Annotated in this window: 54 protein-coding genes (2 of these 54 running past the window's edge); 46 read left to right on the top strand and 8 right to left on the bottom strand. The window is 46.4% G+C overall.

The features are described 5' to 3' along the window. The 3 genes from J2X75_RS25055 to J2X75_RS25045 all read left to right on the top strand — a co-directional run. A protein-coding gene (locus J2X75_RS25055; RefSeq protein ID WP_076216967.1) for a lipid II flippase Amj family protein crosses the window boundary here: on the top strand, positions 1-234 show its end. It extends 567 nt beyond the left edge of the window; the window shows 234 of its 801 coding nt (coding positions 568-801); its start codon lies off the left edge, out of view; it ends in the stop codon at positions 232-234. A gap of 136 nt (positions 235-370) precedes the next feature. Beyond that, positions 371-979, top strand: a complete 609-nt coding sequence (locus J2X75_RS25050) for a TetR/AcrR family transcriptional regulator (RefSeq protein ID WP_310341286.1) — start codon at positions 371-373, stop codon at positions 977-979. A gap of 81 nt (positions 980-1,060) precedes the next feature. Continuing rightward, the gene (locus tag J2X75_RS25045) at positions 1,061-2,296 is read left to right on the top strand and encodes an MFS transporter (RefSeq protein WP_310341282.1); all 1,236 of its coding nucleotides are present in this window, start codon (positions 1,061-1,063) and stop codon (positions 2,294-2,296) included. A gap of 106 nt (positions 2,297-2,402) precedes the next feature. Here the strand turns inward: J2X75_RS25045 and msrA are convergent, their stop codons facing one another. Further along, positions 2,403-3,365 carry a peptide-methionine (S)-S-oxide reductase MsrA gene (gene msrA / locus J2X75_RS25040; protein ID WP_091028748.1) on the bottom strand — a complete coding sequence of 321 codons (963 nt, stop codon included), beginning with the start codon at positions 3,363-3,365 and terminating at the stop codon, positions 2,403-2,405. A 181-nt stretch (positions 3,366-3,546) separates the two neighbouring features. Beyond that, a complete protein-coding gene (locus tag J2X75_RS25035; protein ID WP_310341276.1) occupies positions 3,547-4,158 on the bottom strand; it encodes a TVP38/TMEM64 family protein in 612 nt (203 codons plus the stop codon). Positions 4,159-4,357: 199 nt separating this feature from the next. Here J2X75_RS25035 and J2X75_RS25030 point away from each other — a divergent pair, with 199 nt between their 5' ends. Next, positions 4,358-5,296, top strand: a complete 939-nt coding sequence (locus tag J2X75_RS25030) for a Gfo/Idh/MocA family protein (RefSeq protein ID WP_310341273.1) — start codon at positions 4,358-4,360, stop codon at positions 5,294-5,296. 32 nt (positions 5,297-5,328) lie between these two features. Further along, a complete protein-coding gene (locus J2X75_RS25025; RefSeq protein WP_310341270.1) occupies positions 5,329-5,643 on the top strand; it encodes a hypothetical protein in 315 nt (104 codons plus the stop codon). A 25-nt stretch (positions 5,644-5,668) separates the two neighbouring features. Here the strand turns inward: J2X75_RS25025 and J2X75_RS25020 are convergent, their stop codons facing one another. Continuing rightward, positions 5,669-6,487, bottom strand: a complete 819-nt coding sequence (locus tag J2X75_RS25020) for an AraC family transcriptional regulator (RefSeq protein ID WP_310341268.1) — start codon at positions 6,485-6,487, stop codon at positions 5,669-5,671. A gap of 190 nt (positions 6,488-6,677) precedes the next feature. Between J2X75_RS25020 and J2X75_RS25015 the strand changes: the two genes are divergently transcribed. The 6 genes from J2X75_RS25015 to J2X75_RS24990 all read left to right on the top strand — a co-directional run bounded on the left by J2X75_RS25015 (position 6,678) and on the right by J2X75_RS24990 (position 12,173). Next, on the top strand, positions 6,678-7,790 hold the full coding sequence (locus tag J2X75_RS25015; RefSeq protein ID WP_310341265.1) for a Gfo/Idh/MocA family protein: 1,113 nt from the start codon (positions 6,678-6,680) through the stop codon (positions 7,788-7,790). A gap of 197 nt (positions 7,791-7,987) precedes the next feature. Further along, positions 7,988-8,956, top strand: a complete 969-nt coding sequence (locus J2X75_RS25010; protein WP_036674961.1) for a sugar phosphate isomerase/epimerase family protein — start codon at positions 7,988-7,990, stop codon at positions 8,954-8,956. A gap of 24 nt (positions 8,957-8,980) precedes the next feature. After that, positions 8,981-9,709: a ThuA domain-containing protein gene (locus J2X75_RS25005; RefSeq protein ID WP_310341261.1), complete on the top strand. Its 729-nt coding sequence runs from the start codon at positions 8,981-8,983 to the stop codon at positions 9,707-9,709. A 333-nt stretch (positions 9,710-10,042) separates the two neighbouring features. Beyond that, the gene (locus J2X75_RS25000) at positions 10,043-10,339 is read left to right on the top strand and encodes a winged helix-turn-helix transcriptional regulator (protein ID WP_167483707.1); all 297 of its coding nucleotides are present in this window, start codon (positions 10,043-10,045) and stop codon (positions 10,337-10,339) included. Positions 10,340-10,530: 191 nt separating this feature from the next. Continuing rightward, positions 10,531-11,262, top strand: coding sequence for a hypothetical protein (locus J2X75_RS24995; RefSeq protein WP_105599559.1), 732 nt, complete (start codon positions 10,531-10,533; stop codon positions 11,260-11,262). A gap of 197 nt (positions 11,263-11,459) precedes the next feature. Further along, positions 11,460-12,173: a hypothetical protein gene (locus tag J2X75_RS24990; protein WP_017687552.1), complete on the top strand. Its 714-nt coding sequence runs from the start codon at positions 11,460-11,462 to the stop codon at positions 12,171-12,173. 87 nt (positions 12,174-12,260) lie between these two features. Here the strand turns inward: J2X75_RS24990 and J2X75_RS24985 are convergent, their stop codons facing one another. Beyond that, complete coding sequence (locus tag J2X75_RS24985; RefSeq protein WP_169481984.1) at positions 12,261-12,977, bottom strand: Crp/Fnr family transcriptional regulator; 717 nt, start codon at positions 12,975-12,977, stop codon at positions 12,261-12,263. Between the two features lie 430 nt (positions 12,978-13,407). Here J2X75_RS24985 and adhE point away from each other — a divergent pair, with 430 nt between their 5' ends. The 17 genes from adhE to J2X75_RS24900 all read left to right on the top strand — a co-directional run bounded on the left by adhE (position 13,408) and on the right by J2X75_RS24900 (position 38,441). Then, a complete protein-coding gene (adhE, locus tag J2X75_RS24980) occupies positions 13,408-16,020 on the top strand; it encodes a bifunctional acetaldehyde-CoA/alcohol dehydrogenase (protein WP_074095716.1) in 2,613 nt (870 codons plus the stop codon). An 824-nt stretch (positions 16,021-16,844) separates the two neighbouring features. Beyond that, complete coding sequence (gene pflB, locus J2X75_RS24975) at positions 16,845-19,103, top strand: formate C-acetyltransferase (RefSeq protein WP_310341252.1); 2,259 nt, start codon at positions 16,845-16,847, stop codon at positions 19,101-19,103. Between the two features lie 88 nt (positions 19,104-19,191). Beyond that, complete coding sequence (pflA, locus tag J2X75_RS24970; protein ID WP_310341251.1) at positions 19,192-19,944, top strand: pyruvate formate-lyase-activating protein; 753 nt, start codon at positions 19,192-19,194, stop codon at positions 19,942-19,944. Positions 19,945-20,136: 192 nt separating this feature from the next. After that, complete coding sequence (locus J2X75_RS24965; RefSeq protein WP_253438859.1) at positions 20,137-21,504, top strand: ABC transporter substrate-binding protein; 1,368 nt, start codon at positions 20,137-20,139, stop codon at positions 21,502-21,504. 51 nt (positions 21,505-21,555) lie between these two features. Beyond that, positions 21,556-22,440 carry a carbohydrate ABC transporter permease gene (locus tag J2X75_RS24960; RefSeq protein ID WP_310341248.1) on the top strand — a complete coding sequence of 295 codons (885 nt, stop codon included), beginning with the start codon at positions 21,556-21,558 and terminating at the stop codon, positions 22,438-22,440. Beyond that, positions 22,440-23,270: a carbohydrate ABC transporter permease gene (locus J2X75_RS24955; protein ID WP_310341245.1), complete on the top strand. Its 831-nt coding sequence runs from the start codon at positions 22,440-22,442 to the stop codon at positions 23,268-23,270. The genes J2X75_RS24960 and J2X75_RS24955 overlap by 1 nt, the downstream gene beginning before the upstream one ends. A gap of 32 nt (positions 23,271-23,302) precedes the next feature. Continuing rightward, complete coding sequence (locus tag J2X75_RS24950; RefSeq protein ID WP_310341243.1) at positions 23,303-25,138, top strand: cache domain-containing sensor histidine kinase; 1,836 nt, start codon at positions 23,303-23,305, stop codon at positions 25,136-25,138. Next, entirely contained in the window at positions 25,135-26,796 is a 1,662-nt protein-coding gene (locus J2X75_RS24945) for a response regulator transcription factor (RefSeq protein ID WP_310341241.1), read from the top strand. The genes J2X75_RS24950 and J2X75_RS24945 overlap by 4 nt, the downstream gene beginning before the upstream one ends. After that, positions 26,793-28,430 carry a beta-N-acetylhexosaminidase gene (nagZ, locus tag J2X75_RS24940; RefSeq protein WP_310341236.1) on the top strand — a complete coding sequence of 546 codons (1,638 nt, stop codon included), beginning with the start codon at positions 26,793-26,795 and terminating at the stop codon, positions 28,428-28,430. The genes J2X75_RS24945 and nagZ overlap by 4 nt, the downstream gene beginning before the upstream one ends. 275 nt (positions 28,431-28,705) lie before the next feature. Further along, positions 28,706-30,958 (top strand): stalk domain-containing protein, encoded by a 2,253-nt coding sequence (locus J2X75_RS24935; RefSeq protein ID WP_310341233.1) that lies wholly within the window; start codon positions 28,706-28,708, stop codon positions 30,956-30,958. A gap of 338 nt (positions 30,959-31,296) precedes the next feature. After that, positions 31,297-31,761 (top strand): Fur family transcriptional regulator, encoded by a 465-nt coding sequence (locus J2X75_RS24930; RefSeq protein ID WP_074095707.1) that lies wholly within the window; start codon positions 31,297-31,299, stop codon positions 31,759-31,761. 2 nt (positions 31,762-31,763) lie between these two features. Then, positions 31,764-32,015, top strand: a complete 252-nt coding sequence (gene yidD / locus J2X75_RS24925; protein ID WP_091018158.1) for a membrane protein insertion efficiency factor YidD — start codon at positions 31,764-31,766, stop codon at positions 32,013-32,015. A 599-nt stretch (positions 32,016-32,614) separates the two neighbouring features. After that, positions 32,615-34,675 carry a methionine--tRNA ligase gene (gene metG / locus J2X75_RS24920; protein WP_310341228.1) on the top strand — a complete coding sequence of 687 codons (2,061 nt, stop codon included), beginning with the start codon at positions 32,615-32,617 and terminating at the stop codon, positions 34,673-34,675. Between the two features lie 226 nt (positions 34,676-34,901). After that, entirely contained in the window at positions 34,902-35,960 is a 1,059-nt protein-coding gene (locus J2X75_RS24915) for a metal ABC transporter substrate-binding protein (protein WP_397384244.1), read from the top strand. A gap of 99 nt (positions 35,961-36,059) precedes the next feature. Next, positions 36,060-36,818, top strand: coding sequence for a metal ABC transporter ATP-binding protein (locus tag J2X75_RS24910; RefSeq protein ID WP_091018152.1), 759 nt, complete (start codon positions 36,060-36,062; stop codon positions 36,816-36,818). Between the two features lie 56 nt (positions 36,819-36,874). Further along, positions 36,875-37,678: a metal ABC transporter permease gene (locus J2X75_RS24905; protein ID WP_278294255.1), complete on the top strand. Its 804-nt coding sequence runs from the start codon at positions 36,875-36,877 to the stop codon at positions 37,676-37,678. Between the two features lie 49 nt (positions 37,679-37,727). Next, complete coding sequence (locus J2X75_RS24900; protein WP_036614418.1) at positions 37,728-38,441, top strand: cytochrome c biogenesis CcdA family protein; 714 nt, start codon at positions 37,728-37,730, stop codon at positions 38,439-38,441. A gap of 140 nt (positions 38,442-38,581) precedes the next feature. Here J2X75_RS24900 and splB read toward each other — a convergent pair whose 3' ends face one another. Continuing rightward, positions 38,582-39,652 (bottom strand): spore photoproduct lyase, encoded by a 1,071-nt coding sequence (gene splB, locus J2X75_RS24895; RefSeq protein WP_124116153.1) that lies wholly within the window; start codon positions 39,650-39,652, stop codon positions 38,582-38,584. Between the two features lie 192 nt (positions 39,653-39,844). On the opposite strand from splB, the gene mntR reads away from it, so the two are divergent. The 3 genes from mntR (at position 39,845) to J2X75_RS24880 (ending at position 43,184) form a co-directional block, all read left to right on the top strand. Continuing rightward, entirely contained in the window at positions 39,845-40,273 is a 429-nt protein-coding gene (mntR, locus tag J2X75_RS24890) for a transcriptional regulator MntR (RefSeq protein ID WP_062835284.1), read from the top strand. Positions 40,274-40,482: 209 nt separating this feature from the next. After that, a complete protein-coding gene (locus tag J2X75_RS24885) occupies positions 40,483-42,093 on the top strand; it encodes a family 10 glycosylhydrolase (RefSeq protein ID WP_310341219.1) in 1,611 nt (536 codons plus the stop codon). Between the two features lie 89 nt (positions 42,094-42,182). Continuing rightward, a complete protein-coding gene (locus J2X75_RS24880) occupies positions 42,183-43,184 on the top strand; it encodes a patatin-like phospholipase family protein (protein WP_310341217.1) in 1,002 nt (333 codons plus the stop codon). Between the two features lie 61 nt (positions 43,185-43,245). Here J2X75_RS24880 and J2X75_RS24875 read toward each other — a convergent pair whose 3' ends face one another. Both J2X75_RS24875 and J2X75_RS24870 read right to left on the bottom strand, forming a co-directional pair. Beyond that, complete coding sequence (locus J2X75_RS24875) at positions 43,246-43,578, bottom strand: hypothetical protein (protein ID WP_036614407.1); 333 nt, start codon at positions 43,576-43,578, stop codon at positions 43,246-43,248. A gap of 5 nt (positions 43,579-43,583) precedes the next feature. Further along, positions 43,584-44,576: a DUF1385 domain-containing protein gene (locus J2X75_RS24870; protein WP_062835280.1), complete on the bottom strand. Its 993-nt coding sequence runs from the start codon at positions 44,574-44,576 to the stop codon at positions 43,584-43,586. A gap of 213 nt (positions 44,577-44,789) precedes the next feature. On the opposite strand from J2X75_RS24870, the gene J2X75_RS24865 reads away from it, so the two are divergent. From J2X75_RS24865 to J2X75_RS24845, 5 genes are all read left to right on the top strand, one after another. Beyond that, the gene (locus J2X75_RS24865) at positions 44,790-45,368 is read left to right on the top strand and encodes a YqhR family membrane protein (protein ID WP_150364556.1); all 579 of its coding nucleotides are present in this window, start codon (positions 44,790-44,792) and stop codon (positions 45,366-45,368) included. Between the two features lie 76 nt (positions 45,369-45,444). Continuing rightward, positions 45,445-45,888, top strand: coding sequence for a type II 3-dehydroquinate dehydratase (aroQ, locus tag J2X75_RS24860; RefSeq protein WP_310341211.1), 444 nt, complete (start codon positions 45,445-45,447; stop codon positions 45,886-45,888). A 39-nt stretch (positions 45,889-45,927) separates the two neighbouring features. Next, positions 45,928-47,001 carry a M24 family metallopeptidase gene (locus J2X75_RS24855; protein WP_036674988.1) on the top strand — a complete coding sequence of 358 codons (1,074 nt, stop codon included), beginning with the start codon at positions 45,928-45,930 and terminating at the stop codon, positions 46,999-47,001. A 290-nt stretch (positions 47,002-47,291) separates the two neighbouring features. Further along, entirely contained in the window at positions 47,292-47,849 is a 558-nt protein-coding gene (gene efp / locus J2X75_RS24850) for an elongation factor P (RefSeq protein ID WP_017687580.1), read from the top strand. A 189-nt stretch (positions 47,850-48,038) separates the two neighbouring features. Next, positions 48,039-49,292, top strand: a complete 1,254-nt coding sequence (locus tag J2X75_RS24845; protein ID WP_047843625.1) for an aspartate kinase — start codon at positions 48,039-48,041, stop codon at positions 49,290-49,292. A gap of 86 nt (positions 49,293-49,378) precedes the next feature. Here the strand turns inward: J2X75_RS24845 and J2X75_RS24840 are convergent, their stop codons facing one another. Continuing rightward, complete coding sequence (locus J2X75_RS24840; RefSeq protein ID WP_310341205.1) at positions 49,379-50,128, bottom strand: 2-phosphosulfolactate phosphatase; 750 nt, start codon at positions 50,126-50,128, stop codon at positions 49,379-49,381. A gap of 263 nt (positions 50,129-50,391) precedes the next feature. Here J2X75_RS24840 and spoIIIAA point away from each other — a divergent pair, with 263 nt between their 5' ends. The 10 genes from spoIIIAA to accC all read left to right on the top strand — a co-directional run. Then, on the top strand, positions 50,392-51,396 hold the full coding sequence (spoIIIAA, locus tag J2X75_RS24835) for a stage III sporulation protein AA (RefSeq protein WP_036674989.1): 1,005 nt from the start codon (positions 50,392-50,394) through the stop codon (positions 51,394-51,396). Beyond that, positions 51,389-51,907 (top strand): stage III sporulation protein SpoIIIAB, encoded by a 519-nt coding sequence (spoIIIAB, locus tag J2X75_RS24830; protein WP_036614389.1) that lies wholly within the window; start codon positions 51,389-51,391, stop codon positions 51,905-51,907. Before spoIIIAA ends, spoIIIAB begins: the two co-directional genes overlap by 8 nt. Before the next feature lie 29 nt (positions 51,908-51,936). Beyond that, positions 51,937-52,140 carry a stage III sporulation protein AC gene (gene spoIIIAC, locus J2X75_RS24825; RefSeq protein ID WP_017687585.1) on the top strand — a complete coding sequence of 68 codons (204 nt, stop codon included), beginning with the start codon at positions 51,937-51,939 and terminating at the stop codon, positions 52,138-52,140. A 32-nt stretch (positions 52,141-52,172) separates the two neighbouring features. Further along, complete coding sequence (spoIIIAD, locus tag J2X75_RS24820; RefSeq protein ID WP_017687586.1) at positions 52,173-52,562, top strand: stage III sporulation protein AD; 390 nt, start codon at positions 52,173-52,175, stop codon at positions 52,560-52,562. Between the two features lie 68 nt (positions 52,563-52,630). Beyond that, positions 52,631-53,773 carry a stage III sporulation protein AE gene (gene spoIIIAE / locus J2X75_RS24815; protein WP_397376270.1) on the top strand — a complete coding sequence of 381 codons (1,143 nt, stop codon included), beginning with the start codon at positions 52,631-52,633 and terminating at the stop codon, positions 53,771-53,773. 31 nt (positions 53,774-53,804) lie between these two features. Further along, the gene (spoIIIAF, locus tag J2X75_RS24810; RefSeq protein ID WP_310341195.1) at positions 53,805-54,635 is read left to right on the top strand and encodes a stage III sporulation protein AF; all 831 of its coding nucleotides are present in this window, start codon (positions 53,805-53,807) and stop codon (positions 54,633-54,635) included. Positions 54,636-54,650: 15 nt separating this feature from the next. Continuing rightward, positions 54,651-55,289 carry a stage III sporulation protein AG gene (spoIIIAG, locus tag J2X75_RS24805; RefSeq protein ID WP_307534653.1) on the top strand — a complete coding sequence of 213 codons (639 nt, stop codon included), beginning with the start codon at positions 54,651-54,653 and terminating at the stop codon, positions 55,287-55,289. Positions 55,290-55,355: 66 nt separating this feature from the next. Beyond that, positions 55,356-56,186, top strand: coding sequence for a SpoIIIAH-like family protein (locus tag J2X75_RS24800; protein ID WP_310341191.1), 831 nt, complete (start codon positions 55,356-55,358; stop codon positions 56,184-56,186). Positions 56,187-56,325: 139 nt separating this feature from the next. Beyond that, a complete protein-coding gene (gene accB / locus J2X75_RS24795) occupies positions 56,326-56,790 on the top strand; it encodes an acetyl-CoA carboxylase biotin carboxyl carrier protein (protein ID WP_036614903.1) in 465 nt (154 codons plus the stop codon). 55 nt (positions 56,791-56,845) lie between these two features. Next, positions 56,846-57,671: the 5' portion of an acetyl-CoA carboxylase biotin carboxylase subunit gene (accC, locus tag J2X75_RS24790; RefSeq protein ID WP_091018133.1), read on the top strand. 518 nt of this gene lie beyond the right edge of the window; the window shows 826 of its 1,344 coding nt (coding positions 1-826); the start codon lies at positions 56,846-56,848; its stop codon lies beyond the right edge, outside the window.

The following is a 57,671-nucleotide window of genomic DNA, read 5'->3' as shown; positions in this document are numbered from 1 at the left end:
GCATCCCAATCAACCGGGTTAATTAACGGAATAGCGACTATTTTGTTAACCATCCTGATTGATCCGCGGATTTCCTTGCTCAGTGACCGATCATTACGTGGCGAGATCCGTTTGGATCGCATGAATCAGATTTATGGCTGCATGCTCGTATCCCGTCTATTCGGTACTCTGTTGGCACAGTTGTTGTTAATTCCATTTGCGTATTGGATCGGTTGGATCGTAAGTATGATGTGACGAATTCTTTCGTGAATTGTAGCCAGGCACTCTCTTGTATATCTTTTGAAGCAGTAAATGAGAGGGTGCCAGTGCAAATTGAATTGACGAGGTATTTGTGCTGTGATACTATTAGACCGAATAGTCGGTTTAGTTTATGGAGGTTTTTCCAATCGAAGTCAAACGAAGAAAAGATGTTACCCAGATTAAAAAAGACATTGCACGTAATACCAAGGAACTGTTTGCCCAAAAGGGATATAGTGCAACTTCCATGGAAGACATATGTACGATTAACAATCGAAGTAAAGGCAGTATCTATTATCATTTCAAAAGCAAAGAAGAGTTATTCATGTATCTAATCAAGCTTAATAATGAAGATTGGATGGATGCTTGGCTAGAGAAAGAATCCAGGTATGAGACAGCTGTAGATAAACTGTACGGACTTGCTGACCATTACGTGGATGATTTGGCTAACCCGCTGAATCACGCCATTAACGAGTTTGTCTCAGGTCAGGTCGTTAGTCAGGAGATGCTCGATGAGATGCTTTCCCTGATCCGAATTCCATATGCGACATACGAGTCCATTATTACTAAAGGGATGGAAGATGGGGAGTTAAAGACGGATGATCCACAGGATGTAATGCACATTATCTACGGTCTGTTTAGCGGATTGACTACACTCTATTACGAGAAGGACTTGGCGGATATTCGTCGTATTTACCACAAAGGCATGGCCAGTTTGCTAGCAGGCATTCAACAACGTTAACCATGAAAAGCTGATGTAACGTCAGTTTTTCTTTTTAAATATTAATAAACCGGACAGTCGGTTTAAAAAAGGAGATGGAGAATGAACACATTGTTCAGAAACAAAGCTTTTTTAATCGTTACAGGGTCTGATCTGCTGCAAAATCTGGCGATATGGATCCGAAATATGGCGATCCTCTATTATGTAATGGATCGAACTCAGGGGAGTCCAATAGCCGTCTCGCTGATTACCGTACTTGAATATGCCCCGATTTTTGTTTTCTCCATCATTGGCGGTGCACTTGCTGATCGCTGGAATCCCAAACGTACAATGATACTGGGAGATATTCTGAGTGCGTTGTCTATTGTCATGATTATTGGCGTTTTATCTTCCGGGTATTGGCAGATTCTATACGTAGCCACGTTTGTATCCTCTATCGTTAGCCAGTTTTCGCAGCCATCCTCTCTAAAGATTGTGAGGCGAAATGTAAAGGGAGAACATTTGCAATCTGCAATTGCTATTACACAGAGTGGTCAATCGTTGTTTTTAATTCTCGGACCAATCGTCGGAACATTTATATACACTGCAATGGGAATTCAGGCATCCATGTACGCATTACTCATTCTATTCCTCACCTCTGCGCTTCTACTCACATTTCTGCCTAAAGACGCCACTCAGCGGGAAACAAATACCTCATTATTAGCGGATATCAAAGAGGGCTGGCAATATGTTGCTCGATCCCGCTCGTTAAAAATGCTTAGTCTGGTATTCATCTGTATAGGGCTTTCTGCGGGTCTCATCAGCCCACTTGGAATATTTCTGATCACCGAACGTCTGGGACTTGAAGCAACGTCGTTACAGTTTTTGTCAGGTGCATCTGGAATAGGTTTATTGATTGGAGGAGGGATTGCGGCTGCTGTAAGTGGCAAGTTGAATCAGACTTTAACTCTAATCGTAGGTGTGCTGTGTCTGGCTGTAGCCACGATGGGGGAAGTGTTATCCAGTTGGTTCTGGCTGACCCTTTTGATCAGCTTCTTGAGCTCAATCAGTTTGGCATTCATCAACGTCATCATCTCCACGTACTTGGTCACCCGTATTGATGAGCACTTGATCGGGAGAGTGAATGGCACCATCACACCTTTATTCATAGGAAGCATGCTTCTTGGATCTTCCATGGCAGGTGTACTGATGAACAGCACATCCATTTTTATCGTCTACGCAATCTCGGTTACCGTGATGATCCTGGGTATTGTTCCAGCGATGCGAATTCAATTTCGTAATGATCAGACGGCTTCTGCCAGCCAATTGAATTCGGAAATTTCTTCGAGCCAAACCTAAATCAATGCATTCTCGTGTAACAATAGTTCGTCTATTAAAAACAAAAATGTACAACAAAAAAGCAGCGGGATCATCCCACTGCTTTTTTTTGTATTTGTATTAAAAGTTATTGGAAAAGGACGGCGTACTCACCGTATCCTTCTTTTTGCAAGTCTTCTTTGGGTACAAAACGAAGTGCCGCAGAGTTGATGCAATAACGCATTCCACCTGCTTCGGCAGGACCATCGTTGAACAGGTGACCCAGATGGGAATCACCCTCACGACTTCTCACTTCCGTACGAATCATGAAGTGGCTGAGATCGGTTTTTTCCTTCACGTTGTGGTCACGCAATGGACGTGTGAAGCTCGGCCAGCCGCAGCCAGAATCGTATTTGTCGGTAGAACTGAACAATGGCTCGCCAGATACGATGTCCACATAGATACCATCACCGTGGTGATCCCAGAATTCGTTATGGAATGCAGGCTCGGTTGCGCTGTTCTGCGTAACTTCATATTGAAGCGGCGTCAGACGCTCTTTCAGCCCGTCTTTGTCCACATTACCGGACCAGTTACGTTCGATGAAATCTACACGTCCAGAACCTTTGCTGTAGCGTTTGTAATGGGCAGGGTTCTTCCGGTGATAATTTTGATGATGTTCTTCCGCTTCATAGAACGGTTTGGCTGGCAAAATGGGAGTGAAGATTGGTTTGTCAAAACGTCCGCTTTGTCCCAGCTCCGCTTTGGAAGCTTCCGCAATCTGGCGCTGTTCTTCGCTGTGATAGAAGATGGCCGTCTGATAGGAGGATCCACGGTCATGGAATTGCCCGCCTGTATCAGTAGGATCAATCTGCTGCCAGAACAGTTCAACCAGTTTCTTATAAGGGAAGATGGCAGGGTCAAACGTAATTTGTACAGCCTCTACATGTCCTGTTGTCTCCGAGCAGACCTCTTCATATGTTGGATTCTCGGTATGTCCTCCTGTATAACCCGATACGATCTTATGAATACCGGGCAGTTCTTCAAAGGGGGACACCATACACCAGAAGCATCCGCCTGCAAAAGTTGCTAACTCACTTGAATGTTGTTCCATGCTATAGTCACTCCATTTCTGATGAAGATTTAGCGCTCGTGTTCGAGCTCCAGCAATCTACCGTTTTATTAAAACTTGTTACACAAGCATTAGGCTTGCTCTTCTATTATATCCTGAATTGGCAAGCCAACCAAGCCGGAATGAAAACAAGCTGAATCTGAACGGTTTGCGAATTCTGAATTCAGGCTTTGTTGCGTGACCGAAAGCGAAATAAGAGCAATACAATGGCCATGAGCACCAGATATCCGGCAAGGATGGCCAGGCTCAGCCAGATGGACGTTTCAGCCTGTGCACCTGCATAGGCAAAAACAAAAATCGCTGGCAATTTGCCAATGGCCGTGGCAAGCATAAAGACCCAGAATGGCGTGTACGTTATACCTGCGTAAATATTAACGGCCATCTGAGGCACGATCGGCAACAGTCGCATCGACATGACACCCATGAACGGATGTGCTTCCATCCATGTGGTAAAACGGTTAAGACCCCGAATGCGTTCGAGGTACGATCTCGCCTGATGTCTGAAGATGGTTCTTGCTCCGCCATAAACGAGCATGGCTGCAAGTGTGGTGCCAAGCCAGCATATCCAGGCTGCCGTGGTGGTACCGTAACTGTAACCAAACGCGATAATAACAAACTTATAAGGAATGACAGGCACAAGAGCAAACAATGTTGCCATGGCAAGTAACAGCGGAATGGACTGATGAAGATCGGTCCAGGCCAGCAGTTCATATCTGTAAATAAACGTGACTCCTGCAAGTAAAACATATAACAGAAGCCATAACCATTTTCGCAAAATCCCAAACGCTCCTTTCAGATCAGGCAGGTCTGGTCGTGTCCCGATCTGTACTGCTGTTCCTTATAAGTTTACCACGTTCGCCCGTTGTCTGAACAATTCGAGCGAAGTCTGCTGCAATCACTGGCAAGTTGCTGTCCGAAGGGTTACACTATAGGACGTGGAAATATAGAACCGAACTGAAGGTGGAATGATCATCATGGAAACAACCCAACGTAAACGAGTTGCAATTATCGGCCTCGGCGATATTGCACGTAAAGTATATTTGCCGCTGTTAACAGCTCATCCGAACGTGGAGATTGTAGGCATTATGAACCGATCTCCGGAGCCGGTCAAAGCCGTTCAAAAGGCGTATCGATTAGAACGGGGAACAACGGATCTGAAAGAACTGTTGTCCTGGGAGCTGGATGCGGTGTTTGTACATACAGCAACGGAAGCACACTTTGACATTGTCATGCAATGTCTGGAACAGGGATTAGCCGTGTACGTAGACAAGCCGTTATCCTATACGATTCGGGAGTCGGAAGAGATGACTGCTTTTGCCGAGGCACAAGGGCTGTTGCTGGCAGTGGGCTTCAACCGCAGATTCGCACCGATGTACCAGAAAGCGAAAGAATGGATGCAGGGTGGAAAAGGCTTTGAGTCCCTGACAGTGACCAAACATCGTACAGGCATTCAGGATCGTCCTGCGGCAGAAACCATCTATGATGATCTCATCCATATGCTGGACCTGATGTTGTGGTACTCGGATCATAATGTGGAGTTACTTCATCAATGGATTCGGAAGAATGATCTGGACAGACTGCTGCATGCAACCGGAACGGCCAAGCTGGGCAGAACAGCCTACGGTCGATTCGATATGGTGCGTGAAGCTGGGGCAGATCTGGAGAAGATCGAATTGCATGGTGGTGGACGATCTGTTGAAGTGGTAAACATGGAGACGATCAGCTGCATGGAACAGGGGAGTCTGGAAACCAAAGAAACGTTCGGGAGCTGGGACACCGTGTTAACACGCAGAGGTTTTAGCGGAGCAGTTGACAATTTCCTGGCTTGTCTGGACTCACCTGATGATTGCCTGATCAGTGCAAGTCATGTCATGGACAGTCATGAACTGGCTGAACAATTGATTCGCAAATAATTGCAGAATACACATACGGAGGAATACAAGTCATGGATGAATATGAAAAGGAACGTAATAAACAGATCGAGGAAGCTGTTATAGAAACCTATAAACAGGAAGAAGAGATGATGATCCTCGTATTTGCCCAGTGGTGTGTCAATAATGGTTTGGACCCGGAAGAGATGTACCGGCAAGCCTACCCGAATCAGCAGAGCAATGAGCGTTTGCAGCAGGTGCAGAAGCTGATTGTATCCAAGGAGGAAGCCGGTGAGATCCCGGATGATACTGTACTTGGCCTGTTGTCCATGTTTGGCAATGAAGATCTGGCGATGGTTGTATCCGAGGCCATAGCCGCGCGCAAATAAGTTCAACTTACGTATACTGGTATGATTACATCTGTTCCCGGTGAATGACGCGGAATTCCTTCGGCGACATGCCGAACCGGGAACGGAATACCCGATGAAAATAGGTATAGTTGTTAAAGCCGGAAGACTCAGACACTTGCTCCAGGGTCATTGGACTGAAAATAATCCGTTCCCTGGCCATGTTCAGCCGTACGTCAAGCGTGTATTGCATGATGCTTTTGCCAAACGCTTCTTTGAAGAGATGAACACCCCGTGAGACACTGATGCCAATATGTGTTGCCACATCATCCAGCTTGAATAAAGAGGAAGCGTTTTCTTCAATGTAATTCTTGATCTCATAAGCAACATAATTGGTGTTGGTTATCGTTGGATGCTCCGCGAGCAGACGATCCACTTCGAGACATAAAATTCGCATATAATAACTTGAAATTTCCGGATAAGGATTGGAGATGCGGCGTTGCTCCAGCACGAGCTGTCGAAACAGGACCAAGAGACTTTCCGTCAGTTCGACTTTGATTCGGGTCGGCCGTTTGTGACGCTTCCACCACTCATCCACCCAGGACCCATTAAAGAAGATGTGATAGTCACCACTCTCTACCAGTCGTTCTCCCATCGGATTGGTTTCATTGTCTATTCTCAGCTCATAGGGCTCGTCAGGATCAAAAAGAAGCAGATCGCCCGCATCCACCAGGGACAAGTCCCCGTCTATGCGTGCACGGCAACGTCCGTCTGTTTGCAGTCTTAACAGGTAGTTTTTCACCCCTTCAGGCTGCACCATAGCGTAGGGTTTACGATGAAATGAAAAGCCTGCTGTAAGAACTTGGCAGGTTTGATCTGTCGGCATGGGCATACTCCTTGCAATTTGAAAATTATGACCAGATAGTTCATGTTTCAATCATATTATTCATTTTAATTGAAGCTGAAACGGAATACCATAGTATTAGATTTAAGGATCAGGAAACATCCAACAAAACATATGTATCTCAACCATTCAAACGCAGATTTTCACCATGCGTAAGGAGATGAACGTCACAGTGGAGAAAATGAAAGCAGGCATCATCGGGTGTGGTAACATCAGCGCCATCTACTTGGAAAATCTCAAAAACAACCCGATCATTGAAGTCGTGGCTGTTGCGGATTTGATTCGTGAACGCGCTCAGGAACGGGCAGATGAATTTAATATCGCAAACGTTTACAATGTAGATGAGTTGCTGCAAAATAACGAAATTGAACTTGTGTTGAACCTTACGGTTCCTGGCAGTCACGCGATGACCGATCTGGCTGCACTCGAAGCAGGCAAACATGTGTATGCCGAGAAGCCGCTGGCAATTTCTCTTGAGGATGGTCGCAAGGTTGTTGAGTTGGCTGAGGAAAAGGGATTGTATGTTGGTTCTGCACCGGACACCTTCCTTGGTTCAGGCATACAGACAGCTCGTAAAGCCATTGAGGATGGGCTGATTGGTAAGCCGGTTGCAGCGACTTCATTCTTTATGGGTGGAGGACCAGAAGCTTGGCATCCTAATCCGGAGTTCTTTTATGTTGCAGGCGGCGGACCCATGTTTGATATGGGACCTTACTACCTGACCGCTCTGATTACGCTGCTTGGACCGATACGCAGAATCAGTGCCTCGGCAGGCATACAGATTGCAGATCGCAAGATTGGCTCTGGGCCGAAGGAAGGTACAGCACTGCAAGTAGAGACGCCTACCCACTTGGCAGGAACCATTGATTTTGCAGAAGGTGCCATTGCAACCATGATCACCAGTTTCGATATTCGCGGAGCTTCGGATCTGCCACGTATTGAAATCTATGGTACAGAAGGTACGCTTAGTGTACCGGACCCCAATTATTTTAACGGGGAAGTGAAGGTTCGCAGATACGGTCAAGACACTTGGGAGACGGTCAAACCAGTCTTCGAAAGTGGACAAAACGAACGAGGCATCGGCGTAACCGAAATGGTCGAATCCATTCGTGCCGGACGGGAACACAAAGCCAGTGGCAAGCTTGCTTATCACGTACTGGAAGCCATGCATTCATTCCAGCGTTCTTCACTTGAAGGCAAGCATATACATCTGGAAAGCAGCTATGATTCTTTTGCAGTAACTCGCACAGTTCAAACTGAGATTGAAACCGTGGAATCCCACTAGTCTGAGTAAAAAGTGTTCGAAGCTTGATGCTCTTACGAGTGAAGCAGAATAACCAGTATTCTTACGTTCAATTTCAGGATAGAAACACTCTCGATTTTCCACACTAATCAAACAGGCATGTGATCTGAACGGTAATTGTAGTTCAATATTCATGAATTCAGCAATCATACGATATCTAATCCAGGGAGGAATCGCACTTGAAACTCGGCGTATTTTTGGTACTATTCGGAGGACGTAAATTGGAGGATGCTCTTGATTATGTAGCATCCAAAGGATTAAAAGCAGTAGAGATCGGAACAGGCGGACATCCAGGCAATGCACATTGTAAGCCAGATGAGTTGTTAAGCAATCCTACAGCATTGAAAAACTTCAAAAATGCAGTGGAATCACGTGGTTTGACAATCAGTGCACTCAGCTGTCACGGTAACCCGCTACATCCACAAAAGGATATTGCCAAAGGATTCCACGATGATTTTGTTAAAACAGTAGAACTGGCTGAAAAGCTGGAAGTACCTGTAGTGAATACATTCTCCGGTTGTCCGGGAGACCATGAGGATGCCAAATATCCGAACTGGCCTGTCGCACCATGGCCAAATGACTTCCAGGAAATCCTGAAGTGGCAGTGGGAGAACAAAGTTATCCCTTACTGGACAGAGTGGGGTAAATTTGCAGCAGATCGTAACGTAAAAGTTGGATTGGAGCTGCACGGTGGATTCTCCGTTCATACTCCAGCAACGTTGCTGAGACTGCGTGAAGCAGCAGGTGAAGTGATCGGAGCCAATCTTGACCCAAGTCACATGTGGTGGCAAGGTATTGATCCGGTTCAGGCAATTCACATCTTGGGACGTGAAGGAGCCATCCATCACTTCCATGCAAAAGATACAACAATTGATCCGGTAAACGTGAACAAACACGGTGTAACGGATATGCAGGACTATACCAATATGCTGGATCGGGCTTGGCAGTTCCGCTCGGTCGGTTATGGACATGATAACAAGACATGGGCAGATATTATGAGTGCCTTGCGTCTGGTCGGATATGATTATGTAGTAAGTATTGAGCACGAAGACGGTCTCATGTCGGTTGAAGAAGGATTCTCTAAAGCCGTGCAAAATCTCCAGCAAGTATTAATCGAAGAACCGCTGGGCGATATGTGGTGGGTTTAGAGCTACACTAGGGGGAAATTGAATATGATCAACGTCACCATTTGGAATGAATTTGTCCATGAGAAAATTCACGATGAAGTAAGGGAAGTCTACCCGGATGGTCTGCATCGAGCACTGGCTGACGGACTTGGCGGCGAAGGCTTTGCTATTCGTACAGCTACACTGGATCAGCCTGAACACGGATTAAGTGATGAAGTGCTGAATTCCACAGATGTGCTCATATGGTGGGGACATATGGCACATGATCGCGTAAGCGATGAGATCTCACAGAAGGTCGCGCAGCGAGTGCTGAACGGGATGGGGATGATTGTGCTCCATTCAGGTCATTTCTCCAAACCATTCAAAGCACTGATGGGAACCAGCTGCGATCTGAAGTGGCGTGTAGCTGACGAGCAGGAAATTGTATGGTGTGTTAACCCATCTCATCCGATTGCGGATGGCATCGAAGGCAAGATTGTATTGGAAAAAGAAGAGATGTACGGTGAATTCTTCGATATTCCAGTACCGGATGAACTGGTGTTTGTAAGCAACTTCCAAGGTGGGGAAGTATTCCGGAGCGGATGTACGTTCCGGCGTGGTGAAGGTAAAATCTTTTATTTCCGACCAGGTCATGAGACGTATCCGACCTATTACAAGCCGGAAATATTAAGAGTAATCAGCAACGCAGTGAAATGGGCATATCCTGCCCGCAGTTTTAAGCCGGAATTTGGCAAGAGCCAACCTGTAAGACCATTTGGTGGCGTGCTGGTCTAATTCACTAACTCAATCGTGAAATGGAAATTATATAAGTTTTATTCAAAAAGAACCCTTCTCCGAGTCATTGATGACTGTGGCAGTTGGGTTCTTTTTGGGTAAGATAGTACTATGGGGAAGTTATACGATATTTCCCATGGTTACGACGCAGCGTGTAATGTATACTGGGATGTATGATCCATTTTGGATGTTATGCTTCTAAAATTTAAACTTTTTAGTTGCAGGCGTTTTCTTTGAAGCTTAAATATGTTATTATGAAATATACTAACAAAATGTAAGTTGATTTGAGTGATCTCTAAAGAGGTGATTAATGTGGAAGGTCAAGACTTGCGGATGTGTCCGCGTTTTGAGACGGCGTTTTCTTTTTTGGGCAAGCGCTGGAATGGTTTAATTATTCAAACGTTGATGAGTGGTTCGAAGCGATTCAAGGATATCTCCAATCTGATTCCATCCATGAGTGATAAGATGTTATCCGAACGGATGAAAGATCTGGAGAGTGAAGGTATTCTGGTTCGTCACGTCTATCCCGAGACGCCAGTTCGTATTGAATATGAACTGACGGAGAAAGGTAGAGCGCTCCAGCCCGTCATGAATCAAATTCAAGACTGGGCTGAGCAGTGGGTTGACTAACGTATAAGCATCACCCACTTTTGTTACATGAATGACATAGACTCCTGATTTCCGTGGAAATCAGGGGTTTTTGTCTTAAGTATTAGGTGGATCGGCGTTTTTCTCCTGGGCTATGCACATGTTGTCATGAGTTGTAGTATAATCTATAGAAAATGGCCACAGACGGCCGGAGCGAAGGAGGCCCACTTGTCATGAGAGAAGAAAGCTTATCCCGTGAAGTACGCTACGGCAAAGAAGATATTGCAGAACTTGAGAGCGCATCCATTCAGGTCCATCTAATTTATAAAAAAGCTGCGGAGTTGTTCAAGCGCACAGCATATTCCCGTTCAATTAAGGATGATCTTGCCGAAGTGAATACGCATTCTGTGAACAGCGATGGTCCGAGATTAGCTCCGGCGGTGCTGCAAAAATGGATTCAAACGTCCAGGGGCTGGAAGTGTATCGGATGTGAGCTGGGACAACCTGATTCAACGACTTCTCAGATGGAAGAAACCATCCATGGTAAGCGGTTGGTTCTGGATGTGGGAGAAGGTCGGCTGGTTCAGGCAGAAATGCTGATTCAGGCGGTTGTTTGGTCACAATATGAGAAGATTCGAATGTTTGCACCATGGCTTGGTGATGAACCCTTTTACAGCGTGCAGGAACTGGATGTCATTGCCCGTTATATTGTGCCTACCTATTTTTCGGAACGACCTTTGCATGAGCAAGGGAAGGTGTTCAAGGTACATCAACAATATGGGCAGATTCCGTTGTATCAGGAGTATGTAGACGCACCTTCATGCTGCGTGCAGGTGGACGGTGGATTGCTTGAAGGGCGATTGCTGACAGGTGTATACGTATCTGAGGAGCAGTTTTTCGGGCTTAATCCATATCTGAAAGATGGCGATGGAGGACGGACATATATGCAGGCTAGTGTCCAGTGATAACGCAACCAATGAGAACATAAAAATGATTTAGATTGGAGAGCCTGTGTGCAGGCTCTCTTTGTTGTATAAGCCCTCTCTGGAGGGCACGCGCAATAAAAGTAACGGCTTTGACACTTTTTTTTGCCGAGGGTTGTGCCATAATAGAGGTTATGGACAACAGGGTGAATGATTTTACGCAGGGTGGTGTTACCTACATGATGAAGAAAATCCCCGGTTACATAGGTGTATGTTTGCTCCTACTGGCGATCTTGGCTGGTTGTAGTGAGACACAGCCTTCTGAGCAGCCAATTGTCAAAGAGACAGAAACAGCGAATACAATCACAGTGGCTGTAGATGGCAGTACATTTTTGCCTGATGCAACAAAGTCCATTAAGCGAGATTTTAGTGAGGGTTTGACACTCAAAAAAGCATTACTCAATAGCGGACTGGTCGATTTTACGGCAGATGGCAAACGGATTCAATCCGTCGGTGAAGTTTCTCTGGATTCTTCGCTTAGCTGGGCTGTCAAATTGAATGGCAAGGATATTGAGCAGGAAGATTGGGACATGGAACTTCATGCCAAAGATGAAGTGATCATTTACGTGAAAGCCGCTGACAGTGGGGGGGATGGCGTTGCATATCAGACAACGTTACTCAAGGTTAGCGGTGGAAACATTATGCCAACCCTTAATCGTCAATATGCCGGCGTCTACGTTCAAGAGTGCACAGTTCGCGATGTGTTGAAGTCCAGCGGCATTGTAAGAATGTCGGAGAATAACAAATTTGTCGTTTCGGTCGAGAATGTTACGCCTCGTATGAATGAGCGATGGGTCATTATGGTGAATGACAAAGAATTAATGGAAAATGGTCTGGACATGAAATTGAATCCACGTGATGCGGTAAAGCTTGAATTGACCAATGCATCCTAAGTATACCAAGAAGCCCAATCTCTTTTTAGAGAACTGGGCTTTTTTTCATTAAATATATAAGTAATATCCGATTAGCATAGCCAAATGTTAAATACGACAGATCTCGTTCGGGCAAAGCTCACAGTGACAGATCCCTTGAAGCATCTTCAGATCTTTGATGACAATCATGCCATTGTCATATTCAATCCCATCTTTCTTACGCAGGTCGCTTAACATGCGGTTTACACTTTCACGAGTGGCTCCAATCATATTGGATAAGTCCGTGTGGGTAATTTTTTTGTGTATAATGACATGCTCTCCATGAGGCTCACCATACGAATTCGACAACCGAATGAGGGTGGAGCAGAGTGCACCCGGTTTGCCATATAACATGAGATCCCGGAATTTGGTCTGTGTCAACCGGTGGTGGATGCCCATCCATTTCATAAAGTCGATCGCAAAGTCACAATGCTGGCAGATCAACATCTCCAGGTCTTTATGCTCCAATACACCGATCTCACTGTCCTCCAGCACTTCCGCTGAGAAGCTGTGTTTAGAGCCAAAGAAGGGATCAGCCTGCCCAATCATATCACCGGATTGATACATGTACATGATCAGTTCCTTGCCTTCATCCGTGGATTTGGTGATCTGGGCACGACCCCGTTTCATATAATAAAGTTTGTCAGAGACGTCTCCTTCCCAGTACAGATGTGTACCTTCCGGATAGGTTCTATCTTTCATGGTAACCAGCAAATGGTTGAAATTCGCTTCCGAGAAACAATTGGTATTACCGCGCTTTTCCAGTACAGTTGTTAGTTCTCTCATAAGTCTATCTCCCCTTTATGTCCATCGGACGACCTTCTGTAGTAAGCAGTAGCCTCCGAGGTTCGCCGCAAACCGTTGCCGTCCTGATCAGGGTCATCTCGGCCGGGAGGAAGGACGGTACAAATTGCGGTGGTTCAATTTTTAAGTTCAGTATATACCTAATCTTACCGTTTGAGGGGGAAGGAAAGGGGGCAAAAATGACGAAATTTCAAACATTGTGATAAAATTCACTTTTAATGGAGAGGATGAATTTTACAGCCCTATATTTTAAATAGGAAGTGAAAATGGTTGTATGAAGGACACTACAAAACTTAAATTAAATTTGTTATACTTTGTGAAAAAAATCACATAATTAAGTTTATTGTCATGTTACGATGTGAATGTAAACGAGAGAGACAAACTAATACGAACCTTTAGGAGGATGAGGGAGATGGCTGTAAAGAACGAAGTCGCCCCAGCAAAAGAACCGACAGCAGGTCAGTATATTCAAACGTTAATCGACAAAGCGAATAAAGCACACGCCGCATTCATGAAGATGGACCAGAAGCAGATTGACCGGATTGTGCAAGCGATGGCGCTTGCGGGTCTGGATAAACACATGATGCTTGCCAAGATGGCCGTAGAAGAAACAGGCCGCGGAGTGTATGAGGATAAAATCACCAAAAATATATTTGCAACAGAATATGTGTACCACAGCATCAAGTATGACAAAACCGTAGGTGTGATTGAAGATAACGAATATGAGAGCTTCCAGAAAATTGCGGAGCCGGTCGGCATTATTATGGGGATTACACCGGTCACGAACCCAACATCAACGACGATGTTTAAAGCACTGATCTCCATCAAGACCCGTAACCCGATCATCTTTGGTTTCCACCCATCTGCACAGAATTGTAGCCGGGAAGCTGCTAAAATCCTGCTGGAAGCGGCTGTGAAACATGGTGCACCAGCAGATTGTATTCAATGGATTGATGATCCTTCCATGGATCGTACAAACGAACTGATGAATCACAATGATGTGGCTCTCATTCTGGCAACAGGCGGATCCGGCATGGTACGTGCAGCGTACAGCTGTGGTAAACCTGCACTGGGCGTAGGACCGGGTAACGTACCTTGCTTTATCGAGAAAAGCGCGGATATCAATCAGGCAGTGACGGATTTGATCCTGTCGAAGTCCTTCGACAACGGAATGATCTGTGCTTCCGAGCAAGCGGTAATCATTGAAGAACCGATCTTCGATCAAGTGAAGAAAAAAATGATTGCGAACGGCTGTTACTTTGTTAACAAAGATGAAGCAGCAAAATTGACAGCAGGTGCGATTAATGCCGAGAAATGTGCGGTGAACCCGGCGATTGTTGGTCAATCTGCGGTGAGCATTGCGAAGTTGTGCGGAATTGAAGTTCCAGCAGGCACCAAAATTCTCGTGGCCGAGATTGAAGGGGTAGGTACGAAATTCCCATTGTCGGCTGAAAAATTAAGTCCGGTACTGGCATGTTACAAAGTTAAAACGGCAGCAGAGGGCATTGAGCGTGCAGCAGAAGTGGTTGCTTTTGGCGGCATGGGTCACTCCTCGGTTATCCACTCCACAAATGAAGAAGTGATCGGCAAATTCGCAGATCGTCTGCAAACCGGACGGATTATTGTGAATTCACCATCCACACACGGTGCCATCGGGGATATCTACAACACAAACATGCCGTCATTGACACTGGGATGCGGATCATACGGACGTAACTCGACTTCTTCCAACGTAACCGCTGTAAACTTAATCAATGTGAAAAGGGTGGCTCGCCGTACCGTGAATATGCAATGGTTCAAAGTGCCGAACAAAGTCTACTTCGAAAAAGGCGCAACGCAGTACCTTGCCAAAATGCCTGACATCACACGTGTGGCCATTATTACGGATGCCATGATGGTGAAGCTTGGATATGTTGAAAAGGTAGAACACTATCTGCGTCAACGCCAAATGCCAGTAGCGATCGAAGTATTCTCCGATGTTGAGCCAGATCCATCCACTACAACGGTAGATCGTGGAACCGAAATGATGCGCCGCTTCCAACCAGACTGCATTATCGCACTCGGCGGTGGATCACCAATGGATGCTGCCAAAGCCATGTGGTTGTTCTATGAATATCCGGACACGGACTTCAACGATCTGAAACAAAAATTCATGGATATCCGCAAACGGATCTACAAATATCCACGTCTCGGCGTAAAAGCGAAATTTGTAGCGATTCCAACAACATCCGGTACAGGTTCTGAAGTGACATCGTTCGCGGTTATCACAGATAAAAATCAAGGTAATACCAAATATCCATTGGCCGACTATGAACTGACACCAGACGTAGCGATTGTCGATCCGGAGTTTGTATACTCCCTGCCTAGAACAGCCGTTGCAGATACAGGTATGGACGTATTGACTCACGCCATCGAAGCATATGTATCTGTCATGGCGAATGATTACACGGATGGCCTTGCGATCAAAGCAATCCAGCTGGTATTCCAATACCTGGAGCAATCTGCGCTGCAAGGAGATAAACTGGCACGTGAGAAAATGCATAATGCTTCCACGATTGCCGGTATGGCGTTTGCCAACGCATTCCTGGGCATTAACCACAGCTTGGCGCATAAATGGGGCGGTCAGTACCACACCGCACACGGACGCACCAATGCGATCCTGATGCCACACGTCATTCGTTACAACGCGAAAAAACCGACCAAATTTGCATCGTTCCCGAAATATTCACACTTTGTAGCGGATGAGCGGTATGCCGAAATTGCCCGGATTCTGGGATTGCCTGCACGTACAACAGAAGAAGGCGTAACCAGTCTTATCAATGCCATTCGCAAACTGAACAAAACATTGGGCATTGAAGAATCGTTCCAGGAAATCGGATTTGATGCCAAAGACTTTGAAGCACATGTAGATTATTTGGCAGACCGTGCCTTCGAAGACCAATGTACAACCGCCAATCCAAAGTTGCCGTTGGTAACTGAACTGGCTGATGTATACCGCAACGCTTTCTACGGAAAGTTTGAATAAAGAATCTAGAACGAAGCGTGCCTTACGGCAAGAAGATCAGGGTTCCCCGAGAGGGGAGCCCCGATTGCCGTCTTTCACACAATAACGAGTGGGCAGAAGCACAGAAGAGCGAAGCACCTGTTTTTCGGGATTTATTCTAAGATTTGATTTGCTGCTCCAAGCATAGAGGAGCAAAGGGTTCTAAAAGAGGTTACACGGAATCCGTGATGAGGCCGTTTGAACGATCCCCTTACACAACAACGAGGGGCAGAAATAACCTGAAGAGCGAAGCTTGCGTCTTTGCACTGGATTTTGGACATTGTTGTTTTATCAGTTGAACTAAACTTGTACACGATAACGGAGAGGAGAGAAAAAACCTGAAGAAGCGGAGCGTTCGCCTTTATCACTGGATTTTCACCTTTGAAAAAGTGAATCAAAAAATCCGGGGATAACAGCGATCGGAAGGTTGTTCTCTACTTGCAGTGGCCAGTGTACACCACCGAATGTTCATTCGCTTTTTCAGTAAATTTAAATAATGAGCAGCAATTGTAAGGTTGTCTGGCACGCAGTGATCCTGTGTAAAGTTTCAAGTTCAATGGGACACAGCGCAGGTGGAGTGAGTTAGTTCACTGACTTTGTGACAAAAATCACAGATGATGAAAGCCTCAAGTCGTATACTGAAAATGTAAGAAAAATATTCATCCCGCGGTTCCGGTTCCCAAGTAGAGAGAACATGTTCCGGTTTATGTGAAACAATTCACATTAATCGCGGCTCTGGGCACACAATGCTACGAATGAAACAAGATGTTATGTGTCCAGAAATCCAAATTAGTGGAGGGATTACGATGTCGGTGATTGAAAAAGATGTCAAACAACAAACAGGCTGGAGAAACTTTACCAAAGGAACATGGACCAAATCCGTAGATGTGAATGATTTTCTGGCACACAACTTGTCTCCGTATTACGGTGATGAAGCATTCCTAGCAGGTGCAACTCAGAATACCAAAGAATTGTGGGAGATCGTATCTGATCTGACCAAAAAGGAACGGGATAACGGCGGTGTCCTTGACGTTGATGTGAACACACCAGCGACTATTGTTTCTCACCAACCAGGTTATCTGGATCAATCCAAAGAACAGATTGTCGGCGTTCAGACCGATGCTCCATTCAGACGTTCCATTCAACCAACAGGCGGAATCCGGATGATGATTGATGCATGTGAAGCATACGGCTTCGAATTGCCTCAAGGCGTCATTGATATATTTACAAACATTCGCAAAACACATAACCAGGGTGTATTCGATGCTTATACTTCCGATATGCGTGCAGCGCGTAAAGCAGGGATTATTACAGGTCTGCCAGATGCTTACGGCCGTGGCCGGATCATCGGTGACTATCGTCGTGTAGCTTTGTACGGGGTAGACTTCCTGATTCGTAACAAAAAAGGTGAATTAAATGCACTCGAAGTTGATGTCATTGATGAAGATGTCATTCGTCTGCGGGAAGAATTGTCTGAACAGATTCGTGCATTGCAAGAATTGAAACAATTGGGCGATATGCACGGGTTCGATATTTCCTTGCCAGCGACAACAGCAAAAGAAGCATTCCAATGGTTGTACTTCGGTTACCTCGCTGCGATCAAAGAACAGAATGGTGCTGCGATGTCACTCGGACGTGTATCTTCTTTCCTGGATATCTACATTGAGCGTGACCTGCAAGAAGGCATTCTGTCCGAAGAACAAGCTCAGGAATTGGTGGACCATTTCGTAATGAAACTGCGGATTGTCAAATTCCTGCGCACACCGGATTACAACGAACTGTTCAGTGGAGATCCAACATGGGTGACCGAGTCCATCGGTGGTATGTCTGTGAATGGTGAAACACGTGTAACCAAAAACAGCTTCCGTTTCCTGCATACACTGCACAACCTGGGTCCTGCACCAGAACCGAACTTGACTGTTCTCTGGTCAACGAAACTTCCGGAAGCTTTCAAAGATTATTGCAGCAAAGTATCCATCGAAACCAGCTCAATCCAGTATGAAAATGATGATCTGATGCGTCCAATCTACGGTGACGATTACGGTATTGCATGCTGTGTGTCGGCAATGAAGATCGGGAAACAAATGCAATTTTTCGGCGCTCGTGCCAACCTGGCAAAAGCTCTCCTGTATGCGATCAACGGTGGTCGTGACGAGAAATCCGGAGCACAGGTCGGACCTGAGTATCCTGCCATTACAAGCGAAGTGCTGGATTACAATGAGGTTATGAAACGCTTCAAACCAATGATGGAGTGGCTCGCGAAGTTGTATATGAACACCCTAAACGTCATTCACTACATGCACGATAAATACAGCTATGAGCGTATCGAAATGGCATTACATGACCGTGACATTGTACGTACGATGGCTTGTGGTATCGCTGGTCTCTCGGTTACAGCAGATTCACTGAGTGCAATCAAATATGCCAAAGTAAAACCAATTCGTAACGAACAAGGCATCGCTGTTGATTTCGAAATCGAAGGAGACTTCCCTTGTTACGGTAACAATGAAGACAGCGTAGACAGCATTGCTGTTGAACTGGTCGAGAACTTCATGGGCATGATTCGCAAGCACAAAGCTTACCGTAACGCAGTTCCAACACAATCCGTTCTAACGATCACTTCCAACGTGGTATATGGTAAGAAAACAGGGACAACACCGGATGGTCGTAAAGCAGGTGAACCATTTGCTCCAGGCGCGAACCCAATGCATGGTCGTGACAAAAAAGGTGCACTGGCATCCCTTGGCTCTGTAGCCAAATTGCCTTATGAACACAGTCTTGATGGTATTTCAAATACCTTCTCCATCGTGCCAAAAGCATTGGGTAAAGAGGAGACTACACGGAAATCCAATCTGACTGCGATGATGGATGGTTACTTCGGTCAAAACGCTCATCACCTGAACGTTAACGTATTTGATCGTCAGCAATTGATTGATGCGATGGATCACCCGGAAAATTATCCGCAACTGACTGTACGGGTATCCGGATATGCCGTTAACTTCATTAAACTGACTCGTGAACAACAGTTGGATGTCATCAACCGTACGTTCCATGGCTCGATGTAAATAATTTGCAAGTAGAGGACTGCTAGAGCAAGGCATTCCAAACATATTAAACGCACAGCGGATGCGGATACAGAAAGGAAGAGGCAGCATGGTTAAAGGACATATTCATTCACTCGAAACTTTCGGGACGGTTGACGGCCCAGGCATCCGCTTTGTGCTTTTTATGCAAGGATGTCTACTCAAATGTCAATATTGCCACAACCCTGATACATGGGCGCTGGATGGTGGAAAAGAAATGACGCTTGAGGAGGTACTGGCTGAAATTGAGCCGTATCTATCCTACTACCGCAGCTCGGGAGGCGGACTCACGATATCTGGCGGAGAACCAACGTTACAGGCCCACTTTGTAGCCGAAATCTTCAAGGAAGTGAAGCAGCGCTGGGGATTGCATACGACACTGGACAGCAACGGATTTAACGAACCGGAACGGATTCACGATCTGTTGGATCATACAGACCTGGTTCTGCTGGACCTCAAACATATTGATGATGAGAAACATATCAAGTTGACAGGCAAATCCAACGAGAGAACGTTGAAAACGGCCAAGTGGTTATCGGAGCAAGGTCGGAAAATGTGGATACGTCACGTGTATGTTCCTGGCATTCATAACGAGGAAGAGGATCTGCTTAACCTCGGACGATTTATTGGAACATTAAATGGCGTCGAGAAATTCGAAATTCTTCCATACCATCAGATGGGGATCTATAAATGGGAGGCGCTCGGCAAAGTATATCCACTGGATGGTGTTCCTTCGCCAAGTGAAGAAGAAGTGGAGCGGGCGTATCGCCTGATCGAACAAGGTCGCCAGGAAACGGCTGGCGCGGCTTGTTCCGGTAAGTGATCAACATTTATATATAACGTAGAAACTAAGAGCCAAGCAGTCCTTGCGAATACACTTCGCAGGGGCTGTTTTTTGTCCAGTGAAGGATTTTATCCCTCCATTGATGAATTGTCATCCTTACGATGTAAGCTCCGGCTTTTTATAATCAGAGTGTAAAGCCAAATGCTCAATATCTTGAGGAGGGTCAACCCGATGAAAAAAAGAATGACATTGCTGCTTTCATTATTGCTTATCACTTCATGGACTTTGGCGGGATGTGCAGGCTCAAGTAACGAGCCACAGCAGGGCGCAGGCAATACACCTGTGGAGGAGACAAGTAAGGAACCGGTTGAGATGCTTCTTCGCCACACGCAGGTGGGGGCTGACAAACAAAAAAGATTGGCCATTCTGCAGGATGTTGTGGACAAAGTGGAGGGTGAGATACCCAATCTGACCTTTACGCTGGATGGTGTCGAATCCGATGTGAATCGTAAGGAAAAGCTTCGCGGGGAGATGGCGGCAGGCAACCCGCCGGATATATTCGAACTGTTCGGTAGCCCGGATTCCAAAGTTTATGCCAAGGAAGGTATGTTGCTTGATCTGACCCCAATCCTGCAAGAGCTGGGCATTCAGGACCAGTTTACATCCCTTGAACCGTTTACGTATGAAGGCAAAGTATATGGACTGCCGATTGGCGGTTCGGGCGAAGGTTTTTTCTATAATAAAGAGTACTTTGAACAAAAAGGATGGAAAGCCCCAACCACCATGGCTGAATTGGACAATATACTGGCCGAGATCAAGGCTGATGGCAAAGTGCCGCTTGCTTCCGCATCCAAGGCGGGCTGGGTACCGCTTATGTTAACCAACCATCTGTGGTCCCGATATGCCGGGCCGGAGATTACCGCAAAGTTTGCAACAGGTGAAGCGAAGTGGACCGACCCGGGTGTTGTGCAAGGTTTTGCCAAACACAAGGAATGGGTTGATAAGGGTTATTTCAAAAAAGGTGAACTGGGCTTCGAGTATGCCGAATATACCACGCAATTTACAAGTGGAGAAGCGGTATTAATGTATGACGGAACATGGAAATCATCTGTATTCAAGGAAGGTCAGAGCGGTGAATCGCTCATTGGCAAGGTTGGATTCTTTAATATGCCTCCGGTAGAGAACGGAGCAGGTGATCAGACGTCTTTGATGCGCGATGTGAACAATGGATACGGATTCTCGGCAGCAGTGGCGGATGACCCGCAGAAGCTGGAAGCAGTGAAAGCTTTTATCAAAAATTTCTACAATGAAGATATGCAGGTTCGCGGCCTTGTGGAAGATGGTGTGTTGCCGGCCATGAAGCTGGATGAGAAAGTGTTAACCGATAGCATTACCGATGATCTGATGAAAGAAATTGTGGCCGTTCTTAATGCGTCCAAGACGTCGTTCCCGGCATTTGATGCACTCGTTCAGGCGGATGTGACGACAGAGATCAGCAATCTGCAAATCCAGAAGTTGATTGGTGGGCAGACCACGCCAGAGAAAATGGCAGAAGAGCTGCAAAAGGTACAGGAAGAAGCAAACGCTTCAGTGGAATAAATCAATCCAAGCTGAAACTGCGATCGTTGAAGTGACTGAAGGAGGCTGACCATGAATACTTCACTCCGCAGCCCGTTAATCTATACGTTGTTTGTAATGCCAGCCCTAATCCTGTTTGTGATGTTCTTCCTATATCCTATTGGCAGCTCCCTGTATTACAGTCTGACGAGTTGGAATGGGGTATCGGCTGAGCCACGTTTTGTGGGTTTATCCAACTATGTGAAGGCGCTGACCGATGAACGTTTTTGGATTTCCACAAGGAATAACGGCTTTTTCATCGGATTTTCGGTACTGATTCAGGTACCCCTAATCGTCCTGTTTTCGCTTCTGATTGCCAATGTGAAAAGGCTGAAAGGTCTGTATAAAACGGCTGTTTTCTTACCATCCATCATGTCGACAGCCGTTATCGGTATCTTGTGGGGGTTCATCTATGAACCCAATATTGGACTGTTAAACAAAATACTTCATGTGCTGGGCATCGAGCCCATCTACTGGTTATCGGATAACCGATTTGCCATGTTGTCCATTTTGGTGACCAACGCCTGGCAGTGGACGGGATTTTACATTGTCATGGTGCTGGCGGCCATTCTGGCGATTCCCCGTGATTTGGATGAAGCGGCTGCAATCGATGGGGCAACGGCGGTACAACGTGCAATGCGAATTACGTTGCCGCTGATCCGGCCGATCATTTCAGTGGTGATCATGTTGTCCATTGCAGGAGCCATGAAAGCAGCGGACATCGTGATTGTCATGACCAAAGGTGGGCCCGCAGGGTCCACCGAGGTTCTGGCGACATACATGATCAAATATGCGATTACTAATTTCAAATATGGTTATGGCAATACCATTGCAGTGCTGATCTTTGCTCTGACGCTTGTGCTTACTGCGGTGTATCAACTGCTGGTAGCGAGGCGGGGCGAGAAGGTGGAATATTGATGGCGAAAAGCATAAAAAGCAGTATACCTCATGTGTTGTTAATGTTGTACTTGATCGCGATTTTGTTTCCCTTTTTATTTGTAATTTTCTCTTCCTTCAAGCAGGATAACAATGAAATCGCCCTGAATCCATTCGGTTTGCCTACAACATGGGAGTTTAACAATTACGTGGAGGCCTGGGTGAATGCCAAGATTGGCACGTATTTCTGGAACAGCCTGTACATTTCGGTTCTATCGTCGGCGTGTACGATTGCGCTCGGCGCCATGTTTGCTTTTGCCGTAACCCGGATGAGACACCCGAGATGGAGCCTGTTTCTGTACAGCCTGATTCTGGCGGGCATGCTTATTCCAAACAATGCACTCATGCTGCCGATCTATCTGCTTGTTCGCAAAATGGGTATATTGGATACGCATCTGGCATTGATCGTGCCCTATGTGGCTAATGCGATCCCCTTTACCATTATTATACTGGCGGCTTTTATGCGTTCTCTGCCTGGAGAAATTGAGGAAGCGGCGGTTATGGACGGCTTGAGGGCCCCGGGTATCTTTGCTAAAATAGTGATACCTCTTACCGTTCCGGCTATTGTTACCGTTTTTATCGTTAATTTCCTCGGCAACTGGAACGAATTTTTACTCGCCAACTATTTCTTATCCACCGATAAATTGCGTACACTGCCAGTGGGCATGGTCCAGTTTCGGGATCAATATCAGATGAACTATGCCCAGATGTCGGCAGGTATTGTATACAGTGTTGTACCTGTACTTGTGATCTACGCTATACTCCAGGAGAAAATTATAGAAGGAGTAACTGCAGGTGGTGTCAAAGGTTAATACCATGAACCAGTGAATAGGGAGAACGGGATATGAACTTGCGAATGAAGCTGGCCTTGGCATTTCTGCTGCTGATCATTGTACCGATGTGTGCGCTGGGCATTGGCATGTTTCTGGTCACATCACATACGATTGAGAAAAAATACAATCAACAGGCCGAATATGCGCTTCAGGCTATTAGTTACAATATCGAGAATGTATTTCAGCAGATTAACAATGTGACCGACAACGGGATAGCCACATCGGTTTTCCAAATGGCATTGAACGCCAAAGATCCGACCAAGCAGGATCTGGGGACTGGTAATCAGTTATCCCTGAATGCCAGCCAGCGCAATTTCCGTTCCCTTCTATATAACTATCCATTCATCAGTTATGCCTTTTTATATGATTTGCGTTCTTCCGAGAACAACCAGATTGTCTCCATTTTCACCAAAGAGAACTTTCAAGCCCTTTCTTTTCAGCAATTCAAAGTGCATCCTTTATTCAACGAAATTCAGCAACTTAATGGTGTGCCTAAATGGCTCGCACCTCTGGAATATCCCGAATTAACCGGGGTAGAGCCTGTCTTCACCCAAATCAGATTGGTCAAAGAACTCAGTTATTTTCAAAATATCGGCGTGCTTGTTGTTCAGATCAAAAAAGGAGAGATCGACCGGATCTTCCGTCACCTGCAAATCAGCGATTCGGCACAGGATACGTCATTCCTGTTAATTAACGAAGAAGGGCTGATCGTTTATGATCCTGCAGGGCGTTATAACGGTGAGAATATGCAAAACCTTGGTGCTGAATCCGGCAGGTACGGTCCCGGCTTTAGCAGTGTCAGAACGGTCTTTGACGGCAAGGAGAGCATCATTTCGCAATATCATCTGAAGAACTATAATTGGAGTCTCGTCAGTGTGACTTCATGGGAAGCCTTATCTGCGGAAACCAATGCCTTTGCAGGTTGGTCTGTCATCATTATTCTATTATGCCTGCTCGCAGCAATGATCTTTAATCTTTTTTTCATGAATCGCATCACGGGTAACATTGCTGTACTTGTACGGTTTATGCGTCGTGTGGATGATGGTGATTTTAATGCGAGGGTTGAGGGAAAAGGATTCGATGAAATGCAGCTGCTTGCGCAAGGGTTCAATGAACTATTGGATCGTATCGGGGGATTATTCCGTCGTGTTCGTGCAGAGCAAGAGCAGAAAGCCCAAGCGGAACTGCGTGTACTACAGGCCCAGATCAAACCCCATTTTTTGTTCAACACATTGGAATCCATTAATGGATTAGCGCTGCGTGGGGAGGGCCGTAAAGTAAGCGAGATGGTGACCAGACTTGGCAATATGCTTCGTATCAGCATTCAGGATCAGGAGGAGATTCCGCTGGGTGAGGAAATAAGACATTTGCAAAGTTATCTGGAGATTCAACAGTACAGGTTCAGTGATTTGTTCACCTATGAGATTGACATTCCACCCCATCTATACAGCTCAATCCTGCTTAAGCTTACCCTCCAGCCTCTGGTGGAAAATAGTATTCAACATGGGTTTGAGGGGATCACCTATCCAGGTGTACTGCGGATAAGCGCATATGCAGAACGGGGTCATCTGGTGTTATGTGTTGAGGATAATGGGATCGGTATTCCCCAGGAAATGCTCGCACGATTTGAGTATATGGCAGAAGATCCGCCGGAAGATATGCTCACGGAAGGGGCGGAATCATTATCGTCTATAACTGAACGCAGGGGATTGGGATTACGAAGTGTGGCAGATCGAATTCGTATTCAATACGGGGCCGGGTATGGCATATTTATATGTTCAGCACCGGGGTACGGCACAGTTATTCGATGCATCATTCCATTATATGAGCAGGAGGAAGCCGGATGAATCTGACTGCAATGCTGGTTGACGATGAGCTGCCGATTTTGGAGAATCTGAACTACATTTTACCCTGGAAGGAGATGGGGATTGAAATCACAGGTACAGCGAGAAGTGGGGTAGAAGCGCTGGGGAAAGTAACAGAAAGTCATCCAGACATTCTCTTGTGCGATATTCGGATGCCGTCTATGGATGGATTGGAACTTATTCGTTTGCTGCGAGAGCAGGGTGAAACGTGTGAAATTATTTTGCTGACCGGCTATCAGCAGTTTGAATATGCTCGAACCGCTATCAAGTATAATGTACATGAATACATATGTAAGCCAATTGATTATTTGAATCTGGAACATAAACTGCGTGAGCTTGCCGGGCAGATCCAGAAGAGACGCCTGGAAAACGAATCGCAACGTTATCGCAGCCAAGAGATGGAAAGCTGGATCAGACACAAACAGTTGATTGACCTGTTGCGAGGAGAAGCACCATTGAAGGTGGCCTATCCTGCCTCTGTTCCTGAATTCATAACAACTACTGCACCTTATACGTTGCTGCTGGTGGATGCGGTCGGTTATTTTCGCCATTCTATCGGCTGGTCCGAGCTTCAGCATCTAGGATGGCATGAGACCGTAAGTTCCAGACTTAGGGAAGTGGCAGAGAGAATTAAGGGGGACTGCCAGATTCTTTCGACCCGCAAAGGTGAGTGGTGCATCCTGCTGGAGGCATCGGGGGAGTGGAAACGTCGCTCAGAGGAACTGGCCCATCAACTGTGTCTCGAATTAAATATGATATTGTCCTTGGATTCAAGTGTGAAGTTCAGGGTTGTTCAGGATGCTGTGCCCGTGAACCTGGAAAGTCAAATTCTGGAGCGATACCGGTATTGTCAAAAAATACTGATGTCCCATTCAGAGAGTGAAGACAAGGTGCTGAAGGCGTGTTGTCCCGAAACCGCCTTATCGTATGATCATACGGCCTCCAAAGGGGCTAACTCATGGATTACAAGAGAAGATCTGGAGCTTGTTACTCGGTGGATTCGTCAAGGCAACAAGCAGGGGTTACGTGATGTATTGGATCGGCTTAAACAGCAAATGGGAAATTCAGGACAATCCTCCAGCAAGATAGATGAAACCAATCTTCGGTTTATGCTTGTACACATGCTTCGGGAACTGCGTGAAGTACAGGCCCTCGCTGAAGAGCACGAAGCGAATTTTTGGAATGCACTGCAAGGAGCCGTATCCATGAGGGAACTCCTTGAACTTGCAGAGGCTGTTACCCATGTCTGTCAGGGCAAACAAACGCAGCCACGTCCTTCTGTATCGGAACTGATCCTGTCTGCATGTGAGTATATGGATGCACGGCTGCAACAGGACTTGGGAATAGATGAAGTCTCCGATTGGCTCGGAATCAGCCCGGGATACTTCTGCCAGTTATTTAAAACTCAAATGGGTGTGACTTTTGTGGAATACATGACGCAGAAACGGATGGAAAGTGCCGCTTTATTGTTGAGTACAACCGAATGGAGCATTACAGCGATTGGGGAAGCCACAGGGTTCAAGGAGCGCCGTTACTTCTCCAAGGTGTTTCATAAACACTTCCACATGAAACCCTCCGAGTACAGGCAGAGTAAACGATTGGGCGTAGTGGCAAGGGAAACGGGAGGAGAGGTCAAATGAAACTCTTAAATGATCTGACATTGGAGCAAAAGGTAGGACAATTGTTGATGTGTGGATTTCACGGTCAGCAAGCAGATGAACAGATTACTCGCTTAATCCGTGACTATCATGTCGGGGGTGTCATTTATTTCCGGCGCAATGTCGAAAGTGTAGATCAATTGACACGGCTGTCCGCCGAACTGCAAGATATGGCTGCTGAAGCGGGGGCCCTACCACTCATGATTTCGGTGGACCAGGAAGGTGGCATGGTTGCACGGATTGACAAAGAGGGAATGACCCAAGTGCCGGGTAATATGGCGCTTGGTGCGACAGGCAATGCGGAATATACCCTGGAGTGTGCCCAAATTCTGGGTCGTGAGTTAAAAAGCATCGGTATTGATATGAACCTTGCGCCAGTGGTCGACGTGAATAACAACCCGCTTAACCCGGTCATTGGTGTGCGTTCGTATGGTGAACATGCTGAAAGTGTGGCTGCTCATGGCGTAGCAGCCATCACCGGATATCAATCACAGGGCATAGCTGCTACTGCCAAACATTTTCCGGGACATGGAGATACCGCCGTAGATTCTCATCTTGGTATGGTTACGGTACCTCATGATCGAAACAGGCTGGAACAGATGGAGTTGTTACCGTTCCGTAAGGCGATTGAGGCCGGAGTTGATGCTATTATGACAGCTCATGTGATGTTCCCTTCGATTGAGCCCGAGCCCATTCCGGCAACGTTGTCGCATAAGGTGTTAACGGGTCTATTACGTGAGGAAATGGGTTTTGAAGGCATTATTATTACAGACTGTCTTGAAATGCATGCGATATCCAAGCCATATGGGGTAGCTGAAGCTGCGATTCGTGCTGTGGAGGCAGGAGCAGATCTGATCCTGGTGAGTCATACCTTGCACGATCAGGTTGCTGCGCTGGAAGCCATTGTGGAAGCAGTTCGAACGGGCCGGATCTCGGAAGAAGTTATTCATCAGGCGGTTGAACGTATTATGACATGGAAAAGAAAGCGCTGCGGCCAGCAGAATGATCATCTGGTTTCGCCGAAAGCGAGTGAAACGGTCGAAGCAACCGATGTTGAACCTGTTGATTGCACTGAATCTACTAAACCCACAGAGCCCAACGAATCGACGTTGTTCAAGATTGCTTCAAACAGTATTACCATCGTTCATAATGATGGGCTGCTGCCGTTGGACCCAGAGAAGGACGTGTATGTCATCTGGCCTGAGGTTGTGCAACGGACAGAGGTGGATGAACCTTGGTCTCATACAGAATCGCTGGGTATTGCTCTATCGCAGCTACGAGGCAGAGTTCGTGAGCACAAAATTACTACTCAGCCCACTTATGATGAAGCAGATCGGATATTGGCGGATGTGTCGGATAGTGAACAAGTTATCGTATGTACGTACACATCGGCAGGTCATCTTCCGAAAGGGCAGCAGTATTTGGTTGAAAAGCTTAGTGAAAACCATTCGCTGATTGTAATTGCTTTGCGTAATCCATATGACCTGCTGGAGATTTCGAGGCCGGGAAGTTATGTATGTACGTATGAGAATACACCTGCAGTTGTTCGGGCCCTGTCCCATGTGTTAACCGGTGGACTGCAGCCAACAGGAAGTCTGCCTGTCCGTTTGCGCTAGACCTATTCAATCCTTAAATCTCTCTGTGATATGGTGCTGATTAACCATCTCCTGGAGAGATTTTTTTGTTGGAATTTTCTATTGGTTAATTTTGGGATATGAATGCTAAAAAGATAATTGATAGATAACTATTTTCATAGTATTTTCCTTCTATTAAAAGTTTACAATTCTCCTCTTAACTTTTTAGCAACTTTTCCCGGTTCCAAGCGTCTAATAATATGACTTTTTGAGGGGGATATTTATAAAATGGGAGCAGAAGGAGCCAAAGACAAAGAATGAATTTGAAGAAGAAATTGTCCATACTTACCGCTTTTGCTGTGTTTCAGGCGTTTGCAGTGATTCCTGCCAATGCACAATCAGCAGATCAGAGCGATACTACATCAGTGAATACAGCCGAAGTTAAATCCGTGGAGGTTGTGAAGAAAGAACAAACCATCGCGGAATCCGAAGTGAAATCCGGAACAAACACTCCAACATCAAATAATGAAACAACTGAAGAAGTGAACCCTGAGACAGATGTTCCTACAGGAACAGACGCGACTCCTATTGAGCCAGTAATTGAACCTACGGACGAAGAAGGTACAGCTGAGGAAACACCAGCACCTGCACCAGTAGAAGTGGAGCAACCATCTACAGGGAGTTCATCTGTTGCTGGAGGCCGGGGTGGAGACCTCACTCTTTATATGAACAGTAATAAAATGATGCAAGATGGCAAAACGTATCTTGCTGGACAGCCGATGGCTGTTAAAAATGGTGTATCCTATGTAGCGATCCGTGCTCTCGTTGATCGGGTTGGCTATGATGTCAAATATGATAACACAACCAAAGAAACGATCATTATTAGTGGTGAAGATGAGCTGCGTTTCAAAACAAACAGCAAGATCTATACCGTTAATGGTGTGTCTAGAACGATGAAGGGCGCGGCTTATCAACAAAAAAATACGTTCATGGTGCCGTTGACTTCAATTACCCAGGCTCTGGACATTACGTATAAAGTAAATCAATCTGCTAAAACGGTTGTATTGAATCTGAGTACCAAACCGGTGGCGAGCTTCACGGTACAAAAAGAGGTTTTTGCCGGAGACCAGGTAACCTACACAACTAAATCCAGCTCTCCCAAGGGACTCAGCATTGTAGATGAGCGTTGGACAGGCCGTCAGGATTCATTCGACCAACCAGGTGTATACACAGTAACCTATGCGGTTCAGGATTCAAGTGGTCAATGGAGCGATCCGTATTCGGTTACGATTAAGGTTGAAAGACCAAATCTGCCACCTGTCGCAATGTTTACGACAGATAAAGAAGAATACAAAATGGGTGAGAAAATCACTTATATTGATCAAAGTACAGATGATGAAAATGCGATTGTAAAAACCGAATGGGATAACAATGCACTTGCATTCTTTGTTCCAGGACCGAAGACCGTAACGATTACAGTTACCGATAAACATGGTGCTAGCGATAGCTATACCAAGATGATCAATATTACGGGAGAAACACTTTATAGTTTGACTGACTTCAATCAATTGTTCACACCAGTCGGTGAGAAGTTCACTTTTGACGGTGGTGGAGTGCCGGCATTGGAGAAAGTACCTTTCACTTATTATGATGAACCAAGTCTGCTGATCCGCAGTAACAGCCCGGAAACCGTGAATACAGAAGGCATTGTGTACAAGGAATCTTCCTTCGGACAGACACGCTTCATGATTCACCATGTGAACAACACGGGCAAAAATGTGAAAATGTATGTTGTAGCGACAAACAACAATGCATACACGGCGTCCATTGACCAGCAAAACATGGGCTTTGCAGGACCGTCTCCTTTTGCAACGGTAGCTGGAAAGTTGTCCATTGATCGTTGGTTCCAATCCATGCAGAATGGTACTGGACAAAAGAAAGTATACATCCAGCCAGGAGAAAGCAAGCTGATTCTCAATGATCTGAGCGTTCTTCCGATGAAACAGGGACAAGTCATTTCCTTGTATTCGGATGTATTCAGTGACTATGAACTGGATTACAACATTATCATGATTGAAGAAAACAAGGACCCGATGGAAGTGTTGTCGAGCCTGCCGGTTCTGGATCGTGATGGTGTTCACAACCGCGGAACGTACCCGAATGCAACACGGATCATTACGTACGATCAAGAATTAGGATCGAAGCCTGCACGTCTTCCACTTGGAGACAATGCAAGTGATCCAAACCTTGTAGGAACGGACCCTATGGCTTTCACTGAAGCGTCCAACGCAGGTAACTTCGGTGTATTGTACAAAATTACATTGAATAATGTTGCTCCGCGCACGTTGATTTCATTCAACCCTCGTGGAGGCAGATATTCAGGTGTGGCACTCGTGAATGGACAGGTCGTTCAGATTTCCACAGGTAAATCTGTAACTGCACCTAATGAGCAAAGCGTAATGTATCGCACAGGTTCGTACGGCGAGAGTGTAACTATTCTCTTCTCGGCGGCACCAGGAAGTAACTTGCCTGTTAACCTGCTGTTCACGCCGCTTCCGGCTGAAAAGTAATATCATGAACATGCACGGACGGTTTGGAGTGAAAGCTTATATCATATATACCCGTTCACCCCAAAAGTCGCCCGAACGATTGATCATCTGAACCGTCAGGAAGGGACTCCATCAAAATGTAATGTCATTAGCTCAAGCTAGACTAATGGCAATGCATGTGTATGGAGTCCTTTTTATGTGATGTTGAAATGACCTAACCCGGTGTCTTCGTTGACTCTAATCGTAATTTGATGCATTATTAGAGGTATACAAGAAAGCAAAAGTTTTCGCTTTTGCCGAATAAACTGTCGCTCTATGAATGATGCAAAATGCTCGTATGACAGGAGGTGCTTTAGATCATGCTGTCGACAGAACAGATTATTTCGACCATGTCCTCACAGGGGCTTCGCATTACCGATCAGCGGAAAACACTGGCCCGGTTATTTGCTGAGTCTCCCGGGTATCTTACACCCAAGGACGTCTATGAATATATGGGTAAGACTTACAGCGGACTGAGTTTTGACACAGTATATCGGAATTTGCGGGTGATGCAGGAACTTGGTGTACTGGAACAGGTCATCTTCGAAGATGGCGTTAAATTCAAAGCGCACTGTAGTGAAGATCATCATCACCATCATATGATCTGTCTGAAGTGTCAGAAGACATATCCTATAATTTTTTGCCCGATGCAGCTTGCGGATGCGCCTGAGCAATTTCAGGTTGTAGACCACAAGTTCGAGGTATTTGGATATTGTAAGGACTGTGCAGAGCATGCTCCGGCCAAAGCGGCATCGGGACATCAACACGCTCATGGGAAGCACTGACCATGAAGTTATCGCGCAGAATTGCTCAGGCACCCATTCGGGTGTACCGCAACTATATCTCTCCATTAACACCGCCAACATGTCGGTTCTATCCGAGCTGTTCGGCTTACGCGATGGAGGCGATAGAAGTGCACGGTGCGCTCAAAGGCTCGTTGTTAACAGCGAAACGTATTGCCAAATGTCACCCGTTTCATCCTGGTGGAGTGGATCTGGTGCCACCAAAGGCGGAAAAGTCTACTCTGGTATCAGAGTAACGTTATAGCCGGAAGCATTCGGATGAACTAGAAGCAGGCCAGGATTGACTTGAGGATGCTGTCCACTTGACAAAGGGGTCCGCGTTTCAGTATATTTTTCCTATATATGCACGTTCAAAAAGTCTGGTTTTCAGTACCGAGAAGATGGATTGAAGTAGAAATGGAGTAGCGGAGCGTAGGAAACTACGTGAGCAACGGACATTTCGACTGAATTTCAACTTCGATGCTGATGATGCCGGTAGGCATGATTTGTAATCAAAAGTGGACTTTTTGAACAACCTCTATATGATTTTCCAGTGAAGGGATAAGTACAGACACACCCCCAGTGCAGAGAGCCGGATGAGCTGAGAACCGGTCTGGGAGGAGGATGGAACATGGTCCCGGAGGAACCTCTTTCGAGCGTGCAGACAGTGATTTCAGAGCTGCTGTCGTAAGGCTGAGGCGTGATCCAGCGTTAATGGGCGGTCGAAGGACCGACAGAGCCTGTGTTTTGCGAAAAACATGGGGAATTTGGGTGGTAACACGTGAGAGCAACTCTCGTCCCATAGGGACGGGAGTTTTTTGTGTTCTTTTTTAGTTGTTTTGGACGAAGGGATCACATGAAGCAGGAACATTTGAAGGAGGAGAAGTCATTCATGGCTGAGCAAAAAACATTTTATTTGACAACCCCGATTTATTATCCGAGTGACAAATTGCATATTGGGCACGCGTACACAACTGTGGCGGGAGATGCGATGGTTCGTTACAAGCGTCTGCGTGGTTATGATGCTCATTATCTGACAGGAACCGATGAACATGGCCAGAAGATTGAGCGCAAGGCACAGGAGAAAGGACAGACTCCGCAAGCTTTTATCGATGATATCGTTGTGGGGATCAAGGAACTGTGGAACAAGCTGGACATTTCCAATGACGACTTTATCCGTACAACCGAAGAACGTCACAAAACCGTCGTTCAGGATATCTTTGACCGTTTGCTGAAACAGGGAGATATCTACAAAGGTGAGTATGAAGGCTGGTACAGCATTCCGGATGAGACGTATTACACGGAGACTCAACTGGTGGATGTAGAGAAGAATGAGAAGGGTGAGATTATCTCGGCCAAGAGCCCGGATAGCGGCCACCCCGTTGAATTGGTCAAAGAAGAATCCTACTTCTTTCGTATGAGCAAATATGCAGATCGTTTGTTGAAATATTATGAAGAGAACCCGGGCTTTATTCAGCCGGAATCCCGTAAGAACGAGATGATCAACAACTTCATCAAGCCAGGTCTTGAAGATTTGGCTGTATCACGGACTACATTTGAATGGGGCGTCAAAGTTAAAGGCGATCCAAAACACGTCGTCTACGTATGGATTGATGCGTTGTCCAACTATATTACAGCACTGGGCTACGGTTCATCTGATGCATCCCTGTATAACAAGTTCTGGCCTGCGGATGTACATCTGGTAGGTAAAGAAATTGTTCGTTTCCATACGATTTACTGGCCAATTATGTTGATGGCGCTGGATCTGCCTTTGCCGAAGAAAGTGTTTGCACATGGCTGGTTGTTGATGAAGGATGGCAAGATGTCCAAATCCAAAGGCAATGTTGTTGATCCAGTTACCCTGATTGACCGTTACGGTCTCGATGCACTGCGTTATTACCTGCTGCGTGAAGTACCGTTTGGTTCGGATGGTACGTTTACACCAGAGAGCTTTGTAGAGCGTGTCAACTCCGACCTCGCAAACGATCTGGGTAATCTGTTGAACCGTACAGTTGCCATGGTAGACAAATATTTTGAAGGCAAAGCCCCTGCGTTTGCTTCGAATGTAACGGAATTTGATGCTTCTCTGGAAGAAGCAGGCCATGCTACGGTGGAAAAAGTGGAACAGGCGATGGAAAACCTGCAGTTTTCCGTAGCACTGACAGCGATCAGCCAGTTTGTCAGCCGCACCAATAAATATATTGATGAGACGCAGCCATGGGCGCTGGCTCGTGAAGAGGCAAAACGCGATGAATTGGCATCCGTTATGGCTCACCTGATCGAAAGCTTGCGAATTGCTTCGATTCTGTTGCAACCGTTCCTGACACGTGCTCCTCATAAAATTTGGGCACAGCTCGGCATTCAGGAAGGTGAACTTACGGCTTGGGATACAGCTAAGCAATGGGGTCTGGTTCCAGCTGGAAACGCATTGCAAAAAGGGGATCCAATCTTCCCTCGTTTGGATTCCGAACAGGAAATTGCTTATATCTCCGAAGCAATGACTGGTGGCCAAAAAGCAGCAGAGCCTGAAGCAAGTCAAGCAGATGCTGGAGCTTCAGCAGCTGTTGAACCGGTAACAGCACCTGAAGGTACAGAAGAGATCGGTATTGAAGATTTTGCCAAAGTTGAACTGCGTGTAGCGCAAGTCATTGCCTGCGAACCAGTCAAAAAAGCGGATAAGTTGCTGAAATTGCAGCTGGATCTGGGTTATGAGCAGCGCCAGGTCGTATCTGGAATTGCGAAGTTCTATTCCCCAGAAGAGATGGTTGGACGCAAAGTCATCTGTGTGACCAACCTCAAACCGGTGAAACTTCGTGGTGAACTGTCCCAGGGTATGATCCTTGCAGCATCACATGGCGACCAGCTCACACTGGCTACAGTACCAGACAACATGCCTAATGGCGCACAAGTGAAATAAGAAATCAAATACTGTCGTAACTATGACTCAAGGTGGCCCGAAGTAACTCGGGTCCCTTTTTTTATTGATAGAATTCGTATCTGACGGGAAGAGAACAAGCATATACTGTTATGAACTCCGTACTTCAGGAAAGAATGAATAGGACGGGATAGCTTGACAAGTAGGTTCAGGTTACCTATAATTCTTTCAGTAATGTTTACGATTAAGAGATGCGGAGTGAATCATAATGACATTTTATAAAGTGCACCATCAAGTTCTGGATAACCAGACAGAGAAGACGAGCAAAAGAGGCAATATGAAGTTACTGTGGACGGGTTTCCTTATTCTCAGTTTACTCGTATTGTCAGCGTGTGGGCAGGATAGTTCCAATAGCGCGAAGATTGTGGAAGGCAAGGTAAACGTTGTGACAACATTTTACCCTGTATATGCTTTTACGACCGCAATCGGTGGTGAGGATGCCAATGTCATTAACCTGCTGCCAACGGGAGTAGAGCCACATGACTGGACTCCGAAGAGTCAGGATATCGTTAATACGTCTAAGGCACAGCTGTTTTTCTATAATGGAGCTGGACTGGAAGGATGGGTGCCGAATTTCCTGAAGTCGCTGAATAGTGATACTCAGGTGAAGTCTGTTGCCGTCAGCGAAGGGGTTAAGCTGTTAACCGCTGAGGGTGATGATGGGCACGGTCACGGCGAAGAGCACGAAGACGAGCATGCAGATGAACATACAGATGAGGCTACCAGTGAAGATGTCGCTGATCATCATATTGATCCACATACGTGGGTTAGTCCGAAATCGGCCATGATCATGGCTGAAAACATCAAAAATAGTCTGGTCGAAACAGATCCTGATCACAAAGCAGGTTACGAACAACGTTATAAAGAGCTTCGTACGAAGCTTGAGACGCTGGATCAGCGTTTTACAGATGAATTGGCTACCGTACCAAACAATGAAATTGTTGTCTCGCACCAAGCGTTTGGCTACCTTGCACGTGATTATGGATTAACCCAGCATGCCATTATGGGACTTTCCCCGGATGCTGAACCGACAGGACAGGATATTGTGAAACTTGCGAAACTGGTTAAAGATGAGGGCATTAAATACATTTTCTTCGAAGAGCTGGTTTCTGACAAATTGGCGAAAACATTGGCAAGTGAAGCAGGAGTAGAAACCATGGTCCTTAATCCGGTTGAGGGATTGACCAAGGAGCAGGCAACAAACGGGGATGATTATTTCACCCTCATGGAGAAAAATTTGCAAAATCTGCTGATCGCATTAAAATAAGATAGAATGAAGAATTCAGATCGAAGAGTCTTTACCGTTCACGGTGAAGGCTCTTAGGACGCTATGGGATTCTTATATATAATGAAGGGCGGCTTTGCCATGCAGCAAATCATGCCACTATGTCATGATCCAATTATAGAGATCGAGAAACTATCATTTTCCTACGGGGACCAGCGAGTAATTGAGAATCTCGATTTTATGGCCCAGGAACGGGACTTTGTCGGGATTATCGGTTCCAATGGGGCGGGTAAAACGACATTGCTGCGTATGCTGGTAGGACTTCTTCCTCCTGCGCAGGGAGATATCAAACTATTCGGACAGTCGATTCGCAGGTTCAAGGACTGGGACCGAATCGGGTATGTGCCTCAAAAGAATGCATTTAACCCGTTGTTTCCTGCGACCGTTCGTGAAGTGGTCATGTCAGGCTTGTATAATAACAAAAACATGTTCCGTCGTATGTCTCGCAAATGTCAGCAACAGTGCACAGATGCGATGCAGGTTATGCGGATTGAAGATCTGGCGAACAAACGAATTGGTCAATTGTCCGGTGGACAGCAGCAGCGTGTATTTTTGGCACGAGCGCTTATCAATCACCCGGATCTGTTGATTCTGGATGAACCCACAGTAGGTATTGATGCTGAATCACAGGCCAGTTTCTTTGAACTGATTACCCATATGCATGAACATCACCGCATGACTTTTCTGATGGTGTCTCATGATATGGATCGGATGGAGAGTTATCTGGGTTCTGAAGCTGCCGTAACGAATGGCAAAATTAATTTTCATGTCCGTCATTCGCATGAGGTACAGGATTGTGCAGAGACCAATCTGCAACATACTACTGCACAGGTACGCTAGCCGTATGTATGGCCCATTAGATTAGAGTAAGTAAGGCCGAAGGAGTCGTGTTTGTTTTGGAAATATTAATGAGTGATTTTTTTCAGCGTGCGCTGGCGGGTGGGTTGTTAATCGGCATTACCGCTCCGTTAATCGGACTGTTCCTGGTCTTACGGCGGTTATCCATGATCGGAGACACCTTGTCTCATGTGACCATTGCCGGAGTTGCACTTGGATTCCTGATTGAAGTGTATCCGATTGCGGTGGGCTTGATATTTGCCGTGCTTGCTTCATTTGCGATAGAGAAATTGCGCAAAGCGTACAAGAGTTACGCCGAATTATCGATTGCCATTATCATGTCCGGAGGCGTGGCTCTTGCTTCCTTGTTCTTCACGCTGGGCAAAGGATATAATGCAGATGTCATGAGTTATTTGTTCGGCAGTATATATACATTAGACGCTACGGATCTGAAGCTGGTAGGTGTGGTTACACTGATCGTGGTGATTGTAGTGGCATTGTTACATAAAGAATTTTTCCTGCTCAGCTTTGAGGAAGATGCGGCAGCGGTTACAGGGCTGCCTGTGAGAATTCTGAACATGTTAATCACTGTGATGACAGCACTTGTCATTAGCACGGCGATCAAGATTGTCGGTGCGCTTCTGGTGTCAGCGCTATTGACCATTCCGGTAGCGGTCAGCCTGTTGATGGCTCGAAGTTTCAAATCCGCCATTATTTTGTCCGTGGTGATTGGCGAAATTGCCGTAGTCCTTGGACTGGTCGTAGCAGGTGTCTGGAACCTTGCACCTGGAGCAACGATTGTATTATTGCTGATCATGATGCTGATTCTGACGATGATTGGAAAAAAAGGGTTCCGAGCCTGACGACTGAACGAGCAAGCACGTGAGCCCGGGGAAGGGAGACATCCGCTTCATGCCTGATGTTAATGTATGGATGGCTTTTGTAGCAGGTTTGGTCTCATTTATATCACCATGTTGTCTTCCGCTGTATCCATCATACCTCTCCTACATTACAGGTATGACGGTGCAACAATTGAAGGATGACCGCAATCAGCGCGAAGTCCGTTTTAAGACGATGACGCATACGCTGGCGTTTATTTTGGGCTTCTCGGCTGTATTTTATTCGCTTGGCCTTGGTGCTGGACTGTTTGGCCAATTTTTCAATGATAACCGGGAACTGATTCGGCAATTGTCTGCGATTTTGATTATGCTTATGGGCTTATTTTTGCTTGGTGTGTTCAAGCCGCAGTTTCTGATGAAGGAACGCAAGCTGGATATGAAATGGAAACCTGCAGGCTATCTGGGCTCTTTTATATTTGGTATTGGTTTCTCAGCAGGCTGGTCGCCTTGTATTGGTCCCATTCTAACAGCGATCATTGCTATGGCTGCAAGTGAGCCCACAACCTGGTTGGCGCTGATTACAGGTTATACGGCAGGGTTTGCAATCCCGTTCTTTATTTTGGCCTTTTTCATCGGTTCGACACGCTGGATCTTACGGTATTCCAATGTCATGATGAAAGTCGGAGGAGCATTGATGTTGTTCCTTGGGGTATTGCTTTTTACAGATCAGATGACGAAGATTACCATCTGGTTGCAGCAGATTACACCAGACTGGATGATTATTTAAACGGATGAACTGAATTCAAGTATTATTATGTATGGCATAGCAGGCTACATGTTACCAGAGACACTCTGGGTCATGTAACCTGCTTTTTAATCGTTAGTTAGGAATACTAATATCAGCGTATGATGTCGGGCTGTTTCCGTTTAGGTGAAGTAATCAATATTGGCTAGTGGAAAATGTTCAAAGATCCGTTCCGTAATGAATTCGCGCAGCGCATCTTGCTGGTCATCCTTATACACATACTTGTACTGACCCCAGCGGCCCCATTTCATCTTGCGTTTCTCGATATCCATCTCCAGCTTGGTTTTGGGATAACGTTTCTCAATGGTTGCTTTGGCCGTTTTGGTAAAACGGTGCTGGATCATCTCAAAGGTAAGATCCCTGGTTGCTTCCTCTGGAAGTGTATCTGCGAGCTTCTGCAACAGCTCCGAGTATCCTTCTTCCCAGCCTTCATACCACATAATCGGAGCGATAATGAATCCCAGGGGATAACCGGCGTGTGCAATTTTGCCAGCAGCTTCAATGCGTTCCTCAAATCTGGAGGTAGCCGGTTCAAAGTTTTTGATGACATAATCCGAATTGACACTAAACCGGATACGGGTGTGACCGTTATGTTTAAGGTTCAGCAACGGATCAACGTGATGATATTTGGTTACAAATCGCAAGCGCCCATATTCTTCTTCCGCCATAAAACGGATCAAGTCACTTAAATTCTCTGTGATATGCTCGAGTCCTACGGGATCAGACGTACAGGCGGCTTCAAATCGCGTGATTTCAGGCGCCCGTTCTTCGATGTATCCTTTTGCAGCCTGAATGATCTCCTCAGTATTAACATAGACACGAACATAAGGTTTCGCACCAAGTGTAGTTTGAAGATAACAATAATGGCAGTGCCCCATACAGCCTGTAGAGATGGGAATGGCATATTCCGCTGAAGGTTTCGACTGGTCAAACTTGAGTGTTTTGCGCACACCAACGACCAGAGTACGCTTTGCCATCCGGTACTTTTCTTGTTCGGTTTCACCGGGCAAGTTTGTGATTCGGTTATGGGATGTGGTCATCTGATAAGGTATGTTTTTGGATGTCACCCATTCCATAATCCGTTTGCCTTTGTCATATTCCAACGCACCGGGTTCAAAATACACCAAATCGGGAATAAAGGGTTTAGTACCTTTTGCTTTACGAACTGGCGGTGAGGCTACACTTGTACTCACGAAATCACTCCTTTCGTTGCGGAACTTTGCTTAGTTTGCTTCGTTTGGGGAGAAGTCACGCCTGCCAATTACTTGTGTAACAGCGCGCTCCGAACTGTGCAGGACTTGCCAATGCGTATTGATAACATGTATCATTATAAGATAGGGACCAGGCACGAATAGGGGCCGGTCAGAGAGAAAAGAGGGAAGCAGATGCCAACGCCCAGTATGGAAGATTATTTGGAGCGTATATACAAATTAATTGATGAAAAGGGCTATGCTCGTGTGTCTGATATAGCTGAAGGACTGGAAGTACATCCTTCATCGGTGACGAAGATGATCCAAAAGCTGGACAAAGACGAGTACCTGATCTATGAGAAGTACCGCGGACTGGTGCTTACGCCAAAAGGCAAAAAGATGGGCAAACGTTTGATGGAGCGACATCATCTGCTTGAACAATTTTTGACAACGATTGGTGTTCAGGAAGAAAATATCTACAATGATGTTGAAGGCATTGAACATCATCTGAGCTGGGACTCCATTACATGCATTGAGTCCTTGGTTGAATACTTCCGTCAGGATGAGAGCCGGTTGCGTGACCTCAAAAATCTTCAGGACGTCATGAGTAATACGGAGTCTTAAGTTTCAGGAGTGGAATACACATGGTGATATACAATGAATTGTATCCTGTGATCAAAGGATGCTTCTTGCCGTTTCAATGGCAGGAAGCATTTTTTTGTGTGCAATCACACCATAATTTGGTGATTATCGCAACTAAACGAACGGTAGGAGCGTCTATTAAACTAGTAGAATTTACCGCAAATTTATAATGGTTTTGGAGGACTGCACTAATGAACGTTCGTAAAGGATTGATGCTGCTGCTCATTTTTGTACTTGGATTACAGACAGCAGGCATGACGGCACAAGCGGCCGGGCAGAAGGAAATCGCTATTTTTCTAGACGGCAACCGTTTGGAATCGGATGTATCACCCTACATCTTGCCCAAAGTAAATGTAACTATGGTACCTCTGCGTGTTATTAGCGAAGGACTGGGTGCGTCTGTTCTATGGTCTCAAGCTACTCGTACCGTGACCATTCAGAAATCTGATTCGGTCATCTCTATGACGAGCGGGCGCCAGCAGGCAACCGTGGATAACGCTGTAGTTGGTCTGGATGCATCGGTCGAATTGAAACAAGGTCGGGTCATGGTACCCATTCGATTTGTCAGTGAGAACCTGGGCATTCGAGTGAACTGGAATCAGGCAGCCCAGACCATCGATCTGTACACAGGAGACGAATCAGTCCCAACTCCTGAACCAACCCCGGTAACCCCAGCGGAGCCTGGAGGCACGGGCACTGTACCAGCTTCTGAAGAGATGCGGGGAGCCTGGATTTCCACTGTGAATGGAGACTGGCCTTCATCCGGTGCCAAGGGAAATGTAGAGAAGCAAAAACAGGAGTATACGAAACAGCTAGATACGTTGCAAGGTATGGGCATTAATGCTGTATTTGTCCAAGTGAGAGCCAATGGGGATGCCATCTATCCTTCAGGTTTGGTACCTTGGAACAGCGTATTGACAGGAACACAAGGTAAAGACCCAGGTTATGATCCTCTCGCGTTTATGGTCGAGGAAGCACATAAACGAGGTCTGGAGTTCCACGCCTGGTTTAATCCGTTTAGAGCAACGAACTCAGCAAGTACATCAAACTTGGCTGCAAACCACATCTCGAAGCTTCATCCCGACTGGATTGTGAATGCATCCGGCAAAATGTACATTAACCCGGGTATCCCGGAAGCCAGACAGCATATTATCGATACGATCATGGAAGTGGTCAATCAGTATGATGTTGATGGTGTACATCTGGATGATTATTTCTATCCATCCAATGTGACTTTTAATGATGATGCAGCCTTCAAAACCTATAACACATTGAATACCAAAGACCGTGCTGAATGGCGTCGTGACAATATTAATCAGTTCGTCAAGCAGCTCGGACAGAGCATTCACAGGGTGAAAGGTAACGTTGAATATGGAATTAGTCCATTTGGTGTATGGCGTAATAAATCCGTTGATCTGACTGGCTCTGATACCAAAGCGGGAGTAACCGCGTATGACAGCATGAATGCAGATGTGCGGACATGGATTAACCAGGAGTGGATCGACTATGTCGCTCCGCAGGTGTATTGGAGTATGACACTGAGTGTAGCCCGATACGACAAAGTTGTGGACTGGTGGGCGAATGAAGTGGCTAATACAAATGTAAAATTGTATATCGGTCACTCTCCTTATAAGTTAGGTACGCCGGAAATTGGCTGGCAGACTTCACAGGAGATCATCGATCAGCTGAACTACAACAAGAAGTATGGTTCGGTCAAAGGGGATATTTTCTTTAGTTCACAACACCTGACGAAGAATCCTCTCGGCGTAATTGCCAAATTAAAAGCGTACTATGGTCTCTAGAACATTTTAACGATACAGTTATAAGACAAACCCTTGTTCTCATAGAGTGGCAGTAGAAACGTGGCTGCCTGGAGAACGGGGGTTTTGTTGTGTTAATTAACGCGGTGTTTGAAGGTGGAGGCGTCAAAGGAATCTCGCTTGCGGGTGCTGTGCAGGGTGCTCAAGATTGTGGCATTCAGTTCAATCGGGTGGCTGGCACATCATCCGGCTCCATTGTAGCTGCTCTGCTAGCGGCGGGTTACCGGGCCGAAGAGATGAAAGTCATTATCGAGAATACACCCTTTGTTTCATTGCTGCGTCGTTCCCCCATATTTAATACCCGATGGATTGGCCCCGCAGCGAGGCTGTTCTTGAAGAAAGGTTTGTATTCGGGGGAGGCATTGGAATCATGGATTCGCAAGATGCTGGAGCAAAAAGGGATTCGCACATTCGCTGACTTGCCACTAGGCAAGTTGCTTATTACCGCATCCGATATATCCAATGGGACCATTCTGGTGTTGCCAGACGATATTCGGCGGTTCGGCATTGACCCTGCGAAGCTGGATGTTGCAAAGGCGGTACGTATGAGTTGCAGTATCCCGTATTTTTTCGATCCGGTAGTCATACGCAAGTCGCCGGTATTCTCCAAAGGGCTTCCTTTTCAAGATCAGTTCGTTTATGTCGTGGATGGTGGATTGCTTAGCAATTTCCCGTTGTGGCTCTTCGATGGTGATCGCTCGGAACGAGGAGGAGACGTTATTCCGGTTGTCGGATTCAAAATGGTAGGGAAGACGGAAGTAGAACCTGCCCGGATTAAAGGACCGCTAAGCATGCTTCAGGCCCTTGTAGAGACGATGCTCACAGCACATGATGAACGCTATATCGAACAGATTAACCGGTTTCGGACAGTGAAGATACCAACGCTAGGCATTAAACCGACGCAATTTCATCTATCGTTACAGGACAGCACAGCCTTATATCGATCAGGCGCTACCGCAGGGAACGAATTTTTCAACGGATGGAATATGAAAATGTATGGTGAACAGCTGGACAAACAAAGAAAAGAATTGCGCAAGAAACAAGCAGAAGTTCCACCTCTGATTCCTGTATAAACGTGAAAAAAGCAATTCTCCGCATGTTGGGAGAACTGCTTTTTTGTATGTTCAGTCGATATTAGTGAAATTTCGGTATATCTTCATCGCTTTTACCTTTTTGTCCCTGAATCACTTGGAAAGGATAATCCTTACGCTTCTTTGAAGAGCCGCTGCTCTTTCTGGCACTGGACTGTGCATTGACTTTCGCCATGGTTCGTGCCGACGGCTTAATCTTTGGTGATTTGGTTTTGCTTGCCCAGCGACGAGGCGGATATTTGTACAGCAGGAATACGGCTCCGAACACGACCAGAGGAATAATGATCCTGGATGGACTAGCATTCCCCAGCCAAGTCAAGACTCCAACAGCAGCTAGTGCGATGAACGTCCAAAATAAGATTGCCTGCTTGTTCATATCATTCACCCTTTCACAGGATCGAGTGTTGCAACAGGTACTTCTGACGTAGCAGAGACATTGGCAAGCTTGGCATCCAACTCACGCATACGGTTAAACGAAGCAATGGATACTTCTACCTGTTCGTTGGTCGGTTCTTTTGTTGTCAGCAATTGCAGCCACAATCCCGGGTATCCGAGATAACGCAGTACAGGAATATCACGTACCGAATTCGTGAGCTTTAACAGTTCAAAAGAAATGCCTAGCACAACTGGCAATAACAACAGACGCTGACCCATCCGTTCCCAGAGGTTATCGTACGTGAAGAGAGAGTATAGAAACACTCCAATAATGACAGTCAACATAATGAAGCTGCTTCCGCAGCGGTAGTGCAGTCGGCTGTACTTTTGCACGTTCTCCGGTGTCAGTTCTTCACCAGCTTCATGTGCGCTGATCACTTTGTGTTCCGCTCCATGATACTGGAAGAGACGTTTAATCATCGGCGTCTGTGAGATTAACCACAGATAAGCGAGTAACAGGATCAGCTTAATGCCGCCTTCCAGTAAATTATGCAAAAACTGATTGTCGAATGCATTTTTGAATAGAAAATTCTCGATAACAACAGGAAGCAATGTGAGCACAACTTTACCAAAAAGGAATGAAAGAATGGCGACGGCGGTCACACCAATAATCATGCTAAGGCTCCAGCCCGAACCTTCTTTCTCTTTTTGCTTGGCTTTCTCTTCCGGTTCCAGTTCATCATCAGCATAGGCGTCAGCAGAATAATTGAGATGTCTGCTACCTTTGACACTTGAATCTATAATGCTGACAATTCCGCGTAATAAAGGAATCCGCCGCAATTTCGTGACCCAGGACTTGTCTTGCTTGGGAACTTCCAGATACGTAATTTCGCCGTCTTTTCTACGAACAGCTGTAACGTTGACATGTTTCCCACCGAACATTACGCCTTCAATGACAGCTTGCCCCCCATAGCTGACAGGCTTGGATTGTTGAGGCAAATTATTCACCTTCCTATTCTGTTCTAGGCCTTCGCGATCAAAGGCAGTTTAATAACCCTATTGTATCGAATTTTAAGACCAATTTCTAGTTTGTGAGTCAAACCTTGAAGGATGTTGTTAAGATTGTCCTGTTTTGAACATACTACCTCGTAGAATCGGAGCGGAAATTCGAGGCATAATGCGGGATTATCAACTGAATGAAGGAGAATATCGATGACAGAACGTAAGCATGAAAATACATCACAAGATGAAGGTCAACGTCCCAATGAGCGGCAGCCAAAAGACAAGGGCAGGCGCCCTACCCAGAGGCAAGGTCAAGCACACTACTACACCAAGCCATTTTCCTTTGCGTTAGAGCTTGGCTTCTTTGCCGGTTTTATCTGGGGCGGGCTGCATTGGCTATTCTATCTGTTGCATTTTACGATTGTACCTGTCGGATTTCTGGCCGAGCCTTTTTTCAAACATGAATATATATATACCGCAGCAGGACACTTGACAGGCTGGCTGTTTTTTATCGTCTTTTCCATCTTGGCATCCTTGCTTTACACGTTCACGATTAGAAAACTGAAAGGGCCGTTACCCGGCATGGTGTATGGAATCGTCTGGTGGCTGATTCTCTTCATACTGGTCGGACCAAAACTGGGGATGATGAAACCTTTGAACGGTTTAACATGGGATTCGATCATCACGGAACTCTGTTTCTTTTTGTTATGGGGGCTGTTCATTGGTTACACGGTAGCCATGGAGTACACGGACGAACGCAAACGCGAGCCGGAGCAAGCGGGGGCATAGCGCAAAAAAGCTTCTCAATCCGGCAATGGCTGTGTTAAAATAGCAGATGGTTATTTGCAGAGAGGGTGGAGCAGCGATGAAACGAATTATTGTGATCAATGGTCCGAACCTGAACATGCTTGGTGTACGTGAACCGGGCATCTATGGAACGCTTAGTCTGAAGGATATTGAAGACAAAATTCGCAGACAGGCTGATGAACTTGGCGTCTCCATCGCTTTTTATCAATCGAACCATGAAGGGGACATCATTGACCGCATTCATGCAGCGTTGGGTGAGGCAGACGGAATAATACTGAATGCCGGAGCATTTACCCATTATAGCTATGCTATACGTGATGCAATCAATGCTGTAAAAGTCCCTACGGTGGAAGTACATCTATCCAACATTCATGCACGCGAAGCGTTCAGACATCATTCAGTGATTGCAGCGGAAACAATCGGGCAGATTGCCGGATTTGGCGAAGTAAGCTATGAACTGGGATTGCTGGCTCTTGTGCGTCATCTGGACAAACAAACCTGAGCCGGGAACCCGGGAATGTGAGAGAAAGAAGGGTTACCGATGGAAAACAAACGAGTAAATAAGTTGCGTGAAGCCATGCGTGAGCATGAACTCACTGCAATGCTGATTACAAACCCGATTAACCGTCGTTATATGACGGGTTTTACAGGCTCGGCAGGATATGTGCTGATTACGGAACAGGATGCATATCTGCTGACTGATTTCCGTTACATGTCACAAGCGCCTCAGCAAGCCAAAGGATTTACCGTTGTGGAGCATGGAGCTAAGCCGATGGATACGGTGCGCGAATTGCTGACATCCGCGAATATCAAAGAAGTGGGCTTCGAGCAGGATAGTGTCACATTTGGCACGCATTCCGCTTATGCTGAAGCACTTCAATCTATTGAACTGAAAGCTGTATCCGGGATCGTGGAACAACTTCGTATGTTCAAGGATGAAGATGAGATCGCGGTCATGCAGAGAGCAGCAGATCTGGCGGATGCCACGTTCAGCCACGTTTTGCAGTTTGCAAAACCAGGAATGACGGAGCGTGAAGTGGATCTGGAGATGGAGTTTTTCATGCGCAAACATGGAGCAACGTCCTCTTCGTTTGACACCATTGTAGCTTCGGGTGAACGTTCTGCTATGCCTCACGGTGTAGCGAGCAGCAAGGTCATCGGACAGAATGAGTTAATTACATTTGACTTTGGTGCACTTTTGGACGGATACTGTTCAGATCTGACACGTACCATTGCAACAGGTACACCTGTACCTGAACTGCGCAAAATTTATGACATTGTACTGGAAGCTCAGTTACATACGCTGGAGAACCTGAAACCGGGTATGACCGGACGGGAAGCAGATGCATTGGCTCGTGATATCATTGCAGGTCACGGATATGGAGATCAATTCGGACACAGCACAGGCCACGGTCTGGGTATGGAAGTTCACGAAGCTCCTCGCTTGTCCAAGCTTAGCGACGATGTATTGAAACCGGGTATGGTTGTTACCGTTGAACCGGGTATATATATTGATGGGCTTGGCGGCGTGCGTATCGAGGATGACGTAGTGATTACCGAGACGGGTATTCATATTCTCACGAAGTCGGACAAGAAGTTCACCGTAATCGGCTAAATTACAGCCACAGGGATATAAGACGATTTTTAATGTGTTATTTAAATTGAAAATAAGAAATTTCACCATAACGGAGAGTGCAGAACCAATCTGAAGAAGCGAAGCGTTCGCCTTTATCACCGGATTTTCCCATTGATAATGGGATCAAAAAAATCTGGGGATAACAGCGATCGGAGGATGGTACTGCAATCAAAGTGAACGAGGTGGCCTTTCTTGGGCTCATTTTACATATAACATTAACCCATCGTCTTATATCACCTACTTTTTAACCATATCAGGAGGGATTTTTTGTGATTTCAGTAAACGATTTTAAAACAGGCTTGACCGTGCAAGTAGATAACGATATCTATACCGTGCTTGATTTCCAACACGTTAAACCAGGTAAAGGTGCTGCCTTCGTACGTTCCAAATTGAAAAACCTGCGAAACGGTAACACCGTTGAAAAAACATTCCGTGCAGGCGAAACTATTGGTCGTGCCATCATCGAAAACCGTGGCGTATCCTACCTGTATGCAAGCGGTACAGAGCACACGTTCATGGATAACGAAACGTATGATCAGTTCACATTGACTAGTGATCAACTGGAATGGGAATTGAACTTCCTGAAAGAAAACATGGTCGTTAAGATTGTTAGCTACCAAGGTGAAATCCTGGGAATCGACTTGCCAACAAGCGTTGAGTTGAAAGTCATCGAGACTGAGCCAAGTGTTAAAGGTAACACTGCACAAGGCGCTACCAAAAATGCAAAAGTGGAAACAGGCTTGAACGTACAGGTTCCTTTGTTCATTAACGAAGGTGACGTTCTCCTGATTGACACACGTGAAGGTAAATACTCTTCCCGTGCGTAACTTTCACAAGCTGTAAGCTATAAAACGTATTAACAACCCTTTGCCATTCCTTTGGCAGAGGGTTTTTTCGAAAAAAGATTAGCCTATCAGGCGCTTTCGTAATATACTGGGTTAAAGTCATTTCTTGTAGAGAATAATGACGATGGACATTAATTATGCATACTGCACAAGGTAGGGAGTGGATTTGCGTTGTCATTGTACGTCATGAAATTTGGGGGCAGCTCGGTCGGAGATACAGAACGCATGAAGCGTGTAGCCGGACGTGTTGTAGAAAAAGCTGATGAAGGACATCGGTGTGTAGTCGTGGTTTCGGCCATGGGGGATACAACAGATGATTTGATTGATCAGGCAAAACAACTGAATAGTGATCTGCCTGCTCGTGAGATGGATATGCTCTTAACGACAGGAGAACAGATTTCTATCTCTTTGTTATCGATGGCTATTCAAGCGCTTGGACGTAAGGCAGTATCGTTTACGGGCTGGCAAGCGGGATTCCGCACAGAGCCGGTTCACGGAAAGGCACGTATTCATGATATTCAACCTGACCGTGTGAATGCAGCACTTGCCGAGGGCAACATTGTTATTGTTGCAGGCTTCCAGGGCATGACGGAAGACGGCGAGATCACAACGCTGGGTCGTGGTGGTTCGGATACAACAGCTGTAGCGCTGGCGGCAGCAATTAAGGCTGATGCGTGTGAGATCTATACGGATGTAGACGGAATCTATTCTACGGACCCGCGGATCGTTAAGGTTGCGCGCAAGCTGAAGGAAATATCCTATGACGAAATGCTGGAACTTGCTAATTTGGGAGCAGCGGTTCTGCATCCGCGTGCAGTAGAGTACGCGAAGCATTCCGGTGTACCTTTAATTGTAAGATCCAGCTTTAACCATAATGAAGGAACGGTTGTGAAGGAGGAAGCAGCAATGGAACAAGGCGTAGTGGTTAGTGGTATTGCCTATGACAAAAACGTGGCTCGCATCAGTATTCTGGGTGTGCCGGATGTACCAGGAGTTCTGGCCGAAGTATTTGGTGCGCTTGCATCCAATCAGCTGGATGTGGACATTATCGTTCAGAGCGGAGTGATGGATGGCAAAGCGGACTTCTCGTTCTCTGTGGCGCTGTCTGATCGTGAGAACGCATTACGTGTCATTGAAGGCCTTCACAGCCGCTTGCCTTACCGTGAAGTCACATCTGAGGAGAACCTCGTTAAAATCTCCATTGTTGGTGCAGGCATGGTCAGTCACCCAGGTGTAGCTGCGAAGATGTTCAAAGTTATTTCCGCTGAAGGCGTGAGTATCAAGATGGTGAGCACTTCCGAGATCAAAGTATCTTGTGTTATTGACGGAGATAAGCTGCATGACGTCATTAAGGCATTGCATACAGCATATGATCTCGACACTGCCGAGCAAGCCGTTATCGGTGGACCTCAAGATCGCAGATAAGTATCTTCTGTGTATGTAAATTAGCAAAGGTGTACTGTTGCCAACGGGCAGCAGTACACCTTTTTTTGTTTTTCTCATGGCAATTCTCACATCAACTTGAACATCTTTCCGCCACGTATGCCTCTATAAGGTTGCATGAGGTTCCCCTCCCCCATCTCGGGAACACAATCCAGCAAGTTTAATTGAGAACAATATGAAATGTCATGAACCCTGCCTAACTTTTCAAGCCTACGCCCGCTAACAGATCCCTGAACCAGCTCCGGGATGCTCTCTTGACATTGGGATACCGCCTGATGAAGTACTATGCCGAGATCGTTTAGTTGGAGGGGAGAACAGGATTGCCGGTGCAGTTCGTCGATGATACATCCAGCACACAAGGCGTCCTCCAGTGCAAATTCATCCTGATTCCCCGCACATAACAGCAATACATCTCGTTGAAGTTGGCAGAGAACTGCTGCGACAGCCCTGACATTGAGAAATGATCCAGCTAGTACATGTTTCGCCCGGGAAGCTTTAATCAAGGCTCGGGTTCCATCGGTTGTGGTCAGTATGATTGTTTTATCTGCAATGTCCTCAGTCATATATTCATAGGGGGAATTCCCCACCTCGAATCCGGTGATTTTTTTGTCAAAACGTTCCCCGCCTCGAATGCAATCTTTCACTTCCATTTGTTTGGCTTGTGGAACGGTCTCTACGGCAATCACAGCGGAAGCGTCATACTCCAGAGCCGTAATAATCGTACTGGTCGTACACAATACATCAATGACAACTGCACTTCGCCCCGCAATATCAATGGTACGTACTTCATTCACATTGCCAACGACATCAACTCGCACTCCCCACAACTCCTTTCTGTATCTGGGGATCGGTAGTTCTGTTTTGAACCGAAATGGAACTTACCTATCTGCAAATACTATATGCATGCACATCTAGACGGGTGCCTAGAACAGAAGGTGCATCTATGGTTTCAACTCTCAACCGTATTCTGAAGAATTGATAGATTTCAGCGTCATAAATTAAATGTACAGGCATAAACTTGAGATATGAACAAGCGCCAGAAGTGTGAACCAAATGATCTCAAGGTTGGAGGAGCCTACTCATGAAGGTGAACTGGAGGGAACTTTTTCCGGAACCGATCCGAACCATTCTTGGAAGAATGCCACCCGCTCTATTGGAACAAGTGGAGGAAGTACGTATTCGTGAAGGCAGACCCCTGGAGATTAATGCAGGCAACACATACCACTTCCTGACACCTCAAGGTTGTCCGACCGGGAATCCTGAAGAAGCGTATGTTCCTCAGAAAGAAGTGACGCACAGGTTGCTGGACCTGATCAGTAACCATTCACTTTATACATTGGAAGAGGAACTGCGTAAAGGGTTCATCACCATACCTGGAGGACATCGAATCGGACTTGCTGGCCGAACGGTACTGAGCGGTGGGCGTGTCGAATACCTGCGTGACATCAACGGGTTTAACGTTCGGGTAGCCCGTGAGGTACATGGAGTGGCTGATCGTATCCTTCCTTATCTTCTCGATATGAAGAGCGGACAGGTCCTGCACACGTTGATCCTATCACCACCACAACAAGGGAAAACGACGTTGCTGCGAGATCTGGCGAGACAAATTAGCAGTGGTACAAAGCTTACAGGGGGAACTGAACTGGTTCAGGGAATACGTCCGCGTCTGAAAGTGGGCATTGTAGATGAAAGGTCCGAAATAGCTGGTAGCTACAAAGGAGTACCTGGCTTCGACGTAGGTCCTCGAACAGATGTGATGGACGGTTGTCCGAAGGCTGAGGGCATGATGATGATGCTTCGCTCCATGTCGCCCGATGTCCTGATTGTGGACGAGATCGGTCGTCCGGAGGATGCCGAGGCGGTGATGGAAGCCCTGCATGCAGGAGTCTCAGTGATTGCGACTGCTCATGGTCGTGACCTATCGGAGCTGTCGGCAAGACCCGCCCTCAGAACCTTAATTACGGAGCAGATGTTTCAACGTTATGTCCAGCTGCAACGGACGAGCCGGGGCATGACCTTTCGGCTGGCTGATGGCAAAATGCGTGGGTTGCAGCAGACCGGGGCAGGAGGTGAAGCCTTTGGTTAACATGTTTGGTGCGGTAATTATTCTGTTAGCGAGCACCCTCGCCGGATTTTACAAGGCCAGACAGTATGCATTAAGACCGAGACAGTTGCGAGAACTCATTGCAGCCCTCCAGCGACTAATGACGGAGATTAACTATGGGCTCACTCCACTTCCCGATGCCATGGGCAAGATGGGAGCACAGACCAAAGAACCTGTAAAGACGCTGTTTCTTCATGCAGCTACACAGATGGAACCTCCTCATGGACTCACTGCCCGGGAAAGTCTGCAGTCAGGCGTGGATCTGGCGTGGGGAAGATCGGCCATGAAGGCTGACGAGAAGGAAGTGATGCTGCAATTAAGCTTCAGCCTTGGCACAAGTGACCGTCAGGATCAGACCAAACATATATCGTTAGCCATTCAACAACTAATGCATGAGGAATCCCGTGCCCAGGCCGATCAAATGAAATATGAACGAATGAGCCGAAGCCTCGGGATGCTTGTCGGAGCGTTAATCGTCATTCTGATCTTCTGAAATAGCCGGGATAGTGAGGTGCCAAGGTCATGAATCTAGAAGTGAACGCAATCTTTCAAATTGCGGGTATCGGAATCATTATCGCCATGATTCACACGGTGCTGAAACAAATGGGAAAGGAAGATATGGCTCACTGGGTGACCGTAATCGGATTTGTCGTTGTATTGTTCATGGTGGTCCGTATGCTGGACAGCCTGCTACAAGAGATCAAATCGATATTTCTTTTTCAATGAAAAACGGTCATGAAGCCGGATGGTGGTGACCTGTGGAAATTATCCAAGTTGTAGGTTTGGCGCTCATCGCAACAGTGCTCATTCTGGTCATTAAGGAACAGAAACCGATGTTTGCCTTTCTGATTGCTGCCGCGACCGGCATTGTCATCTTCATGTTGTTGATTGGCAAAATCGGTGCAGTCATCGAAGTGTTGAAGCGGCTTGCCGAGAATTCAGGCATGGAAAGTATCTATCTGAAAACGGTGCTGAAAATTATTGGCATAGCGTACATCGCTGAATTTGGCGCACAGATTGTCAGGGATGCAGGTCAGGAGAGCATTGCGTCCAAGATCGAACTGGCTGGTAAGGTACTGATCCTTGTACTTGCTATACCGATCATCAGCATTATTATCGAAACCGTCATGAAGCTGATGCCGGTGTAGAAAGGGTGTGCGGACTTCATATGAAATCAATGCATCATAAGCCGCAGTGGCGCCTTACGGTTGTGCTGATGCTCTGTTTTCTGTTTGGTATCCTGGGACAGGTTACTGCAACCTCGCCTTCCGGTGAGTGGATGGAGCAGCAGGCCGATCAGCTTCCCAAGGATCAGGTGGAGAAATACTGGGATCAACTGATGCAACAATACGGTGGTTTCTTCCCGGATGGGAAGACCCCTTCCTTCATGGATATGTTAATCCCCGGCAATGAAGGGTTCAGCCTGAAATCGGTGTTTGTAGCGATAGGAACCTTCATGCTGCATGAAATTTTATATAATGGCAAGCTTCTGGTCACAATTGTGATGTTAAGCGTACTCAGCATGATTCTGGAGACGCTTCAGACCGCATTTGAGAAAAATAATATTAGCAAAATCGCCTATTCCATCTGTTATATGGTCATCATCATCATTGCAATCAACAGCTTCAGTGTGGCGATTGGATACGCCAAGGATGCCATTACCGGCATGATCAACTTTATGATGGCCATGGTTCCCTTGTTATTTACACTGCTCGCGTCCATGGGTAATGTCATCACCGTCTCCGTGACACATCCACTCATCATTTTCATGATTCATCTGGTGAGTACATTGATTCACTTGCTGGTATTCCCGTTACTCTTCTTCTCAGCTGTTCTGCATCTCGTCAGTTCATTGTCTGACAAGTACAAGCTGACACAGCTGGCAGACCTCCTCCGCAATATTAGTGTGGCACTGCTGGGTATCCTGCTGACGATGTTTCTGGGTGTAATCTCGGTTCAGGGAGCATCGGGCTCCGTAGCGGATGGAGTTAGCCTGAAGGCCGCCAAATACATCGCAGGCAACTTTGTCCCTGTCGTGGGCAGAACATTTGCGGATGCGACGGATACGGTAATTACAGCTTCTTTACTTGTCAAAAATGCGATTGGACTCACCGGAGTGATCATCATTTTGTTTCTATGTGCCTTTCCGGCACTCAAGATCCTGGCTCTTGCCTTGATATACAACGTAACTGGTGCCATTATGCAACCGCTTGGAGACACCCCGATTGTAGGATGCCTTCAGGCCATCGGCAAGAGTATGATCTACGTATTTGCGGCGCTCGCAGCCGTCGGGCTGATGTTTTTTCTGGCAATTACCATCTTGCTGACCGCGGGCAATCTAACTGTCATGATGCGCTGAATGTATGTTGGCAAGAAAGGGGATGGAAAGGATGGGGTGGCTGAGCAACTGGCTCCAGGAATTGATCATGATCGTTCTGCTGGCGACTTTTGTGGATATGCTGTTACCCAATCGATCCATGGAACGTTATGTCAAGCTTGTGCTGAGCCTTCTCATCCTGCTGACCCTTTTATCACCCATAACCAAGCTGCTCAAAAGTGATCCGGTTGGCGAACTGAAACGGGCAATGTCGGCAATGGATGCTCCATCGGATGGGAATGCAACACTCGAACAGATATTAGCTCAGGGCAAGCGGCTGCAATCCAATGAACAGGAACAATCCTTACAATGGACAGCGAAAGAACTGGCTAATGTCATGAAAGGCCAGATTGAAGAAACAACAGGAGCGAGGGTTCAATCCGTAGAGGTACAGCTGACCATGAGTAAATATGAAACCGAGATGGAAGCTGCCTCATCAGTCGAACTGCCTGTAATCCAGCGTGTATTGGTCGAGATGGCCGGAGAGGATGCAGGAGGAGAAGTGAAGGCAGGGCAGCAAGAAGTCGCTGCAAATACACAACCCATATTTAGAACAAACACAGAATCCGAGAAGGATGAAACACATCAAATACAGCAGCCCATCCAGATCGGTCAGATTGAAGTGCCTGATGTTCAGATTGATGTGAGTAGAGGGCAACGTGATGGAAATGAAGCGTCTTCCGAACCTGTTATACGTGATCAGACAGATGAGACGAAGCAGCAAGGTGAGACATCCACAAGGTCCGAACATGCGGTGCAGATTATTACATTGTTGACTGAAAAGTGGGATGTTGATGCGAACAACGTTCAAGTGACAGAACCCAAAAGTGCTGGAGTGCTCTGAGAAGGAGGGTGTCCGATGAAACAATGGTTCAAAAAGATGGAAACCTGGATGGGTGGCGGAGAGGGTGGGGCAAGGCGAAGTCAAACCTTCCGCTGGCTGATTATCCTTGGTTTGATCGGGGTGGGAATCATGCTGTTCAATTCCTTCGTCAATGTCAAAAAAATTGATTCCGAAAATATCGGTCGGGAACCACCGGACCCGACAACATCCATGGCATCCATACAGAGTGATCCGTCGGAACAGAATCCTTTTCAGGCGATCGAAATTGCATTTGAAGACAAAATCAAAGGTGTGCTGGAAAACATTGTTGGTGTGGGAACGGTTGATGTGATGGTTACCGTGGATTCCACAGAAGAATTGGTCGTTCAGCGGAATGTGAAGGATTCTCAGCAACTTACCGAAGAAACCGATGCTAGCGGGGGCAAGCGACATATGACGCAATATACCCGTGATGGCGAGATTATTACGTACGAAATATCAGGGGATCAGACACCCATAGTGACCAAAAAGCTCAAACCGCAGATCCGTGGGGTGCTTGTTGTTGCGAGGGGTGCAGAGAACAAGGTTGTGAAGGACCTGATAACCGATGCTGTGGAAAAAGGACTGAATGTGGCAGCCTACCGGATCTCGGTTGTACCACGCAAACAAGACTAATCTGATGTGTTGAATCACAAGATTCAATTCTCATAAGATTGAAGCCAATTTGAGGAGGAAGTTCTAATGAATAACAAACGTCAAACGGTATGGCTCGTTTCCATGCTGAGTCTGATGGTCATTTTGTCCGCGTATTATCTGTTCACTGAGGATTCCGGTCCAGTCAACGCGCCGGTGGCTGACAGTCAGCAAGTGGATGGAATCAAGCAAGGGGAAGCCAAGGAGACGGCAGGCATTCTTGATCCTACAGAAGGTTTGGTTGTGAATGAAGTGGTAAATAGCGGCGAAGTTGAAAATGATCCAAGTGCGGCTGGCGCTGTGGAAGAACCGGCGGCTACGGAAGGTAAAGAAGCTGGAAATGCAGAGAAAACACCTGCTGTCGAACCAGGCGAGAATAAGGGTGAGGCAGGCAAAGAAACCAACAAAGAGACCGAAAAAGGCGCAACAACTACACCCGAGACAGACGGTCAGGCAGGCGGCACTGCAACCAAGACAGATGAGGAAGTCCTCAAGGAAATGGAAGAGCAGAATACGACAGCATCTGCAAGCAGCCAGTTCCAGAACTACCAATGGCAGCGTGAAGAGAGCAACAATCGCAAGTATGAGGAACTGATGACCGTGGCAGGTGACTTGAGTAAAACACCAGAGGAGAATGCCAAAGCAACGGAGCAGCTCCGTACACTTGAAGAAAAAGAAGCTAAAATCACTGGCATTGAGGAGACACTCTCTCAACAGTTCGCTAATGCGATCGTTCAAGAAGATGCCGACAAGTATAAAGTTGTGGTCCTCAGTGACAAACTGGATGTAAAACAGGCGGTGTCCATTGTGGATCTGGTCATGAAAGAATTGGCGGTTTCACAGAACAAAATCAGCGTGCAATACGTCACAGAACAGTAATCCAAATCATGGAAATGCAGTCCCGGGAGCTGGTTGTACTCTCGGGCTCTTTCCATTTTTAATGATTATGATATAATACATAAAGCCATATGACCGTCCTAGTGAGACTGGCATGATGCCGAAGGAGTGAATAATGGAAATGTTTAAATTGAGTGAAATCAAAGAACTGATTAAACTGGTAGATGAAAGTTCCGTTCAAGAATTGGAAATTGAAAATGAAGGATCACGGTTATCGATCCGCAAACCGGGCAAAACGGAGTATGTTCAAGCAGCTGCTGTGCAACCGCAAATGATTGCTGCTCCGCAAGTACAGCCGGCCGCAGTGGTAAGTGAAGCTGCTCCGCAGGTCGATACTACAAGTCATTTACATAAAATTGTATCTCCGATGGTAGGTACTTTTTACAGAGCTTCCTCGCCGGAAGCGGGTCCTTTTGTGAGCGCTGGTGATAAAGTTGTTGAGAAAACAACAGTATGTATCATCGAAGCTATGAAGCTGATGAACGAGCTTGATGCGGACATCAAGGGAGAAATCGTTGAAGTGCTGGTTGAGAACGGACAGCTGGTCGAGTATGGGCAGCCCCTTTTCCTGGTGAAACCGGAATAACCGTTATAGCTGGTTAACAGCTAACCGCATGAGCTTCGAAGGAGGACAAAACGAAATGAAATTTCAAAAAATACTGATTGCGAACCGTGGAGAGATTGCGGTACGTATTATTCGTGCCTGCCGTGAAATCGGCATCTCAACGGTAGCTGTCTATTCGGAAGCGGACAAGGATTCTCTACATGTTCGTCTTGCAGATGAGGCTTATTGTATCGGACCGACACTGTCTAAGGACAGTTACCTCAACTTCACAAACCTGATGAGTGTAGCCACACTGACGGAATGTGATGCAATCCACCCTGGATATGGTTTTTTGGCGGAGAATGCTGACTTTGCAGAAATCTGTGGTTCTTGCAACATTACATTCATCGGGCCTTCACCCGAAGCCATTACCAAAATGGGAGACAAGGCTGTTGCCAAACAAACGATGAAAGATGCAGGAGTACCTGTTATTCCTGGATCAGACGGCCTTGTTGAAAATATGGATGAAGCCATCATGATTGCTAGAGATATCGGATATCCTATCATTATCAAAGCTACTGCTGGTGGCGGAGGTAAGGGAATTCGTATTGCCGAAGATGAAGAAACGCTGATTAAGCAGATTACCGCTGCTCAGCAGGAAGCACAAAAGGCATTTGGCAATGCAGGTGTATATCTGGAGAAATTCCTGACAGGTATGAAACACGTGGAAATTCAGATCATTGCTGATAAACACGGAAATGCAGCACATTTGGGAGAGCGTGATTGCTCGGTTCAGCGTCGTCGCCAGAAATTGGTAGAGGAAGCTCCGTGTCCGATCCTCTCCGAAGACGTGCGTACATTGATGGGGGAAGCTGCGGTACGGGCTGCCCTTGCTGTGGATTACTCGGGAGCAGGTACATTGG

The sequence above is a fragment of the Paenibacillus sp. 2003 genome (assembly GCF_031455635.1).
Classification (GTDB): domain Bacteria; phylum Bacillota; class Bacilli; order Paenibacillales; family Paenibacillaceae; genus Paenibacillus; species Paenibacillus amylolyticus_B.
This window is presented reverse-complemented; position numbering and strand designations above follow the sequence as displayed.

Excerpts from the sequence above, each read along its gene's own strand:
- metG (WP_310341228.1), top strand. The coding sequence starts at position 32,615 with ATGAAGCAGGAACATTTGAAGGAGGAGAAGTCATTCATGGCTGAGCAA.
- mntR (WP_062835284.1), top strand. The coding sequence starts at position 39,845 with ATGCCAACGCCCAGTATGGAAGATTATTTGGAGCGTATATACAAATTA.
- J2X75_RS24960 (WP_310341248.1), top strand. The coding sequence starts at position 21,556 with ATGAATACTTCACTCCGCAGCCCGTTAATCTATACGTTGTTTGTAATG.
- J2X75_RS24990 (WP_017687552.1), top strand. The coding sequence starts at position 11,460 with ATGATGAAGAAAATCCCCGGTTACATAGGTGTATGTTTGCTCCTACTG.
- J2X75_RS24910 (WP_091018152.1), top strand. The coding sequence starts at position 36,060 with ATGCAGCAAATCATGCCACTATGTCATGATCCAATTATAGAGATCGAG.
- J2X75_RS24995 (WP_105599559.1), top strand. The coding sequence starts at position 10,531 with ATGAGAGAAGAAAGCTTATCCCGTGAAGTACGCTACGGCAAAGAAGAT.
- J2X75_RS24985 (WP_169481984.1), bottom strand. The coding sequence starts at position 12,977 with ATGAGAGAACTAACAACTGTACTGGAAAAGCGCGGTAATACCAATTGT.
- J2X75_RS24945 (WP_310341241.1), top strand. The coding sequence starts at position 25,135 with ATGAATCTGACTGCAATGCTGGTTGACGATGAGCTGCCGATTTTGGAG.
- J2X75_RS24900 (WP_036614418.1), top strand. The coding sequence starts at position 37,728 with ATGCCTGATGTTAATGTATGGATGGCTTTTGTAGCAGGTTTGGTCTCA.
- J2X75_RS25045 (WP_310341282.1), top strand. The coding sequence starts at position 1,061 with ATGAACACATTGTTCAGAAACAAAGCTTTTTTAATCGTTACAGGGTCT.
- J2X75_RS25030 (WP_310341273.1), top strand. The coding sequence starts at position 4,358 with ATGGAAACAACCCAACGTAAACGAGTTGCAATTATCGGCCTCGGCGAT.
- J2X75_RS25025 (WP_310341270.1), top strand. The coding sequence starts at position 5,329 with ATGGATGAATATGAAAAGGAACGTAATAAACAGATCGAGGAAGCTGTT.
- J2X75_RS24885 (WP_310341219.1), top strand. The coding sequence starts at position 40,483 with ATGAACGTTCGTAAAGGATTGATGCTGCTGCTCATTTTTGTACTTGGA.
- J2X75_RS25050 (WP_310341286.1), top strand. The coding sequence starts at position 371 with ATGGAGGTTTTTCCAATCGAAGTCAAACGAAGAAAAGATGTTACCCAG.
- J2X75_RS25005 (WP_310341261.1), top strand. The coding sequence starts at position 8,981 with ATGATCAACGTCACCATTTGGAATGAATTTGTCCATGAGAAAATTCAC.
- aroQ (WP_310341211.1), top strand. The coding sequence starts at position 45,445 with ATGAAACGAATTATTGTGATCAATGGTCCGAACCTGAACATGCTTGGT.
- J2X75_RS24935 (WP_310341233.1), top strand. The coding sequence starts at position 28,706 with ATGAATTTGAAGAAGAAATTGTCCATACTTACCGCTTTTGCTGTGTTT.
- J2X75_RS24955 (WP_310341245.1), top strand. The coding sequence starts at position 22,440 with ATGGCGAAAAGCATAAAAAGCAGTATACCTCATGTGTTGTTAATGTTG.
- adhE (WP_074095716.1), top strand. The coding sequence starts at position 13,408 with ATGGCTGTAAAGAACGAAGTCGCCCCAGCAAAAGAACCGACAGCAGGT.
- J2X75_RS25000 (WP_167483707.1), top strand. The coding sequence starts at position 10,043 with ATGTGTCCGCGTTTTGAGACGGCGTTTTCTTTTTTGGGCAAGCGCTGG.
- nagZ (WP_310341236.1), top strand. The coding sequence starts at position 26,793 with ATGAAACTCTTAAATGATCTGACATTGGAGCAAAAGGTAGGACAATTG.
- J2X75_RS24915 (WP_397384244.1), top strand. The coding sequence starts at position 34,902 with ATGACATTTTATAAAGTGCACCATCAAGTTCTGGATAACCAGACAGAG.
- J2X75_RS24930 (WP_074095707.1), top strand. The coding sequence starts at position 31,297 with ATGCTGTCGACAGAACAGATTATTTCGACCATGTCCTCACAGGGGCTT.
- J2X75_RS24950 (WP_310341243.1), top strand. The coding sequence starts at position 23,303 with ATGAACTTGCGAATGAAGCTGGCCTTGGCATTTCTGCTGCTGATCATT.
- J2X75_RS24965 (WP_253438859.1), top strand. The coding sequence starts at position 20,137 with ATGAAAAAAAGAATGACATTGCTGCTTTCATTATTGCTTATCACTTCA.
- pflB (WP_310341252.1), top strand. The coding sequence starts at position 16,845 with ATGTCGGTGATTGAAAAAGATGTCAAACAACAAACAGGCTGGAGAAAC.
- yidD (WP_091018158.1), top strand. The coding sequence starts at position 31,764 with ATGAAGTTATCGCGCAGAATTGCTCAGGCACCCATTCGGGTGTACCGC.
- J2X75_RS24865 (WP_150364556.1), top strand. The coding sequence starts at position 44,790 with ATGACAGAACGTAAGCATGAAAATACATCACAAGATGAAGGTCAACGT.
- spoIIIAC (WP_017687585.1), top strand. The coding sequence starts at position 51,937 with ATGAATCTAGAAGTGAACGCAATCTTTCAAATTGCGGGTATCGGAATC.
- spoIIIAF (WP_310341195.1), top strand. The coding sequence starts at position 53,805 with ATGGGGTGGCTGAGCAACTGGCTCCAGGAATTGATCATGATCGTTCTG.
- spoIIIAG (WP_307534653.1), top strand. The coding sequence starts at position 54,651 with ATGAAACAATGGTTCAAAAAGATGGAAACCTGGATGGGTGGCGGAGAG.
- spoIIIAA (WP_036674989.1), top strand. The coding sequence starts at position 50,392 with ATGAAGGTGAACTGGAGGGAACTTTTTCCGGAACCGATCCGAACCATT.
- pflA (WP_310341251.1), top strand. The coding sequence starts at position 19,192 with ATGGTTAAAGGACATATTCATTCACTCGAAACTTTCGGGACGGTTGAC.
- msrA (WP_091028748.1), bottom strand. The coding sequence starts at position 3,365 with ATGGAACAACATTCAAGTGAGTTAGCAACTTTTGCAGGCGGATGCTTC.
- J2X75_RS24875 (WP_036614407.1), bottom strand. The coding sequence starts at position 43,578 with ATGAACAAGCAGGCAATCTTATTTTGGACGTTCATCGCACTAGCTGCT.
- accB (WP_036614903.1), top strand. The coding sequence starts at position 56,326 with ATGTTTAAATTGAGTGAAATCAAAGAACTGATTAAACTGGTAGATGAA.
- spoIIIAE (WP_397376270.1), top strand. The coding sequence starts at position 52,631 with ATGCTCTGTTTTCTGTTTGGTATCCTGGGACAGGTTACTGCAACCTCG.
- J2X75_RS24800 (WP_310341191.1), top strand. The coding sequence starts at position 55,356 with ATGAATAACAAACGTCAAACGGTATGGCTCGTTTCCATGCTGAGTCTG.
- J2X75_RS25020 (WP_310341268.1), bottom strand. The coding sequence starts at position 6,487 with ATGCCGACAGATCAAACCTGCCAAGTTCTTACAGCAGGCTTTTCATTT.
- J2X75_RS24855 (WP_036674988.1), top strand. The coding sequence starts at position 45,928 with ATGGAAAACAAACGAGTAAATAAGTTGCGTGAAGCCATGCGTGAGCAT.